This window comes from Ammonifex thiophilus, assembly GCF_003368535.1.
GTDB lineage: Bacteria > Bacillota > Desulfotomaculia > Desulfotomaculales > Ammonificaceae > Ammonifex > Ammonifex thiophilus.
The window spans coordinates 55,555-111,125 of record NZ_QSLN01000001.1 but is presented as its reverse complement, the minus strand read 5'-3'; the positions used below and the strand labels follow the sequence as shown (position 1 = coordinate 111,125).

64 protein-coding genes and 2 tRNA genes (2 of these 66 only partly in view) are annotated in these 55,571 nt (G+C 60.8%); 40 read left to right on the top strand and 26 right to left on the bottom strand.

Features of this window, described 5'->3' with window-relative positions; translation table 11 throughout:
- The 8 genes from DXX99_RS00635 to DXX99_RS00600 all read right to left on the bottom strand — a co-directional run.
- On the bottom strand, nucleotides 1-727 hold the 5' portion of the coding sequence (locus DXX99_RS00635; RefSeq protein WP_115791588.1) for an NAD(P)/FAD-dependent oxidoreductase. It extends 668 nt beyond the left edge of the window; only the first 727 of its 1,395 coding nucleotides appear in the window; its start codon is at nucleotides 725-727; the stop codon falls past the left edge of the window.
- A 28-nt stretch (nucleotides 728-755) separates the two neighbouring features.
- A complete protein-coding gene (gene dnaB, locus DXX99_RS00630) occupies nucleotides 756-2,081 on the bottom strand; it encodes a replicative DNA helicase (protein ID WP_115791587.1) in 1,326 nt (441 codons plus the stop codon).
- 14 nt (nucleotides 2,082-2,095) lie between these two features.
- Nucleotides 2,096-2,542 (bottom strand): 50S ribosomal protein L9, encoded by a 447-nt coding sequence (rplI, locus tag DXX99_RS00625; protein WP_115791586.1) that lies wholly within the window; start codon nucleotides 2,540-2,542, stop codon nucleotides 2,096-2,098.
- A gap of 98 nt (nucleotides 2,543-2,640) precedes the next feature.
- On the bottom strand, nucleotides 2,641-2,871 hold the full coding sequence (rpsR, locus tag DXX99_RS00620; RefSeq protein ID WP_015740089.1) for a 30S ribosomal protein S18: 231 nt from the start codon (nucleotides 2,869-2,871) through the stop codon (nucleotides 2,641-2,643).
- An 18-nt stretch (nucleotides 2,872-2,889) separates the two neighbouring features.
- Nucleotides 2,890-3,306: a single-stranded DNA-binding protein gene (locus DXX99_RS00615; protein WP_115791585.1), complete on the bottom strand. Its 417-nt coding sequence runs from the start codon at nucleotides 3,304-3,306 to the stop codon at nucleotides 2,890-2,892.
- Nucleotides 3,307-3,318: 12 nt separating this feature from the next.
- On the bottom strand, nucleotides 3,319-3,606 hold the full coding sequence (rpsF, locus tag DXX99_RS00610; RefSeq protein WP_115791584.1) for a 30S ribosomal protein S6: 288 nt from the start codon (nucleotides 3,604-3,606) through the stop codon (nucleotides 3,319-3,321).
- A gap of 101 nt (nucleotides 3,607-3,707) precedes the next feature.
- Nucleotides 3,708-3,902, bottom strand: coding sequence for a DUF951 domain-containing protein (locus DXX99_RS00605; protein ID WP_115791583.1), 195 nt, complete (start codon nucleotides 3,900-3,902; stop codon nucleotides 3,708-3,710).
- Entirely contained in the window at nucleotides 3,896-4,501 is a 606-nt protein-coding gene (locus DXX99_RS00600) for a CvpA family protein (protein ID WP_115791582.1), read from the bottom strand. The genes DXX99_RS00605 and DXX99_RS00600 overlap by 7 nt, the downstream gene beginning before the upstream one ends.
- Nucleotides 4,502-4,629: 128 nt before the next feature.
- On the opposite strand from DXX99_RS00600, the gene yyaC reads away from it, so the two are divergent.
- Nucleotides 4,630-5,241 (top strand): spore protease YyaC, encoded by a 612-nt coding sequence (yyaC, locus tag DXX99_RS00595; RefSeq protein WP_115791581.1) that lies wholly within the window; start codon nucleotides 4,630-4,632, stop codon nucleotides 5,239-5,241.
- A 115-nt stretch (nucleotides 5,242-5,356) separates the two neighbouring features.
- On the opposite strand, the gene DXX99_RS00590 is transcribed toward yyaC, so the two are convergent.
- Nucleotides 5,357-7,000 (bottom strand): RNA-guided endonuclease TnpB family protein, encoded by a 1,644-nt coding sequence (locus tag DXX99_RS00590; protein WP_134642919.1) that lies wholly within the window; start codon nucleotides 6,998-7,000, stop codon nucleotides 5,357-5,359.
- A 74-nt stretch (nucleotides 7,001-7,074) separates the two neighbouring features.
- Here DXX99_RS00590 and DXX99_RS00585 point away from each other — a divergent pair, with 74 nt between their 5' ends.
- The gene (locus DXX99_RS00585; RefSeq protein ID WP_115791579.1) at nucleotides 7,075-8,370 is read left to right on the top strand and encodes an RNA-guided endonuclease InsQ/TnpB family protein; all 1,296 of its coding nucleotides are present in this window, start codon (nucleotides 7,075-7,077) and stop codon (nucleotides 8,368-8,370) included.
- Here the strand turns inward: DXX99_RS00585 and tnpA are convergent.
- The 13 genes from tnpA to rpmH form a co-directional block, all read right to left on the bottom strand.
- On the bottom strand, nucleotides 8,367-8,771 hold the full coding sequence (gene tnpA, locus DXX99_RS00580) for an IS200/IS605 family transposase (protein ID WP_115791578.1): 405 nt from the start codon (nucleotides 8,769-8,771) through the stop codon (nucleotides 8,367-8,369). The genes DXX99_RS00585 and tnpA overlap by 4 nt on opposite strands.
- A gap of 136 nt (nucleotides 8,772-8,907) precedes the next feature.
- Nucleotides 8,908-9,189 (bottom strand): hypothetical protein, encoded by a 282-nt coding sequence (locus DXX99_RS00575; protein ID WP_115791577.1) that lies wholly within the window; start codon nucleotides 9,187-9,189, stop codon nucleotides 8,908-8,910.
- 48 nt (nucleotides 9,190-9,237) lie between these two features.
- Nucleotides 9,238-9,882, bottom strand: a complete 645-nt coding sequence (locus DXX99_RS00570) for a phosphoribosyltransferase (protein WP_115791576.1) — start codon at nucleotides 9,880-9,882, stop codon at nucleotides 9,238-9,240.
- Nucleotides 9,883-9,887: 5 nt separating this feature from the next.
- Entirely contained in the window at nucleotides 9,888-10,376 is a 489-nt protein-coding gene (locus DXX99_RS00565; RefSeq protein WP_134642918.1) for a DUF4446 family protein, read from the bottom strand.
- Between the two features lie 33 nt (nucleotides 10,377-10,409).
- The gene (locus DXX99_RS00560) at nucleotides 10,410-10,745 is read right to left on the bottom strand and encodes a hypothetical protein (protein WP_240610777.1); all 336 of its coding nucleotides are present in this window, start codon (nucleotides 10,743-10,745) and stop codon (nucleotides 10,410-10,412) included.
- A gap of 2 nt (nucleotides 10,746-10,747) precedes the next feature.
- Nucleotides 10,748-11,599 (bottom strand): ParB/RepB/Spo0J family partition protein, encoded by an 852-nt coding sequence (locus tag DXX99_RS00555; protein WP_115791573.1) that lies wholly within the window; start codon nucleotides 11,597-11,599, stop codon nucleotides 10,748-10,750.
- Nucleotides 11,592-12,356, bottom strand: coding sequence for a ParA family protein (locus DXX99_RS00550; RefSeq protein WP_115791572.1), 765 nt, complete (start codon nucleotides 12,354-12,356; stop codon nucleotides 11,592-11,594). Before DXX99_RS00550 ends, DXX99_RS00555 begins: the two co-directional genes overlap by 8 nt.
- 60 nt (nucleotides 12,357-12,416) lie before the next feature.
- Nucleotides 12,417-13,139 carry a 16S rRNA (guanine(527)-N(7))-methyltransferase RsmG gene (gene rsmG, locus DXX99_RS00545; protein WP_115791571.1) on the bottom strand — a complete coding sequence of 241 codons (723 nt, stop codon included), beginning with the start codon at nucleotides 13,137-13,139 and terminating at the stop codon, nucleotides 12,417-12,419.
- 78 nt (nucleotides 13,140-13,217) lie between these two features.
- The gene (jag, locus tag DXX99_RS00540) at nucleotides 13,218-13,844 is read right to left on the bottom strand and encodes an RNA-binding cell elongation regulator Jag/EloR (RefSeq protein ID WP_240610759.1); all 627 of its coding nucleotides are present in this window, start codon (nucleotides 13,842-13,844) and stop codon (nucleotides 13,218-13,220) included.
- Complete coding sequence (locus DXX99_RS00535; protein ID WP_205664591.1) at nucleotides 13,813-14,508, bottom strand: YidC/Oxa1 family membrane protein insertase; 696 nt, start codon at nucleotides 14,506-14,508, stop codon at nucleotides 13,813-13,815. Before DXX99_RS00535 ends, jag begins: the two co-directional genes overlap by 32 nt.
- A 21-nt stretch (nucleotides 14,509-14,529) precedes the next feature.
- Nucleotides 14,530-14,739 carry a membrane protein insertion efficiency factor YidD gene (yidD, locus tag DXX99_RS00530; protein ID WP_115791569.1) on the bottom strand — a complete coding sequence of 70 codons (210 nt, stop codon included), beginning with the start codon at nucleotides 14,737-14,739 and terminating at the stop codon, nucleotides 14,530-14,532.
- Entirely contained in the window at nucleotides 14,736-15,068 is a 333-nt protein-coding gene (rnpA, locus tag DXX99_RS00525; protein ID WP_115791568.1) for a ribonuclease P protein component, read from the bottom strand. The genes yidD and rnpA overlap by 4 nt, the downstream gene beginning before the upstream one ends.
- A gap of 5 nt (nucleotides 15,069-15,073) precedes the next feature.
- Nucleotides 15,074-15,208: a 50S ribosomal protein L34 gene (gene rpmH / locus DXX99_RS00520; RefSeq protein WP_015740105.1), complete on the bottom strand. Its 135-nt coding sequence runs from the start codon at nucleotides 15,206-15,208 to the stop codon at nucleotides 15,074-15,076.
- Nucleotides 15,209-15,435: 227 nt separating this feature from the next.
- Between rpmH and dnaA the strand changes: the two genes are divergently transcribed.
- The 26 genes from dnaA to nfi all read left to right on the top strand — a co-directional run bounded on the left by dnaA (nucleotide 15,436) and on the right by nfi (nucleotide 40,073).
- Entirely contained in the window at nucleotides 15,436-16,770 is a 1,335-nt protein-coding gene (dnaA, locus tag DXX99_RS00515) for a chromosomal replication initiator protein DnaA (RefSeq protein ID WP_115791896.1), read from the top strand.
- Nucleotides 16,771-16,915: 145 nt separating this feature from the next.
- Nucleotides 16,916-18,034 (top strand): DNA polymerase III subunit beta, encoded by a 1,119-nt coding sequence (gene dnaN, locus DXX99_RS00510; RefSeq protein WP_115791567.1) that lies wholly within the window; start codon nucleotides 16,916-16,918, stop codon nucleotides 18,032-18,034.
- 18 nt (nucleotides 18,035-18,052) lie between these two features.
- A complete protein-coding gene (recF, locus tag DXX99_RS00505) occupies nucleotides 18,053-19,129 on the top strand; it encodes a DNA replication/repair protein RecF (RefSeq protein ID WP_115791566.1) in 1,077 nt (358 codons plus the stop codon).
- 21 nt (nucleotides 19,130-19,150) lie between these two features.
- Nucleotides 19,151-19,402 (top strand): extracellular matrix regulator RemB, encoded by a 252-nt coding sequence (remB, locus tag DXX99_RS00500; protein WP_115791565.1) that lies wholly within the window; start codon nucleotides 19,151-19,153, stop codon nucleotides 19,400-19,402.
- An 18-nt stretch (nucleotides 19,403-19,420) separates the two neighbouring features.
- Nucleotides 19,421-21,331, top strand: coding sequence for a DNA topoisomerase (ATP-hydrolyzing) subunit B (gene gyrB, locus DXX99_RS00495; RefSeq protein ID WP_115791564.1), 1,911 nt, complete (start codon nucleotides 19,421-19,423; stop codon nucleotides 21,329-21,331).
- 21 nt (nucleotides 21,332-21,352) lie between these two features.
- The gene (gyrA, locus tag DXX99_RS00490) at nucleotides 21,353-23,761 is read left to right on the top strand and encodes a DNA gyrase subunit A (RefSeq protein ID WP_115791563.1); all 2,409 of its coding nucleotides are present in this window, start codon (nucleotides 21,353-21,355) and stop codon (nucleotides 23,759-23,761) included.
- A 78-nt stretch (nucleotides 23,762-23,839) separates the two neighbouring features.
- Nucleotides 23,840-24,721, top strand: a complete 882-nt coding sequence (gene pdxS / locus DXX99_RS00485) for a pyridoxal 5'-phosphate synthase lyase subunit PdxS (RefSeq protein ID WP_115791562.1) — start codon at nucleotides 23,840-23,842, stop codon at nucleotides 24,719-24,721.
- Between the two features lie 5 nt (nucleotides 24,722-24,726).
- Complete coding sequence (pdxT, locus tag DXX99_RS00480; protein ID WP_115791895.1) at nucleotides 24,727-25,299, top strand: pyridoxal 5'-phosphate synthase glutaminase subunit PdxT; 573 nt, start codon at nucleotides 24,727-24,729, stop codon at nucleotides 25,297-25,299.
- 84 nt (nucleotides 25,300-25,383) lie between these two features.
- Entirely contained in the window at nucleotides 25,384-26,535 is a 1,152-nt protein-coding gene (locus DXX99_RS00475; protein WP_115791561.1) for a pyridoxal-phosphate-dependent aminotransferase family protein, read from the top strand.
- Complete coding sequence (gene serA / locus DXX99_RS00470; protein ID WP_115791560.1) at nucleotides 26,536-28,119, top strand: phosphoglycerate dehydrogenase; 1,584 nt, start codon at nucleotides 26,536-26,538, stop codon at nucleotides 28,117-28,119. It abuts the gene before it with no gap.
- A gap of 41 nt (nucleotides 28,120-28,160) precedes the next feature.
- On the top strand, nucleotides 28,161-29,447 hold the full coding sequence (gene serS, locus DXX99_RS00465) for a serine--tRNA ligase (protein WP_115791559.1): 1,287 nt from the start codon (nucleotides 28,161-28,163) through the stop codon (nucleotides 29,445-29,447).
- 10 nt (nucleotides 29,448-29,457) lie between these two features.
- Entirely contained in the window at nucleotides 29,458-29,685 is a 228-nt protein-coding gene (locus DXX99_RS11295) for a hypothetical protein (protein WP_165847634.1), read from the top strand.
- A 117-nt stretch (nucleotides 29,686-29,802) separates the two neighbouring features.
- A tRNA-Glu gene (locus DXX99_RS00460) sits at nucleotides 29,803-29,878 on the top strand.
- Nucleotides 29,879-29,885: 7 nt separating this feature from the next.
- Nucleotides 29,886-29,960, top strand: a tRNA-Gly gene (locus tag DXX99_RS00455).
- 311 nt (nucleotides 29,961-30,271) lie between these two features.
- A complete protein-coding gene (locus tag DXX99_RS00450) occupies nucleotides 30,272-30,904 on the top strand; it encodes a CBS domain-containing protein (protein WP_115791558.1) in 633 nt (210 codons plus the stop codon).
- Nucleotides 30,905-30,920: 16 nt separating this feature from the next.
- Nucleotides 30,921-31,058 (top strand): six-cysteine ranthipeptide SCIFF, encoded by a 138-nt coding sequence (gene scfA, locus DXX99_RS00445; protein WP_115791557.1) that lies wholly within the window; start codon nucleotides 30,921-30,923, stop codon nucleotides 31,056-31,058.
- A 76-nt stretch (nucleotides 31,059-31,134) separates the two neighbouring features.
- Nucleotides 31,135-32,493: a thioether cross-link-forming SCIFF peptide maturase gene (gene scfB, locus DXX99_RS00440; protein ID WP_115791556.1), complete on the top strand. Its 1,359-nt coding sequence runs from the start codon at nucleotides 31,135-31,137 to the stop codon at nucleotides 32,491-32,493.
- 113 nt (nucleotides 32,494-32,606) lie between these two features.
- Nucleotides 32,607-33,944: a peptidoglycan DD-metalloendopeptidase family protein gene (locus tag DXX99_RS11980; RefSeq protein WP_134642916.1), complete on the top strand. Its 1,338-nt coding sequence runs from the start codon at nucleotides 32,607-32,609 to the stop codon at nucleotides 33,942-33,944.
- 73 nt (nucleotides 33,945-34,017) lie between these two features.
- Complete coding sequence (locus tag DXX99_RS00430; protein ID WP_115791554.1) at nucleotides 34,018-34,590, top strand: tetratricopeptide repeat protein; 573 nt, start codon at nucleotides 34,018-34,020, stop codon at nucleotides 34,588-34,590.
- A gap of 204 nt (nucleotides 34,591-34,794) precedes the next feature.
- Nucleotides 34,795-34,980 (top strand): 4Fe-4S binding protein, encoded by a 186-nt coding sequence (locus DXX99_RS00425; protein ID WP_115791553.1) that lies wholly within the window; start codon nucleotides 34,795-34,797, stop codon nucleotides 34,978-34,980.
- A gap of 65 nt (nucleotides 34,981-35,045) precedes the next feature.
- Complete coding sequence (locus DXX99_RS00420; RefSeq protein ID WP_115791552.1) at nucleotides 35,046-35,810, top strand: respiratory nitrate reductase subunit gamma; 765 nt, start codon at nucleotides 35,046-35,048, stop codon at nucleotides 35,808-35,810.
- A gap of 18 nt (nucleotides 35,811-35,828) precedes the next feature.
- Nucleotides 35,829-37,229 (top strand): (Fe-S)-binding protein, encoded by a 1,401-nt coding sequence (locus tag DXX99_RS00415; protein ID WP_115791551.1) that lies wholly within the window; start codon nucleotides 35,829-35,831, stop codon nucleotides 37,227-37,229.
- Between the two features lie 49 nt (nucleotides 37,230-37,278).
- On the top strand, nucleotides 37,279-37,596 hold the full coding sequence (locus tag DXX99_RS00410) for a TusE/DsrC/DsvC family sulfur relay protein (RefSeq protein ID WP_012818192.1): 318 nt from the start codon (nucleotides 37,279-37,281) through the stop codon (nucleotides 37,594-37,596).
- A 93-nt stretch (nucleotides 37,597-37,689) separates the two neighbouring features.
- Nucleotides 37,690-39,075: a cobyrinic acid a,c-diamide synthase CobB gene (locus DXX99_RS00405; protein WP_115791550.1), complete on the top strand. Its 1,386-nt coding sequence runs from the start codon at nucleotides 37,690-37,692 to the stop codon at nucleotides 39,073-39,075.
- A 1-nt stretch (nucleotide 39,076) separates the two neighbouring features.
- A complete protein-coding gene (gene cutA / locus DXX99_RS00400) occupies nucleotides 39,077-39,403 on the top strand; it encodes a divalent-cation tolerance protein CutA (protein ID WP_115791549.1) in 327 nt (108 codons plus the stop codon).
- Entirely contained in the window at nucleotides 39,393-40,073 is a 681-nt protein-coding gene (nfi, locus tag DXX99_RS00395) for a deoxyribonuclease V (RefSeq protein ID WP_115791548.1), read from the top strand. The genes cutA and nfi overlap by 11 nt, the downstream gene beginning before the upstream one ends.
- Here the strand turns inward: nfi and DXX99_RS00390 are convergent.
- From DXX99_RS00390 to DXX99_RS00380, 3 genes are read right to left on the bottom strand one after another with little or no spacing between them, the layout of a single operon-like run.
- Nucleotides 40,057-40,860: a DUF169 domain-containing protein gene (locus tag DXX99_RS00390; RefSeq protein WP_115791547.1), complete on the bottom strand. Its 804-nt coding sequence runs from the start codon at nucleotides 40,858-40,860 to the stop codon at nucleotides 40,057-40,059. The genes nfi and DXX99_RS00390 overlap by 17 nt on opposite strands.
- Before the next feature lie 23 nt (nucleotides 40,861-40,883).
- A complete protein-coding gene (locus DXX99_RS00385; RefSeq protein ID WP_115791546.1) occupies nucleotides 40,884-41,294 on the bottom strand; it encodes a HEPN domain-containing protein in 411 nt (136 codons plus the stop codon).
- On the bottom strand, nucleotides 41,275-41,628 hold the full coding sequence (locus DXX99_RS00380) for a nucleotidyltransferase domain-containing protein (RefSeq protein ID WP_115791894.1): 354 nt from the start codon (nucleotides 41,626-41,628) through the stop codon (nucleotides 41,275-41,277). Before DXX99_RS00380 ends, DXX99_RS00385 begins: the two co-directional genes overlap by 20 nt.
- 139 nt (nucleotides 41,629-41,767) lie before the next feature.
- On the opposite strand from DXX99_RS00380, the gene sleB reads away from it, so the two are divergent.
- A complete protein-coding gene (gene sleB / locus DXX99_RS00375; RefSeq protein WP_115791545.1) occupies nucleotides 41,768-42,454 on the top strand; it encodes a spore cortex-lytic enzyme in 687 nt (228 codons plus the stop codon).
- Between the two features lie 13 nt (nucleotides 42,455-42,467).
- Nucleotides 42,468-43,805, top strand: coding sequence for a germination protein YpeB (ypeB, locus tag DXX99_RS00370; protein WP_115791544.1), 1,338 nt, complete (start codon nucleotides 42,468-42,470; stop codon nucleotides 43,803-43,805).
- A 135-nt stretch (nucleotides 43,806-43,940) separates the two neighbouring features.
- On the opposite strand, the gene DXX99_RS00365 is transcribed toward ypeB, so the two are convergent.
- Nucleotides 43,941-44,234 carry a nucleotidyltransferase family protein gene (locus tag DXX99_RS00365; protein ID WP_165847633.1) on the bottom strand — a complete coding sequence of 98 codons (294 nt, stop codon included), beginning with the start codon at nucleotides 44,232-44,234 and terminating at the stop codon, nucleotides 43,941-43,943.
- 217 nt (nucleotides 44,235-44,451) lie between these two features.
- Here DXX99_RS00365 and DXX99_RS00360 point away from each other — a divergent pair, with 217 nt between their 5' ends.
- From DXX99_RS00360 to DXX99_RS00310, 10 genes are all read left to right on the top strand, one after another.
- Nucleotides 44,452-44,673 carry a ribbon-helix-helix domain-containing protein gene (locus DXX99_RS00360; protein ID WP_165847632.1) on the top strand — a complete coding sequence of 74 codons (222 nt, stop codon included), beginning with the start codon at nucleotides 44,452-44,454 and terminating at the stop codon, nucleotides 44,671-44,673.
- Between the two features lie 323 nt (nucleotides 44,674-44,996).
- Nucleotides 44,997-47,369 (top strand): stalk domain-containing protein, encoded by a 2,373-nt coding sequence (locus tag DXX99_RS11790; RefSeq protein WP_115791540.1) that lies wholly within the window; start codon nucleotides 44,997-44,999, stop codon nucleotides 47,367-47,369.
- A gap of 143 nt (nucleotides 47,370-47,512) precedes the next feature.
- Entirely contained in the window at nucleotides 47,513-48,631 is a 1,119-nt protein-coding gene (locus tag DXX99_RS00345) for a TolC family protein (protein ID WP_115791539.1), read from the top strand.
- Nucleotides 48,632-48,965: 334 nt separating this feature from the next.
- Nucleotides 48,966-49,454, top strand: coding sequence for an Lrp/AsnC family transcriptional regulator (locus tag DXX99_RS00340; protein WP_115791538.1), 489 nt, complete (start codon nucleotides 48,966-48,968; stop codon nucleotides 49,452-49,454).
- The gene (locus tag DXX99_RS00335; protein WP_115791537.1) at nucleotides 49,451-50,656 is read left to right on the top strand and encodes an aminotransferase class I/II-fold pyridoxal phosphate-dependent enzyme; all 1,206 of its coding nucleotides are present in this window, start codon (nucleotides 49,451-49,453) and stop codon (nucleotides 50,654-50,656) included. The genes DXX99_RS00340 and DXX99_RS00335 overlap by 4 nt, the downstream gene beginning before the upstream one ends.
- Nucleotides 50,653-51,081, top strand: a complete 429-nt coding sequence (locus DXX99_RS00330; RefSeq protein ID WP_115791536.1) for a YwiB family protein — start codon at nucleotides 50,653-50,655, stop codon at nucleotides 51,079-51,081. The genes DXX99_RS00335 and DXX99_RS00330 overlap by 4 nt, the downstream gene beginning before the upstream one ends.
- A gap of 1 nt (nucleotide 51,082) precedes the next feature.
- On the top strand, nucleotides 51,083-52,777 hold the full coding sequence (gene argS / locus DXX99_RS00325) for an arginine--tRNA ligase (protein WP_115791535.1): 1,695 nt from the start codon (nucleotides 51,083-51,085) through the stop codon (nucleotides 52,775-52,777).
- A gap of 2 nt (nucleotides 52,778-52,779) precedes the next feature.
- Nucleotides 52,780-54,423 (top strand): CTP synthase, encoded by a 1,644-nt coding sequence (locus DXX99_RS00320; protein ID WP_115791534.1) that lies wholly within the window; start codon nucleotides 52,780-52,782, stop codon nucleotides 54,421-54,423.
- Nucleotides 54,405-55,295, top strand: a complete 891-nt coding sequence (gene sppA / locus DXX99_RS00315) for a signal peptide peptidase SppA (protein ID WP_115791533.1) — start codon at nucleotides 54,405-54,407, stop codon at nucleotides 55,293-55,295. Before DXX99_RS00320 ends, sppA begins: the two co-directional genes overlap by 19 nt.
- On the top strand, nucleotides 55,292-55,571 hold the beginning of the coding sequence (locus DXX99_RS00310) for a YIP1 family protein (RefSeq protein WP_115791532.1). The gene runs 338 nt beyond the window's last position; 280 of the gene's 618 nt are visible here — the first part of the coding sequence; its start codon is at nucleotides 55,292-55,294; its stop codon lies off the right edge, out of view. The genes sppA and DXX99_RS00310 overlap by 4 nt, the downstream gene beginning before the upstream one ends.

The following is a 55,571-nucleotide window of genomic DNA, read 5'->3' as shown; positions in this document are numbered from 1 at the left end:
CCACCGCTGGTACCTCCACACGCACCCCTATATCCACGGGGTTGACCGCCATTTCCAGGCGCAGGCGCTTAGCCTCATGCCGCAACCAGTTGGCGCCTTCCCGTCCCGGCGCTACCACCACCCAACGGGCGGTCAGCACCTGGCCGTCGGCCAGCTTAACCCCGCGGATCTGCCGCCGGGAAGTTAGCAGAGCCTTAACCTCGCACCCCATTTTGATATCCACTTTTGCTTGAAGATAGTCGCGCATGCGGGCCAGAATCTCCGAGCACCTGCCGGTCCCAAGGTGCCGGATGGGCACCTGAATCACCCGCAGGCCAGCGAAAACCGCCCGGCGCATAACCTCTTCGTACTCCGCTTCCCGCCCTACGCCGTAAATTTCATCGGGAGCTCCGAACTCCCGGTAGATACTGTCCACGTAGGAGATGAGCTCTTCCAGCTTTTCCCTCCCCAGATATTCGTCCAGGACTCCACCCACCTCGGGGGAGAGGGTGAGTTTGCCATCGCTGAAAGCTCCCGCCCCGCCCCAACCGCACATGATGGAGCAAGTGGGGCAGTGACGGCAGAAGTCCCCCCTAGCGTGGGCGGGGCAGAAGCGCCGGTTAAGGTCGGGCCCCTTGTCCAGAAGAGCTACCTTGAGCCGAGCCTCTTGCCGCACCAATTCCAGAGCGGTGAAAATACCCGCCGGCCCCGCTCCCACTATCAGAACGTCGTAATCCCGGTAAGCCAAGTCTTTCCCCCTCGAGTCCTAAGAATAGTTAGAAATCAAAGTCCTTGGCCAGCGTCACGAAACAGGTGTACTCCCTTAAGAAGGCCAGTTCCGCCGTGCCCGTAGGGCCGTTGCGCTGTTTGGCCACGATAATCTCCGCCACCCCCGGCTTATCCGTGTCGGGCCGGTAGTAGTCCTCCCGGTAGATGAACATGACCACGTCCGCGTCCTGTTCCAGGCTCCCGCTCTCCCGCAGGTCGGATAGCTGCGGGCGCTTGTCCTGCCGGGTTTCCGGAGCGCGGCTGAGCTGGCTCAAGGCCAAAACCGGGCAGTTGAGCTCTTTGGCCAGGTGCTTCAAGCTGCGGGAGACAAAAGCTATCTCCTGCTGGCGGTTCTCCATCCGCCGGGGGGGTTGAACGAGCTGCAGGTAATCCACCACCACTAGCCCCAAGCCCCCCGCCTGAGCTTTGAGTCGCCGCGCCCGCGCCCGCAAATCCCGTACCGAGAGGCCGGGCGTGTCGTCGATGTAAAGCGGCAAGGGGGCTAGGCGCGCTGCCGCCTGAGAGAGCCTCACCCAGTCTTCGTCGGTAAACTCCGCCGTTCGCACCCGCCGGTGATCCACCCGCGCCTCCGCCGCCAAGAGCCGCTGGATGAGTTGCTCCCGCGACATCTCCAAGCTAAAAAAGCCTACCGGCAAAGCCACCTCCCGCGCCACATTAAGACTTATGGAAAGAGCCAAGCTGGTCTTGCCCATGCCGGGACGAGAAGCCAGAATGATCAGGTCTTGCGGCCAGAGTCCTGAGAGCAGACCGTCCAACTCTTCAAAGCCCGTGGGGAGACCCAGCTTCTTTCCCCGGTAGCGGTAGGACTCTTCCAGGTGCTGCAGTACCGCTTCCAGCACCTCGCTCAAAGCCACGAAGGAAGACTCGACTTCAGCCGCCGAAAGCTCGGCAAGCCAGCGCTCCGCCTCCGAAAGGAGCTGCCGGGCATCGCCCGCCTCCTCCAGCCCTAGATCCCGGATGCGGGTAGCCACCTCTACCAGGCTGCGCAGGAGCGCCTTATCTCTTACAAGCTTGGCGTAGTGCTCCGCGTGCGCCGCCGTGGGCACCACGTCCACGAGGCTAGCTACGTACGCCGCCCCGCCCGCTTTCTCCAGCTTCCCTTCCCGCCGCAAGTGCTCGGTGACCGTGATGAGGTCGATGGGCAGCGACTTTTCCTCGAGCTCGAGCATGGCCTCGTATATGGCCCGGTGCGCTTCTTCGTAAAAGTCTTCCGGTCGCACAAGCTCCTCCACCCGCGACAGCGTCTCCGGGTCGAGGAAGATGGAACCCAGAAGCGCCTGCTCTGCCGAGACGTTCTGGGGAAGCTGAGCCAAAAGACCTCACCACCTTACGCAGGTACCACCTCTACCTTGACCCTTCCCACTACGCCGGCGGCCAGCCGGACTTCCACTATGTAAGTTCCTATCTCCTTGATGGGGCTTTCCAGCATCACCAGCTTCTTGTCGATTTCCACTCCCAACTCCCGGGCTATGGCGGCCGCTATTTCTTTGGCGGTCACCGCGCCGAAGAGTTTCCCCCCCTCGCCAGCCCGGACCTTGAGGGTGAGGGTGGTGGCGGAAAGCCGGTCGGCCAGCTTCTTCGCCGCCTCCAGCTTGGCTGCTTCCGCCTTCGCTTTCTGCTCCATCCGGCGCCGGAGCTCCGCCATCTTCTTCTCGTCGGCCGGCTCCGCTAGGCGCCGAGGAATGAGGTAGTTACGGGCGTAGCCCTCGGCCACGTTCACCACCTCGCCGGCCTTGCCCAGAGAAGGAACATCTTTAAGGAGGATTACCCGCATCGGAGCAAACTTCCCTCCCCTCCAGAAAAAAAGCGGGGTGCTTCCTCACCCCGTCAGAGCTTCCCGGAGACCAGCACCTTTCTTTGAGGGCCAACACTTTATTCGCTCACGAAGGGCAAGAGGGCCATGATCCGAGCCCGCTTTATGGCCACCGTGAGCATGCGCTGGTGGCGCGCACAGTTACCCGTTATCCGCCGGGGGAGGATCTTGCCCCGGTCGGAGATGAACTTCTTCAAACGGTTGACATCCTTATAGTCCACCTTATCTATCTTTTCCACGCAGAAGCTGCAAATGCGCTTCTTGCGCCGCGAGCGCCTGTCCTTCTTCACCTTTGAACCTCCTTTGGTTTAAAACGGTATGTCGTCGTCGGAGAAGTCTATAACTTCTGCCATATCCAAGTCTTCCTTAGAAGTGTCGGGCGAGCCCGACTCTTTCCCGGCATCTTTAGGCCGATCCAGGAAGCGCACGTTCTCCGCCACCACTTCGGCCGCGCGGCGCCTTATCCCCTGGCTGTCGTCGTAAGAGCGGATCTGCAACCGTCCCTCCACCGCCACCAGCCTTCCTCGCGTCAGGTTGCGATGGCAGACCTCCGCCAGCCCTGACCACACCACCACATCGATGAAGTCCGCCCGCCGCTCCCCCTGCCGGTTGCTTCCCGGCCGATCAACGGCAACCGTGAAGCTCCCCACGGGCGTTCCTGTGGGAGTGTAGCGCAGCTCGGGATCGCGCACCAGCCGGCCTATCAAGATAACCCGGTTAAGCACGGCAAAAACCTCCTACTCATCCTCCCGGACAATGATGTGGCGGAGGACGTCCCCGGTGATCTTAAATACCCGGTCGAGCTCCTGCACTACGGGCGGCTCGGCCTGAAAGCGCATGACTACGTACTGGCCTTCCCGCTCCTTCTCGATCGGGTACGCCAACCGCCGCTTCCCCCAGCGGTCTATGCTCACCACTGTGCCGCCCCCGTCTTCTACTATCTTCTTAAACTTTTCTATCACTGCCTCTAGGGCTTCTCCTTCCACCTGGGGGCGCACAATGTACATAGTCTCGTAAGCCCGCATCTTTTCACCTCCCCTCGGTCTCAAGCGGCCCCGGTTCCCAGCACCGGAGCAGGGAAGCCGTTGTTATCTTACCACACGGTAGGGGCGGGAGCAAGAGAGGGTCAAGAGGTATAACTAGGACCCTCCGCCGACCGCAGAAGGCGCAGAACCTTCTCCCGGGGGAGGAGGACTGTTCGCCCGCAGCCGCAACACCTGAGGCGCACGTCCACCCCGGTTTTTAAGACCTCCCACACCTCGCTCCCGCAAGGATGGGGCTTCTTCAAGCGCAGCCGCATCCCCACCTCCAGCTTCACCACACAAGCATGCCCCCCTGGCGCAACACCGGCGAGAAGGCCTTGACCGCCTGCCAGAACCCTTGGTAGTAAGGGGCCAACTGGCTGGCAGCCAGCACCTCGGCCAAGGGATTAACAGCGTGAGGAGGCAAAGAAACCTCCGCCACTTTCTGTACTAGGAAGAAAACTATGGCGCTGAAAAGAAATCCCCATAAGGCCCCTAAGAATAACCCTGCGGCTCGATCTATCAAAGGGAAACCCAAGGGCTTCACCAGGCTGGTAAGTGCGGTGGCGGAAAAGAAGAAGATCCTCTCGGCCAGTAAGAAAAGGAATAAGAAGCAAACCCCCCCGACCACCGTCGCCGCCAGCCGGTAAGCCATCTCTTCGGCGGGAAAAGCTCCCGCCCTGCCGCCGAGGTATTGCAGGATGGCGTGCGCCAACTGGGCGGTCAGGTGCCAGTTGCGGTCGAGGATATCGGCTAACCGAGAAGCGTAGCGGCTGGCGACCACGAAGCCCACCAAAACCGCCGCCATGTGCAGAAGGCTCAGGATCAAGCCCTGGCGCCATCCCTTCCAGGCTCCCGCTCCTATGAAAAGTAAGAGGACGAGATCAAGCCAGTTCATCTTAACCTCACCGCGCTTACCTTAACAAAGGGTCTTTTTCGTCGCCTCGCACCTTCCCTCCTCCCACCGAAGGAAAGATGAATGAAGAAAAAAAAGCTGGTCATAATGGAAGGGGGAGGTGACAAGCGGTGGAAGGAGTTCTCGACTTTACCCGCAACCGCGTGCTCAAAGCGCAGCCGCGCTTTCGCATACACTACGGCGCCCCCGACGCGTCCTCTCGGCTAGCGGGGGAGCTGGGCAGGTACTTGAAGCCCCTCCTTCGGCACAGCAGCATTCCCTTGGTCCTCCTTTGCATAGGAACCGATCGTTCTACGGGGGACGCCCTCGGGCCCCTGGTGGGAAGCCAAGTGGCGGCGGCCTCCTGCCCCCACTATCATGTCTACGGAACGCTGGCCGAACCGGTGCACGCCGCTAACCTGCAAAGCAAACTCGAGGAGATCTACGCCCGCCACCAGCGCCCCTTTATACTGGCAGTGGACGCCTCGCTGGGAAAGCCGGAGAGCGTGGGCTACATAAACGTGGGGGAAGGGCCTATTTTCCCCGGAGCGGGGGTGCACAAGAACCTTCCTCCGGTGGGGGACCTCCATATAACGGCAGTGGTTAACGTGGGGGGATTTCTGGAGTACCTGGTCTTGCAAAATACCCGCCTCAACCTGGTAATGCAGCAGGCGAAGGTGATAGCCGAAGCCCTCCTGCAGGCAGTATCTGCACCTTGTTTAAACCAGGCTGCCTTAGGGTGAAGCCTCCCCGTCCTGAAGGACGGGGCTTCCCGTTCCCTCAGGGCGAGGCGCCTCCGCTACGGTCCGTTCCCTTCATCCCGGCTGGAGGCGACCTTACGGCTTCATGGGAAGATACCTACGCTGTATTTGCGGCGCGTACAAGGAGGAGTTCCTTTATCTTTTTGCGGCGCAAGTTTTTACTATACCAGTACTTTCCCGCTAACGCTGAGAGCTCCGCATCGGAGAAACGTTCCCCGATATTTATTGCTCCCACCACGTCAGCGTCTGCTGCAAAACCGCAGCGCTGACAGCGGAATTCGCGCCCCTGCCGGTTTTCCTTGTCCACCCAACCGCATATGGGACAGGTCTGGCTCGTGTATTCCGGAGGTACGAAGGCCACGCGACCACCCAGCCACTCCAAATCCCGCTTCAGGTGGTCTTGAAGCTCGCCCCGGGCCCAAACCCTGAGGTCGAACCTCGCCCGTGAACTCCGCCTGACCCCTTCGGCAGTCATCTCAGACAGGTCTTCCATAACCACAAGCACACGTTCGGGATTGGGGCCCAGCAGGGTCAGAAACTGGTTGACCACCCGGCCTATCTCAGTGGACACAGCGGCTTTTATACGTCTCCGCAGTTCCACCCAACGGTGGTCCGAAAGGTGTCTGTCGTACTCGGCAATTTTCCGCTCCAGCCTGCGGCGCGTTTCCGGGTTTTTGGTGATCGACAGCCGCTTTTCGGCCCTTTGCCTGAGGTTCCGGATTTTGTTGCGCGTCTCCTGGAGTCGCAGGTATTCGTCGTACAGCTTTCCGGCAATTTCTTTGAAGCTCTTTCCGAGCTTCAAACCGTTGCTCAAGTTGAGAAGTGTGTTCATCCCGATGTCGCATCCTAGCACGGCTTCAGGTTCGCCTTTGGGCTCCACCCTCGGCTTGGCCACCGGCACGGAAAGACGTATGTGGCGGCCCCGAATTACCAACTGCGCCTTGCGGGCCGTGCTCTTCAACCAACCCGGAAAAAGGGAGTCCAGGAGCCTCCTCTTGTCGGCTGTTAGACAGAGTGGTACGGCAATACGCCGGTGGGGCACCGCAGTGGTCACCCAGGCCCACAGGTTGAACTCTTTCGTCCCGCGGGCTTCTTCGAGTGTGAAGACCCGGCAGTCGAGCTGTATCACGCCGCCCTTGAAGACCGGCATGCGCCAGTTCTCCCTTATTTCCCGGAACTTAGAGGCGATGAACTCCGCTATTCCTGCTCTAGCTTGCGGCGAAAGTGAATCATAAGCTTCCGCCACCTTCCGGAGTTGCTCGCTTTTCGAAGCCCGCCACTTCGCAACCACGTCCTCTGCTTCGGCCAGCCCGTTCACAAACCGGTGGAATAAGGTGGCATTCCGGACAAACACGGCACAGACCAACCGGTATTCTAGGGACAGGTTTCCGTCCTTCCACACATCGGAGGCGATCTTGTCCTGCACGGCCAGATAGTGTTCCCGCAGGATGTCCAGCATACGGTTTCCCGCTATCTGGATGTAGGCCGACGGCAGAGGCGTTTCCAGCGGCCTCGCCAAAGCCTCCTTTTGCATGAGGGTGGTGGCCGTACCCCTCAGAATCCTTTCAATCAGCTCTGTCCGGTTGTACCAGCGCCCGATCCACTCGTTGACCGCCCGGGTGTGGAGTTGGTCAAGTTCGTACAGAGCGTCCAGCTTGGCTTTGTTGACCAGCTTCTTCGGCACGGTGATGTGTACTGACCGGAAAAGCTCATTCCCGGTCAACTTCGTCTTTTTTACCAAAAAGTCCGCCGCTGAAGGCCCCGGCTTTTAAGCCTGGGGATGAAAGCGGCCTCAGATTGTGCTACAATGGGAGCATGAAACGCACCAACGTCGTCCGGGTTCTTCCGGATAAACAGCAAAAGCGAGTCCTGGAGACCATCGGGGATCGCTGCGCCGCCCTCTACAACGCCGTGACGTACAGGTGCAGGCAGGCGTTCTTCAAAGGAGAACCCGTGCCCTCCTACGAGGCCCTGTGCTCCGAGTTCAAGGAGCACCCGGCGTACAAAGCCCTGCCCGCCCACATAGGGCAGGAGGTCATCAAGAAAGCAAGGAAGGCGTGGTACTCCTACTTCGCCTGCCTGAGACTGTACCGTAAGGGCGATATGTCAAGGCCGCCGCGCATACCCCGCTACTGGAAGGACCGCCGCACGGGGAAGCGCATATTCCGCGTCATCCCCGTCAAGGCGCCCACCTCCTACTCCCTGGACTCCCGCACCCTTTCCCTCACACTGCCGCGGGACCTCCGGAAGAGGCAGGGAGACCGCTTGGTCCTGCGCACGAAAGGGCTCTTGCGCTTCCACGGCCAACCTAAGACCCTGGAACTCAAGTACGACCCCGTAAAGAAGCGCTGGTACGCCCACCAGGTGGTGGAGGTGCCAGAACCGAGAAGGCCAGCCTGGCCTGAAAAGTACGCCGCCTGCGATTTGGGTGCGAGGGTCCTGGTCGCCCTGGCCGTCGAAGGGCTCGACCGCCAGATCCTCTTCTCCGCCCGGGAGGTCATCAAGGACTTCCTCTACTGGACCAGGCAAATTGCAAGGGAGCAGTCGAGGCTCAACCGGGCGGGAAGGAAAACCTCCAGGAAGTTAAGGAGGCTTTATCAGCTCCGCGCCCGCAGGCTGAGACACGCCTTTGTAGCCCTGGCCGCAGAGATTGCCCGTGTCTTGAAGCGGCACCGGGTGACCACGCTGTTCCTTGAGGACCTGACGGGCATCCGGGAGGACATGGACTTCGGGCCGAAGAACTGGCCGGTGCACAACTTCTGGGCCTTCCGCATGTTAAGGAACCTCATCGAGGCCGCCTGCATCCGGGTCGGGATAAGAGTCGAGCCTGTCGAGCCGGAAGGGACTTCCTCCAGGTGCGCCGTCTGCGGGCATCCTGTCAGGCGGCCCGTCCGGCATAAAGCTGTGTGCGAGGAGTGCGGCCGCGTGTGGCACGCAGACGCCAACGCGGCGTTAAACATACTCCTTCAGGGCTCCTCGAAGGAGCACGGGGCGGAGGCCACGCCCCAGAAGCCGCTTGCCCTCCGGTGGAACCGCCACCGGTGGGTAGGCCGCTTCGAACCTGCCGCCGGTACGCTTAAAGCGGCGAGCGGTAGCCGGATGGCGGCTTAAAGCCGCCTGAAGGAATCCCTGGGCTTTAGCCCTGGGGAGGGAGTCAACTGACCGGTTGAGGCGATAAAGTAACTCGGGCTCCAGAAGTGTTTGGCCCAAAGGCACTCCCTGAGCTCCGGGAATTCTTTTCGCAGGAGCCGGGAGGATACTCCCTCAAGGCTGTTCACAAACTTCGACACCTGGAGTTGCGGCTTTCCCGCAAAAAGAATGTGAATATGGTCCAGAGCGGTTTCCTGTTCGATTATTTCTACGCCAAAACGTTCTGCAATGTGGTACACGATTTCTTTGAGCCTCTCCGCTACCGGACCTTTCAACACCTTGCGGCGGTACTTCACGCAGAAAACCAGGTGGAACTGAATTGAGTAGACGGCATGAGCACCCTTGTCGTAACGGTACTTCATGTCTCCATGGTACTACAGAACCAACAAAAAAAATCAAGGCCGCCTTTCATCTCCTCCCTGAAGGGAGGAGACTTCCCGGCGGTTTTAGTTAAAAATTTAAAGGCCCGAAGTCCGGGGCCTTTGAAATTTCTTTACGCTATCCACGCCTCTTATTTTGGCTTTCACCATCCTCAAGCTCAGCTTGCAGCCCCCACCTTAAGGTGCGGGGAGGAAAGCGCCGCAACCTTAAACTTTTCGTACCGCCAGCCGTCAAAACGCTGGATGAGCTTAAAACAGCGAAGCCGAAGTAGAGCTTCTTTCCCGAACGCTGCTCCCTGGGAAAGCCGTGCCGGTCGAGGTTCGCCATCTGCCTCGTCCCGCGCCCCGCAGCCAAGGCGACCTGCACGTATTCCACGGCGACTTCCAGCCCGTCGGGCACTTCCCCCACACAGCAGGCGTCGAAGGAGTGAGTCTTGAGGAGGAAGGCTTATGCTTCCTGTTTAGGGCCGAGCTCTTCCAGGAGGGCGATTACCTCCTCGTCGGTGGTCTGCTCGAAATTCTGGTAAAACTGCCCGACCGCCATAAAAAACTCGGGAGCGTAAAGACAGACCAACTCGTCTACCTCCGGGCGCAGGAAGGACAGGGTGTCGGGAGGAGCCACCGGGACGGCTAGGATGATCTCCCGGGGAGAAGCTCTTTTGAGCGAGCGCAGCGCTGCCAGGATGGTAAACCCGGTGGCTATGCCGTCGTCGGTGAGGATGATAGTCCGGTCACGCCAGGAAACGGGGGGAAGGGAGGCGCGGTAGCGCCTGAGCCGCCTTTCTACCTCTTCCAGCGCCTCCCGCACCAGCACCTCCTTTTCTTCCGGCGTCACCCTCAGTCGCCGCACCAGATCTTCGTTGAAGAGGGGGACGCCGTCCTGGGTCACCGCCCCTATGGCCAGCTCCGGGTTGCCGGGAGCTCCGATCTTGCGCGGGATGATCACATCCAGAGGAAGCTTTAGCTCCCGCGCTATCTCCGCCCCCACCACCACCCCGCCCCGGGGAATGGCCAGCACCAAACCCCTGGGGTAATCCCTTCCTTTAAGACGCGCCGCCAACTGCCTTCCCGCGTCTACCCGATCTACAAACAAGGATCTCAGCCCCCTTGCTTGGCTGCTGCCAGCACCTCTTCCTCTTCCTTCGCTAGTCTGACCTGAGGCGCACCTCCCTTTACCTCTTTGGCGTACATGCGCGCTTCGCGACGGCCGTAAAGCCCGGTGAGTATGAAGCCGTCCCCCTTACCATCTAGAAGAGCGGCGCTGAAACTTAACTCACCGCCCACATCGGCAAAGGCGTTGTAGCGCTTCAACACCGGCGTCCGCACGCATTTGCGCAGCTCCTCCGCCAACTCCTCTTGCCGCTTTTGCAGTTCCAGCAAAAGCTTTTTAGTCTCCTGGTAATCCTCGTTGAGCGCAGCCAGGCGGGAGACGAAATCGGGGTCGTCCAGTTGCTGCGCCAGTTGCCGCTGCAGGTTCAAGAGCCTTTGCAGGCGTCGGGTGCAAAGGAAGGAGACCAAGAGGGCGAGCAGGGCCAGGAATCCCAAGACGCCGCAAAGATAGGGTCCATAAGTCAGCCAGAACTCCATCACTTGCCCTTCACCTTCTGCCACCGAAGATTTTTAAAGCCCGTACCTTCTGCGCATGTCGCACAGCCGCTGGTAGGTAGGGGGATCCACGGCGGCCAGGAAATCTAGGTTAAGCCTCTCCAGGAACTCCTTTAGGGCCTTCCCGCGCACCATCCACTGGTAGTAGAAGCGCCCGCCGTGAAAGTAGGGGCCGTAAAGGCGCGAGCCAGGAACAACTGCCACCAGCCAGCGAAAGAGCGCCTCGTGCTTTCCGTGCATGCGCAGGGTTACTTGGGCTTGTCGGCCGTCGCCCCCGAAGTGACCCTCACCGATGAGCAGGCCGGTTATTACCCCCATGGCGAAGTCGTTCAAGCGATCCATCTGTTTCACCGTCAAGTTCCACGTGAAACTCCATTCGTCGTTTCCGTCAAGAAGCTAATGACCGCTTCCCGGCTGGGAAAAACGAGTTCCAACCGCCAAGAACGCCTGCCCGGCCGCAAGGAAACTTTAGCCCCCCAGGCTTGCGACCACACCGCCAGCCTTTCCTTCACCTCCGGATCCTCCGGTAAGGCGGGGGCGGGCGAGGAGCGGCGATGGCGCTTTATAGCTTCCTCTAGAGCTCGAACCGACATCCCCAGCTTAACCGCCTTGAGAGCAAAAAGCTCCTGCTCTTCCGCACCCGGGAGGGCCAGAAGAACTCGAGCATGACCCGCCGTCAACTGCCCCTCACGCAGGAGTTGCAGAACCAGGGGGGGAAGGTTGAGCAACCTTAGGGTGTTGGCCACTGCCGCCCGGCTCTTTCCCACCCGCCGTGCCACTTCTTCCTGAGTGAGGCCGAACTCCTCGATCAAGCGCCGATAAGCGGTGGCTTCTTCCAAGGGGTTCAACTCTCGGCGGTGCAGGTTTTCCACCAGGAGGGCACAGGCCGTGGCGAGATCGTCGTAGGAGCGCACCAGGGCAGGGATGGTCTCCCAGCCCAGCCTCTGGCAAGCCCGCCAGCGCCTCTCTCCCGCCACCAACTCGTAGCCCCCCTCCACCAGCCGCACTACTACCGGATGGAGCAGGCCGTACTCGGCAATAGAAGCGGCTAAGGCGTCCAACTCTTCTTCGTCCCATTCGGTGCGAGCCTGGCGCGGGTTGGGCCTAATTTCCACCATTCTGATCTGCCGGATTTCCTCCCCTGCCACCGTCACCGGGGGAATAAGGGCGTCCAGACCTCGGCCCAGGCCCCGCGGCTTAGGCACTTCCCATCACCTCCCGTGCCAACTCGAAATACGCTTCCGCACCTCGGCTGCGCGGGTCGTAAACGGCCACCGGCTTGCCGTGGCTGGGAGACTCACTTAAGCGCACATTTCGGGGGATGATCGTCCGGTAAACCTTGCCGCGGAAGTGCTTCTTAACTTCCTCCGCCACTTGAATGGAGAGGTTGGTGCGCCCGTCAAACATGGTGAGCAGGACCCCCTCGATCTCCAGGCGGGGGTTAAGACGCCGCTTAACCAACTGAATGGTATTCAGTAAGTGACCCAGTCCCTCCAAGGCATAATACTCGCACTGGATGGGGATGAGCACCCCGTCAGCCGCCACCAAGGCGTTCAGGGTGAGGATCCCCAGCGAGGGAGGGCAATCGATAAAAAGATAATCGTACCTGGAGCGGAGAGGCTCAAGCGCCCGGCGCAGCAACGACTCCCGCTCCGCCACGCCCACCAACTCCACTTCGGCTCCGGCCAGCTCAATACTTGCCGGTATGACCTCCAATCCTGACACCGATGGGCAAGGAAGCTTGGCTTCCTCTGCCGAGACCTCTCCCAGCAATACCTGGTAAAGGGTGCGAGAGAGCCTGGCCGGATTCAAGCCCAGTCCGCTGGTGGCGTTAGCCTGAGGATCGGCATCGACCACCAGTACCCGCCTTCCCAGCAGGGCTAGGCAAGTACCCAGGTTGACCACCGTGGTGGTCTTAGCCACCCCGCCTTTCTGGTTGGCCACGGCAATAACTTTACCCATGTTCTTCCGCCTCGAAATTTGTATTCCACGCTCGCGCCATCATTTCCTTCCAGGAGCACACTAAAGGGGCCGCTTCCGGGCCAGGCCGGGACGCCTGGGGTAAGGAGCAGGAGTAGGGGAGACCTTAAGCACCACCAGCAACTGCCGCTTCTCCCCGCCGGGCAAGGAGTAGTGCCAAACCTCGGATACCTCGCCCCCTAGCACAGACAAGGCACGGGCGGCTTCGGCCAGCTCCGCCTCCCCCCGTGGCCCTTTATAGGCCAGAAAAAGCCCTCCCAGGCGCGCGAAAGGGAGGGTATATTCGGCCAACTCTCGTAGGGGGGCCACGGCGCGGGCTACCACCCAAGCGAAGCTTTCGCGGTAGCCGGTCACCCTGCCGTACTCCTCCGCCCGGCCCCACACGGCTTGACAATTGGGCAGGGGGATATCCTCTATAGCCCGGCGCAAGAACTCCACCTTTTTGCGCGTGGCCTCCAGGAGGACGAACTTCACTTCTGGCAGGGCTAGAGCCAGCGGAATGCCCGGGAAGCCGGCGCCGCTTCCCACATCGATGCAGGGGCCTTCGGGAGGAGGGAGGTGGGCGAGGGGGGCCAAGGAATCGAGATAGTGGAGGATCGCCACTTCTTCCGCCCCACTTATCGCCGTCAAGCTGAAGCGCCTTCCCCAGAGGGAAAGGAGGGCAAAATGGCGCCCCATTTTCTCCCGCGCTCCAGGAGGAAGGGAAAGGCCAAAGGCAGCCAGCCCCGCCTCTAAAGCCGATAAAAACTTTTCTGATGCTCGCAAAACCTTTCTCCCCTCAAGTAAAAGGCCCCCCGCTTGGCGAGGGGCTGAGGATAAAGTGTCTTAAATCTTGAGAGAGCTTCATTTGCGCGGAGCGATGACAATCTTTCGGAAAGGCTCTTCGCCTTCGCTGAAGGTGTAGATGTCGTCACGTCCCTTGAGAGCCATGTGGATCACCCGCCGCTCCTGCGGGCTCATGGGCTCGAGCACGATATTCCGACCCCGTTTCTTGGCCTTTTCGGCCAAGCGCAGAGCTAAAGCTCGCAGAGTCTCTTCCCGCTTCTTCCGGTAACCGCCCACATCAAGCAAAATCCGCTTCTTTACCGAAGAATTGCGGCAGGCCGCCAGCCCCAGCAGGTACTGCAGCGCGTTGAGGGTCTCCCCTCGACGCCCGATGAGCACACCCAGGTTTTCCCCCTCGACCTCCAGACTGACGCTCTCCCCATCCTCCTTTAGGTGGACTTTACCCTCCAGGGACATGACCCGCAAGATCTCTTCCAGCAAAGCCTTGGCCTTCTCACCGGGGGTGGGCTTCTTCACCACCCTCACCTTAGCCGGCCGGGAACCAAAAAGCCCCAGAATACCCCGGCTCGGCTCCTCCAGAACCTCTACCTCTACTTCTTCCTCACCAACACCCAACTCTGCCAACGCCGCCTTTACCGCTTCCTCCACCGTCTTACCGCTCTTTATCACTTCCTGCAAACTCACTCGCCCCCTTCCCGCCCGCGAGCAAGTGCCTGTTAAAAAAGTACTGCTGAACCACGCTTATGAGGTTGTAGACCACCCAGTAAAGGGCCAAACCGGCAGGCAAAGTGGCGCTTATCCAGAGGATCATGCCCGACATCAAGATCCCCATCATCCGCTGCTGTTGCTCCTGCCCCGCCGTCTGAGGAGTGATCTTCATCTGCCAGTAAGTGGTAATACCGGCTAACACAGGGAGAATGAAGTAAGGATCAGTGTGGCTGAGGCTTGGCACCCAGAGAAAGCGAGCGTGCTCCGCCACCGTGTAAGGGAAGCTCAAAAGGGCACGGTAAAGGGCAATGAGAATGGGAAGCTGGATAAGTAGAGGAAGACAACCCGCCATGGGGTTGACGTTGTGCTCACGGTAAAGCTCCATAAGCTTCTGCTGCAGCTTCTGTGGGTCCTGCTTGTACTTCTCCTGCAACTCCTTTATCTTAGGATGGAGCTGCTGCAGCGCCACCACCGAGCGCATCTGCCGGTAGTTAAGCGGGAGGAGAACCAAACGCACCAGGATGGTTAGCATAATAATGGCCAGGCCGTAGTTAGGTACTCCTATTGCCACTGTGACCTTGTAAAGCCACTCGAGCAGAGTGGCCATACCCGTTACCAGTTTGCTGAACAACTCGCCCAACGCTTTATATCCTCCTCTTCATCAAGGCACAGGATCGTATCCTCCAGGATTAAAAGGGTGACAGCGCAGCAACCGCCGCAAAGCTAGGACTGTACCCCGCCAGGCCCCGTAGCGGGCTATCGCCTCGTAAGCATAAGCTGAGCAGGTAGGGTAAAACCGACACCGCGGCGGCAGCCAAGGGGAAATGGCAACCTGATAAAATTTTATAACCGCGAGCAAAAGACCTTTCACTGGGGGCCACCCCTCCGCAAAGCCTCGCGCACATCTGCTTCTATTTCCCAGTAGGAAGCTTCTTCCGCCCCCTCCCGGCCCAGCAAGACGTAGTCGAACCCCGGCCGAAAGAGCTCCGGGTTAAGGCGGCACACCTCTCTCAAAAGCCGGCGCACTCGGTTCTTCTTTACCGCCGTCCTAACCTTTTTGCTCACGGCAAAGCCCAGACGGTAAAAGTCAAGCTCATTAGGGCGGAAGTAAACGACCACTCGCCGGCCGACCGCCCGGCGACCTTCACTGAAAACGGCGCTGAAATCGCTTCGGCTTAAAACTTTGCGCTTGTGCCGCACCTAGGTTAAACCGTCAGCCGCTTCCTTCCCTTAAGGCGACGCCGCTTCAGCACCCGGCGTCCACCCGGCGTGCGCATGCGCCTAAGGAAACCGTGTACCCGCTTGCGATGCTTCCTTTTAGGCTGATAGGTCCTCTTCAACCTTCCCACCCCCGCCACTCTGCAGAGATACAGGAAAATTATATCCCACCGTTTTTGAAAGGGTCAAGTTTATTACATTTTTTGGAAAAAGAATGGGCTGTTGATAACCTCCTGCCCCTCTGGTACGATAACAAAAAGACCGGCTTGCGCTTTTCCACAGGTTGTGGATAAAGTTGTGAACAAATTGCTGTGGAAATCCCGCAAAGGCCTTGGGGGGAAGAGGGTTGGTGGCTACCGAGCTCCAGCGGTGCTGGAAAGAGATACTGGCCAACTTGGAAAAGGTCGTGGCCAGACACTCCTTTGAGCATTGGCTCAAACCCCTCCGCCCGGTAGCCTGCGCGAACCAGACGGTGTACATAGCTGTCCCCAACCACTTCTCTAAAGACTGGCTTACGCAGCGCTACGCGCCGATCCTCAAGCAGGCCTTTAGCGAGGCTTTAGGAATGGATTTGGCCGTGAAGTTCATCCTGGCCGAGGAGGAACCACTTTATATCAACCTGGAGGCCAAAAACAACAGCAGCGCCGTTGTCACCCCGCCGCAACTCAATCCTAAATACACCTTCGAGAACTTCGTGGTAGGCAACTCCAACCGCTTTGCCCATGCGGCAGCACTGGCCGTGGCCGAGGCACCGGCGCGGGCCTACAACCCCCTCTTCATCTACGGCGGAGTTGGGCTGGGTAAGACCCACCTAATGCACGCTATAGGCCACCGTATCCTGAGCCGCCGACCGGACCTGAAGGTGGCCTACGTGACCACCGAGAAGTTCACCAACGAGATGATAGACGCCCTGCAGATGAACCGAACCCAACAGTTTCGCGAAAAGTATCGCAATGTGGATGTCCTGTTGATAGACGATATTCAGTTCTTAGCCGGCAAGGAAAGAACCCAAGAAGAATTTTTCCACACTTTCAACACCTTATACGAGGCGGCGCGCCAAATCGTCATATCCAGCGACCGTCCGCCTAAAGAGATACCCACCTTAGAGGAAAGGCTGCGCTCCCGCTTCGAGTGGGGACTTATCACCGATATCCAGCCCCCGGACTTTGAGACCCGGGTGGCCATCTTGCGTAAAAAAGCACAATTGGAGAACGTAGCCGTACCCGACGAAACCCTGCTCTTCATCGCCGACCGGATACAGTCCAACATTCGAGAATTGGAAGGAGCCTTCATTCGGGTGGTAGCTTTCGCCGCCCTCACCAACAGCCCCATAACCCCGGAAACGGCCGCCACTGTGCTAAAAGACGTCCTGCGCGCACCGCAAAAGAGAGAGATTACAGTAGAAACCATTCAAGAAGCGGTAGCCAAGTACTATAACCTTAAGCCGGAGGACTTGAGGGGGAAGAAACGCCACCGGGCGGTGGCCCTCCCCCGGCAAATAGCCATGTACCTCGCCCGCGAGCTTACCGATCTTTCCCTGCCAAAGATAGGAGAGTTCTTCGGTGGCCGCGACCACACTACTGTGCTACACGCCTACGAGAAGATCAGCGCCGCGTTGAAGGAGGATCTGAAGCTCCAAGGAGCTGTGAGCGAGTTGATTAACCGGATAAAAAACTCCGACTAAAATCAACAGGGCCAAAACCTTCAAACAAGCGGGGGCCACACGCTTTTCCACAAATCAACAGCTTCTACGAGGATTATTATGAAAGAACCGAAGCATCTAATAACACTCATGCTGATAGGAACAGCCGTGAAGGGGGAAGCAAGCCTTGCAGTTCACCATAAGCCAGGAGGATCTGGAAAGAGTCCTCAGCGTCTGTCTGCGCTGCATCCCCTCCAAGCCCTCTATGGCGCAGCTTGCCGGGATACTCTTTCGGAAAGAGGAGGGGGGGAGACTCACAGCCACCGCCACCGACCTCGACGTTCAGGTGAAGGTAGAGCTCCCCGCACTCCGCCCGGAGGGGGAAGGAGAGCTCTGGTTGCCGGCTAAAGAGGCCTTCGACCTGGTGCGCCGCCTACCGGAAGACTCCGTGATAGAGCTCAGACGGGCCGGTTCGAATCAGGTTCTACTGAGCTTCCCCGGCGGAGAGGCCCGCCTGGCTGGCATGGACCCCGCGGGGTTCCCTCTGATGGAGCAGAGCGTAGAAGAGGTCTCGGAGTTTCCGGGAGAGGGGGTGCTAGATGCCCTGCGTTACGTCCTTTACGCCGCAGCTCCGGACGACCTGCGCCCCATCTTTACCGGCGTGGAAATAAGTTATTCCCCCTCGGGAGAGCTGGCCTTCGCAGCCACCGACGGGCACCGGCTGGCGGTTTTTCGCCGGGGGGAGGAGCCAAAGCCAGAGGCACGGGTGATACCCGCCCAGTACCTGAGAGAGGTCCTGGTTCTGGGCAGGCTTTTGGGGGAGGAGCCTAAAAAGATACGGCTGGGCAAGACCACGGCCTCCTTCCACTGGGAGGAGGTGGAGCTCCAGTCGCGGCTGATCGAGGGCAAATTTCCCGACTGGCAGCAAGCCTTGCCCAAAGACCCTCCCGCGACTTTCCTTACTTCAACCGTCGGCGCCCTGCTTTCTTGCCTTGAGCGGGCGCGGGTCATAGCCCGGGCCAGTGCTTCCGGCGTTCCGGCGGTCTTCTTGGTCAAAGAAGGGGAGGGAGTGAGGCTTGAGGCCCGCAGTGAGGCGGGGGAGTTTAGAGAGAGCGTGAGGGGCCGGGCGGAAGGGGAAGACCTCACCATGGCCTTCAACGTCGACTACCTCATGGATGCCCTGCGGGTGCTAGATCGGGAGGCGGAGGTGCTGATCTCCCTTTATGGTCCCATGGCCCCGATAATCATAACCTCGGGCAGCTATAGAGAGTACCTGGCCTTGGTACTCCCGCTACGCTTGGTGTGAAATTCCAGGTGAAGGAGCTTGTGGATAAAGTCGCTTTCCCTACGTAACTTCCGCAACTACCGCGAGCTTGAGTGGGAGCCCTCTAGTGGGATAAACTTACTAAAGGGGCCCAACGCTGCGGGAAAAACCAACCTGCTGGAGGCTCTTTATTTTGTTTTGTGCGGTCGTTCCTTCCGCACCTCGCGAGAGGAAGAGGTCGTTCGGACGGGGGAAGCCACGGCGCTGGTCAAAGGAAAAGTGGCAACTGCCTGGGGAGAGATAGAAACCGAAGTACGGTTCAGGAATAAGACCAAGCTTCTCCTCTACCAGGGAAAGCCTGCTTCCCGCCGCGACTTTCCCGGAGAAAAGGTGGTATTGCTCTTCCGTCCCGAAGATCTCCTGGTGGTTACGGGAACGCCGGCGGAGAGGAGGGCTCTTTTCGACCGGATTCTGGCCAAGCTCGTGCCGGGCTACGAGGAGGTGCTCACCCGCTACCGGCGGGCACTGGAGCAGCGCAACGCCCTCTTGCGCCTGCCGGGGGAGAGGGAGGAAGAGTTGGAGATATGGACCGAAGCTTTGGTTTCCTCAGGCGCTCTGCTTTACCGGTTGCGGGTCGAGGGCTTGGGGTTGATAGGGCCACTTACTTCCTCCTTTTATCGGGAACTAGTAGGGAAGAGGCTAGTGCTCCGCTACGCTACCAGCGCCGTTTCTCCTACTAGGGATAAACCCTTTACGGAGCAGTTCGCAAAGGCGCTTTCCGCTTCGGCCGAGAAGGAGAGGGTTTTGGGACAGACCTTAGTGGGCCCGCACCGTGACGATTTCCTTTTTGTGGTGGAGGGAGAAGACCTTCGCTACAAAGGCTCGCGCGGGGAGGTAAGGGCGGCGGTGCTGGCCTTGAGGCTGGCGGAAGCCGAGCTTTTAGAGAAGATAACCAAGGAGAGGACGATTTTTTTCCTAGACGACGTATTCTCCGAGTTCGACCCCCAGCGCCGTCGAGCTCTGATCTCTTACCTTGAAGGACGTCAGTCGTTCGTCACTTCGGCCGAGCCGGAGCTCAAGCTGCCCGGTCGGACCTTCTTTATAGAGCAAGGAAGACTCCGAGCCGACGATTACTAGGCTTTAGGGGTGAGAAGGGATATGCTGGTTCACCTAGGCGGAGACGTCACCGTGCACAGGAAAGAGATCGTGGCCATACTGAGCAGCGAAGTAGGAGAGGCTCCTTCCACCAAGGAGTTTTTGCGGGTTATGCGCGATGAAGGGCGCCTAATTAACCTGGCAGGCGAGAGCAAGCGCCGGTCGATAGTCATAACTCCCGATAAAGTGTACATCACCTATCTTTCCTGCAGCGCCCTTAAACGGCGGGTGGAAAATTTCCTTTCGGAGGAGTAGGGAGCGGAGGGGAAAGAGTTGCCACAGGAGGAAAAAGAAAGGGAAGAATACCGGGCTTCGTCCATCCAGATATTGGAGGGTTTAGAGGCGGTAAGGCGCCGACCCGGCATGTACATAGGCTCCACCGGTCCTCGGGGGCTTCACCACCTGGTGTACGAGGTGGTGGACAACAGCATAGACGAGGCCCTGGCTGGGTTTTGCACCGAAATCGAGGTGGTCATCAAGCAGGATAACAGTGTGCTGGTGAAGGATAACGGACGGGGCATCCCGGTGGACATCCACCCCCAGGTAGGAAGGCCGGCGGTGGAGGTGGTTCTCACCACCCTGCACGCCGGGGGAAAGTTCGGCGGCGGGGGGTACAAGGTCTCCGGCGGGCTTCACGGGGTGGGCGTTTCGGTGGTCAACGCCCTCTCGGAGTGGCTGGAGGTGGAGGTGCACCGGGAAGGCAGGATCTGGCGGCAGCGCTTCGAGCGCGGCAGGCCGGTAACTGATCTGGAGGCGGTAGGGGAGACCGACCGGACGGGTACCACGGTGCACTTCAAACCTGATCCCCAGATCTTCGAGGAGGTAGTCTTTAGCCAAGATCACCTCATCCAGCGCCTGCGGGAGCTCTCCTTCCTGGTTCCAGAGGTGAGGATCGTCCTAAAGGACGAGCGCACGGGAGAAGAGTTCCTCTTCCACCATGAGGGAGGGCTCAGAGACTTCGTGCGCCATCTTAACCGGGCGCGGGAGGTTCTCCACCCGGACCCCATATACCTGGCCGGCGAGCGCGAAGGAATAGTGGTGGAGGCCGCCTTGCAGTACCATGACGGCTACGCAGAAAGTATTTTCTCCTATGCCAATACCATACGCACGGTGGACGGCGGCACGCATGAGGCGGGCTTCAAAGCTGCCTTGACCAGAGTGGTCAACGACTACGGCCGCCGACACGGAATTATCCCGGAGAATTTTCAACTCGCCGGGGAGGATGTGCGCGAGGGGCTCACCGCCGTAGTGGCAGTTAAAGTGCCCGATCCCCAGTTCGAGGGGCAGACCAAAACTAAGCTAGGGAATACCCAGGTGCGCAGGGTAGTGGAGTCGATAGTGGGGGAAGGGCTGGCGAGCTTTTTTGAGGAGAACCCCGGTATTGCCCGGCTCATTGTGGAGAAAGCTTTGGCGGCGGCCAGGGCACGTGAAGCGGCCCGCCGGGCGCGGGAATTAGCCCGGCGCAAAGGGTTGCTAGAAAGCGCCTCTCTGCCGGGAAAGCTGGCCGACTGCAGTGAGCGGGATCCGGCTAAGACCGAACTTTACATCGTGGAGGGTGACTCGGCGGGGGGTTCGGCTAAACAGGGGCGCGACCGGCGCTTTCAGGCCATTTTGCCCTTGCGGGGCAAGATCCTCAACGTGGAGAAGGCCCGACTTGACAAAATCCTGGCCAATGAGGAAATAAAGGCCCTTATCACGGCCATTGGAGCAGGGATCGGGGAAGATCTGGACCTCAGGAAGGTGCGCTACCACAAGCTCATCATTATGACCGACGCGGACGTAGACGGGGCGCACATCCGCACCCTTCTTCTCACCTTTTTCTTCCGCTACATGCGCCCACTTATAGAGGCCGGCTATGTTTACATAGCTCAGCCTCCCCTCTACCGGGTGCGCAAAGGAAAGGAAAGCTTTTACGCTTACAACGATGCCGAACTGGAAAAGCTTCTAAGTACCCTGGGGCGCAACGGTGTGACCATCCAACGCTACAAGGGCTTGGGCGAGATGAACGCGGAGCAGTTGTGGGAGACTACCATGAACCCGGAGAAGCGGGTCATTCTCCAGGTCACTCTGGAGGACGCGGTGGCGGCTGATGAGCTTTTCAGCACCCTGATGGGGGATAAGGTGGAGCCGCGGCGCGAGTTCATAAGCCGCTATGCCCGCTATGTGCGCAACCTCGACATCTAACCTTTGAGGTGAAGGTCTGGCATGGGTAAGGTAATTCCTATAGAAATAACGGAAGAGATGCGGCAGTCCTACCTCGATTATGCCATGAGTGTGATCGTGGGTAGGGCTCTGCCCGACGTGCGCGACGGGCTTAAGCCCGTGCACCGGCGCATTCTTTATGCCATGTATACCCTGGGCATGACCCCGGATAGGCCGCACCGCAAGTCGGCCTACATAGTCGGAGAGGTCCTGGCCCGCTACCACCCTCACGGCGATGCCCCGGTGTACGATGCCCTGGTGCGGCTGGCCCAGGACTTCGCCTGCCGCTACCCCCTAGTAGACGGGCACGGCAACTTCGGCTCGATAGACGGGGACGCTCCGGCGGCCATGCGCTACACCGAGGCGCGGCTCTCCCGGTACGCCCTGGAGATGTTACGCGACATTAATAAAGATACGGTGGACTTCGTCCCCAACTACGACGGTACCACTCAGGAGCCCGCCGTCCTTCCCTCCCGCCTACCTAACCTTCTGGTTAACGGCTCGGCGGGAATAGCCGTGGGCATGGCCACCAACATCCCCCCGCACAATCTGGGGGAGGTCATCGACGGCCTGCTGGCGCTTATTGACAACCCCGACCTCTCTTTAGAAGAGCTGATGCGCTACGTTCCCGGGCCGGACTTCCCTACCGGCGGGATAATTCTGGGGAGAGAAGGGATCCGGGCAGCCTACGCCACCGGGCGCGGCGGGATTGTGGTGCGGGGCAAGGCTACCATCGAGCGCAAGGGGAACCGCAATCTTATCGTGATCACCGAGATCCCCTACCAGGTCAATAAGGCCCGGCTCCTAGAAAGGATAGCGGAGCTCGTCAAAGAGAAGCGGCTGGAAGGGATAGCCGACCTGCGGGACGAGTCGGATCGGAGCGGCATACGGGTGGTAGTGGAGCTCAAGCGGGATGCCGATCCCCAGGTGATCCTCAACCGCCTCTACAAGCACACCCAATTGGAGGAGACCTTCGGGGTGATCATGCTGGCCCTGGTGGATGGTCAGCCGGAAGTTTTGAGCCTGAAGGAGGCGATGCGGCATTATCTTGACCACCAAAAGGAGGTGGTCGTCCGCCGCTGCCGGTACGAGCTCCGGGAAGCCCAACTGAGGCTAGAGGTGGTGGAGGGTCTGGTGGTGGCGGTGGACAATATAGATGCCGTGGTTCAGCTCATCAAAGCGGCTCCCGATGTACCCACGGCCAAGGAAAGGCTCATGAGTACCTTTGGGCTTACGGAAAGGCAGGCTCAGGCTATCTTGGACATGCGCTTGCAGAGGCTTACCGCCCTCGAGCGCGAGAAGCTGGTGGCGGAGTTAAGGGAGCTTAAGGAAAAGATAGCCTACCTGGAGGGAGTGCTGGCGGACGAGGCTAAGGTCTGGGGAATAGTGAAAGAGGAGCTTAAGGCTCTGAAGGAAAAGTTTGCCGATCCCCGGCGCACCCTCATAGTGGACGAGGAGGTCACCTACCGGCCCGAGGACCTTATACCGGCGGAGCAGGTGGTGGTACTTCTCTCGCATCAGGGATATATCAAGCGCCAGGACAAGGGCCTTTACCGCAGCCAGCACCGGGGAGGCCGGGGGGTGACGGGGCTCAAGCTTAAGGACGGCGATTTCGTGCGCCACCTCTACTTGGCCAATACCCACGATTACCTGCTCTTCTTTACCAGTGCCGGTCGCGTCCACCGCCTGAAGGTTTACGAGATCCCGGAGGCGGAGCGCGCCGGTAGGGGGACGGCCCTTCCTAACCTCCTTCAGCTTTCTCCCGAGGAGCAGGTGACGACCATCATCCCGGTGGCCGACTTCTCCGAGGATAAATACGTCTTGCTGGTGACGCGGCAGGGGGTGGTGAAGAAACTCTCCTTGGGGGAGTTGGCCAATATCCGCCGGGTGGGGCTCATCGCCATCTCTTTGGATCCCGGTGACGAGCTGGTGGCGGCCGCCCTTCCCGGCCCGGAAGAGGAAGTTCTCCTGGTGACCGAAGGGGGGAAGGCCATCCGCTTCCGGGCAACGGAGGTGCGCCCCATGGGGCGGACAGCGCGGGGGGTGCGAGGGATGAGGTTGCGCCCCGGCGATCGGGTGACGGGACTGGCGGTTCTGGACGGTGCTGGCGAGGTTTTGCTGGTCACCGCCGGGGGATACGGAAAGCGGGTGAAGATAGCCGACTTTCCCCTTCAAGGCAGAGGCGGGATGGGGGTCAACGCCCTAGCCGTCTCCAAGACGAGCGGCCCTGTGGTGGGAGTGGAAGTAGTGCAAGGCGAAGAAGAGATACTTCTGGCTAGCGCCGCCGGTTGGCTTACGCGCCTCAAAGTCAAGGAAATTCCCGTCATGGGGCGGCAAGCGCGAGGGGTGGTCCTCATGCGCCTGCAGCCGGAGGATCGGGTGGTGGCCTTGGCCAAGATCGGCGAGGATTGACGTTGCTTTTGGGCGGCAAGAGGCGCTAAAATTACCCTATGACCTGAGAGACTTGGTTTAAAGGCGGGGTAATGAACCATGGTTAAGGGAACATGGACAGTCAAAAAGGGACTGGCGGAGATGTTGAAGGGCGGCGTGATCATGGACGTGACCACGCCGGAGCAGGCCAAGATAGCAGAGGAGGCGGGCGCCTGCGCCGTCATGGCGCTGGAGCGGGTGCCAGCCGACATCCGGGCGGCGGGCGGAGTGGCTCGCATGGCCGATCCGGAAATCATCCTGCGCATTATGGACGCGGTAACCATCCCGGTGATGGCCAAGTGCCGGATCGGTCACTTCGTGGAGGCGCAGATTCTCGAGGCGCTGGGAGTCGACTTTATCGACGAGAGCGAGGTTTTGACTCCCGCCGACGAGGAGCATCACATCGACAAGCACGCCTTTAAAGTTCCCTTCGTCTGTGGTGCGCGGGATCTGGGAGAGGCTCTGCGGCGCATTGCTGAGGGCGCGGCTATGATCCGCACCAAAGGGGAGGCGGGCACCGGCAATGTGGTGGAGGCGGTGCGCCACATGCGCCGCATAAACGCCGAGATAAGGCGCCTACAGGGGATGCGGCGGGAGGAACTCATGAAGGCGGCCAAGGAGATGGGCGCCCCCTACGAGCTGGTGCTGGAGGTGGCGGAGCTTGGTCGGCTGCCGGTAGTTAACTTTGCGGCAGGTGGCATCGCCACCCCGGCGGATGCGGCGCTCATGATGCAGCTCGGGGCGGACGGTGTCTTTGTCGGCTCGGGTATCTTCAAGTCGAAGGATCCCATGAAGCGGGCTCGGGCCATAGTGGCCGCCACCACTTACTACGACGATCCCCAAGTGCTGGCCGAGATCTCGCGCGACCTGGGGGAGCCCATGCCTGGTATTGATACCTCCTCCCTGCTTCCTCACCAGCGCCTGCAGGAGCGGGGATGGTAGAACCCATGCGGGTAGGGATACTGGCCCTGCAGGGAGCGTTTCGCGAGCACGCTCAGGTCTTGGGGCGCCTGGGAGTAGAGACCCGGCTGGTGCGGCGTCCGGCAGAACTAGAAGAAATAGAGGCGCTGGTAATACCTGGGGGAGAAAGTACCGCGATCGGGAGGCTGCTTTTCGAATACGGCCTGGCGGAAAAGCTTCTGGCCAGGGCAAGGGAGGGCCTGCCGGTCTTCGGAACCTGTGCCGGTATGGTCCTCATGGCTCGGGAAATTGAGGGGATCGAGCAGAGGACCCTGGGCTTGATGGACATAACGGTGCGGCGCAACGCCTTTGGGCGCCAGATAGAAAGCTTTGAAGCCGAGCTTCAGATAACGGTTCTGGGGGATAAGCCCTTCCGCGGCGTCTTCATCCGGGCACCCCTTGTCACCCGGGTGGGCGCGGGAGTGGAGGTACTGGCCGAGTTCGAAGGCAAGCCGGTGTTGGTGAGACAGGGGAGGCTCCTGGCCTGCGCCTTCCACCCGGAGCTCACGGATGACCCGCGCCTGCACCGCTACTTCCTGGGGGAGGTAGCGAAGGCCTGATCTTCCCTCTTTTTCACTCTCGTCCCTATTAAGGGGCGGGTTTTATTTTTTATCAACTTTGATGATCTGGGGGTCTTGAGCGGCATGAGAAAAGAGACGCGCCTTTTTATTCCCGGCCCTACACCGGTGCCGCCGGCGGTGGCTGAGGCCATGGCTCGGCCCCTCATCGGGCACCGCACGGAGGATTTCGCCCAGCTCTACGCTCGTCTGGAGGAAAGATTGAGGGTAGTTTTGGGAACCAAAAGCGATATCGTCATCCTCACCTCTTCGGGCACCGGGGGGATGGAGGCGGCGGTGGCCAATCTCGTCTCTCCCGGCGACCCTGTTCTGGCCCTGGTCACCGGCAAATTCGGCGAGCGCTTCGCCGAGTTGGCTAAAGTCTACGGTGGAGACGTGGAAGTGATGGAGTTTGGCTGGGGCAATACCATAGACTTGGAAGCGGTGGAGGGGAAGCTCAAGGCGCGGCGCTTCAAAGTCGTCCTGGCCACCCACAACGAAACCTCCACCACCGTGGTCAACGACATCCGGGGCCTAGGAGAGCTCACCCGGCGCTACGGCGCTTTACTGGTGGTTGACGCCGTGTCGAGCGCCGGCGGCATGGAGATACGCATGGACGAGTGGGGGGTGGACGTGCTGGTCACCGCCTCCCAGAAGGCCTTGATGGTGCCCCCAGGCCTGGCTATCGTGGCGGCAAGTGAAACGGCCTGGAAGGCGATGGAGGAAAGCAAGAGCCCTCGCTATTACCTAGACCTTCTGGCGGCCCGCAAGTCCAAGCAGAAGTACAACACTCCTTACACCCCTGCCGTTTCCCTCTTTGTGGGGCTAGACCGGGCGCTCGAGCTCATTTTGGCCGAGGGCCTGGAAAAGGTTTACCGGAAGCACCGGCTCCTGGCGCGGGCGGTGAGGGCGGCCGTAAGAGCTTTGGGGCTTGAGCTCATGGTGCCTGACGAGTACGCCTCCCCGGTGGTTACCGGCGTGTGGGCGCCGGAGAGCATAGAGGCGGACCGGTTGCGTAAGGAGATAGCCTCCCGCTACGGGGTACTGCTGGCAGGGGGACAGGGCCCGCTTAAGGGCAGGATCTTCCGCATAGCCCACATGGGCTACGTGGACGCGGTGGACATATTGGGGGCTCTGGGTGCGCTGGAGCTGGGGCTTTACCGCTTCGGGTTTAAGTTTAAGCTGGGAGAAGGACTAGCTCAGGCCCAGGCCGTTTTGGCGAAGGAGGGAGAGGAGTAAATGTACCGGGTGCTGGTAACCGACGGCGTATCCCCTGAGGGGCTAAAAGCTCTAACGGAAGCGCCGGATGTGGAAGTAGATTTTCGCCCCACCCTCAGCGAAGAAGAACTTAAGGAGATCATTGGAGAATACGATGCCCTGATCGTGCGCAGCGCCACCAAGGTGACGGCGGCGGTGCTGGAGAAGGCCAAGCGGCTCAAAGTCATAGGCCGGGCTGGCGTAGGAGTGGATAATATCGACGTCAAGGCCGCCACGGCTAAGGGAATTATTGTGGCCAACGCCCCCGGGGCTAACACCGTGGCGGCAGCCGAGCACACCATCGGGCTTATGCTGAGCCTGGCCCGCAACATACCCGAGGCTTGCGCCCGCACCAAGTCGGGAGTTTGGGATCGCAAGTCCTTTATCGGCGTGGAATTGCGGGGCAAGGTTCTGGGAATAATTGGTCTAGGCCGCATAGGCTCGGAGGTGGCCAAGCGGGCGCAGGCCATGGAGATGAAGGTCATCGCCTACGACCCCTACATCCCTGAGGAGCGGGCACGGGATCTACGGGTGAAGCTCGTTCCCTTGGACACTTTACTGCGGGAGGCGGACTTCATCACCATCCACATCCCCCTCAGCAAAGAGACCTACCATTTGATCGATCGCGAGGCCTTTGCCAAGATGAAGCCCGGCGTGCGCCTCATCAACTGCGCCCGGGGCGGGATAGTGGACGAGGAGGCCCTTTACGAGGCTCTGAAGGAGGGCAAAGTGGCCGGCGCGGCGCTCGACGTTTTCGAAAAGGAGCCCGTCACCTCGCACCCCCTCTTTTCCCTGCCCAACGTGGTGGTGACTCCTCACCTGGGTGCTTCCACGGTGGAGGCCCAGCTGGCGGTGGCCGAAGTCATCGCCCAAGAGGTGCTCACCGCCCTGCGCGGTGGCTTTGTGCGCCACGCCGTCAACCTTCCCTACCTACGGCCGGAGGTTCTTCCTGTCGTCGGTCCCTTCCTCCCGCTGGCGGAGAAACTGGGGCTTTTTGCTGCCCAGCTGGTAAGCGGCCGGGTAAACCAGGTGGAGATAAACTACTCGGGAGAGATCGCCCGCTACGACGTGAGCCTGCTCACCACTGCGGTGCTCAAAGGGGTCCTGAGCGTGGCCTTGCGGGACACCATAAATTACGTCAACGCCCCGGAGGTGGCCAAGCAGCGGGGCATCAAAGTGAAAGAGAGCAAACAGGAGCAGGAAGAGGAGTACGTTAACCTCATAAGCGTCAAAGTGAAAGCTCCGGAGGGGGAGCACACTGTGGCCGGCACCCTGGTGCGGGGTAGGGAGCCGCGGGTGGTGGAGATAGACGGGTACCGCGTGGACGCCGTACCCGAGGGGTACATCCTTTTCATCCCGCACCTCGACCGGCCCCGTATCATAGGGCGCATAGGAACCCTCATCGGGGCCCACGACATCAACATCGCCGCCATGCAGGTGGGGCGTAAGGAGATAGGGGGCAGGGCTATTATGCTCCTCTCGGTGGACAGCCCGGTGCCTGAGGAGACCTTGCGGGAGATCGCCAAGGTGGAGAACGTGCTGGACGTGAAGATGCTCTACCTCTAGACAAAAGTTTCGGTGAGCTTCGGGGAGGGAAGCGAGGGGAAGTGCTGGACCTCAAATTCATTCGTCGGCAGCCGGAAGAGGTGAAGGAGGCCTTGCGCCGCCGGGGCTACCCGGAAAACCTGGTGGACGAGCTCCTGGCAGTGGACGCTCGCTGGCGGGAAAAGCTCACTTACTTGCAGGAGCTCCGCAGCGAGCACAACCGGGTGTCGGAGGAGATAGCGCGGCGCAAGCAGGCCGGGGACGAGGCCGCGGAACTCATAGCCGCCATGCGGGACCTAAGTAGCCGCATCGAGGAACTAGCGAAGGAAGTGGGGGCGCTGGAGCGAGAACTCCAGGAGCGCTTACTGGAGATCCCTAACATTCCTCACCCTTCCGTTCCCTACGGCGAGGACGCCGAGGACAATGTCGAGATCAGGCGCTGGGGGGAGCCGCGCCGTTTCTCCTTCCCTCCTCGTCCCCACTGGGAGATAGGCGAGATCACTGGGGTACTCGACTTCGCCCGGGGAGTGAAAGTAGCTGGGACGCGCTTCGTCTTTTACCGCGGGCTGGGCGCGGCTTTAGAGCGGGCGCTCATCAACTTCATGCTTGACCTGCACACGCGCGAACACGGCTACGAGGAGGTCTTCCCTCCCTTCCTGGTCAACCGGGAGAGCATGGTGGGAACGGGGCAGCTACCCAAGTTTGCCGAGGACATGTTCAAGGTGGAGGGGGAGGATTACTACCTCATACCCACTGCCGAGGTGCCGGTGACCAACCTGCACCGGGAAGAAATCTTGGACGGGGATCGGTTGCCCCTCAAGTACGTGGCCTACAGCGCTTGCTTCCGGGCCGAGGCGGGAGCGGCGGGACGGGAAACCCGGGGGCTCATCCGCCAGCACCAGTTCAACAAAGTGGAGTTGGTAAAGTTCTGTCGCCCAGAGCAGTCGGAAGAAGAGTTAGAGAAATTGGTGGCGGATGCCGAGGAAGTACTGCAGCGCCTAGGGCTTCCCTACCGGGTGGTAGTGCTCTGCACCGGTGACCTGGGTTTTGCAGCGGCCAAGACCTACGATATTGAGGTGTGGCTGCCCAGCTACGGCGCTTACAAAGAGATCTCCTCCTGTTCTAACTTCGGCGACTTCCAGGCGCGACGGGCCAATATCCGCTACCGCCCCCATCCCAAGGCCAAAGCCGCTTTCGTCCACACTTTAAACGGTTCCGGCCTGGCGGTGGGGCGCACGGTGGCCGCCATCCTAGAAAACTATCAGGAGGAGGATGGCTCGGTCGTTATTCCTCCCGCGTTGCGCCCCTATATGGGCGGGGTGGAGCGTATCCCGGCTCAGGCAAGGTAAAGGGGCAGTGGTGGCTGGTGAACTGGGTGGCGCGGCTGCTGGAGTAGGCAAAGTTGGCTGGTGTCGGGGCGGCCGACGTTACAAAGTGGTCTTGGGGCGTTTTGACTGCCTGCTAGAGGCTATGGAAGTACGGGCTAGCGTAGCGGCCCGGTACGGCATCGAAGTAGCAGTGGTGGCGGACGGGGGCCACGACCTGCCGGCGGCGGCCAAGGAAAGGGCTTACAGCCGAGTACGCTAATTTTGTAGCTCCCGGTTCTGGACAATGGGGCCCCTGGGTGTGCCGGACCCGGGAAGCGAAAGTTTTCGGGTCGTTGACATGGCTCGGCTTTTCGGCTAAAATAAGTATTGACCTGGTGGCCCCATCGTCCAGAGGCCTAGGACACCGGTCTTTCAAGCCGGAAACCCGGGTTCGAATCCCGGTGGGGTCACCAAATAAAAGCGGGCGTAGCTCAAAGGTAGAGCACCAGCTTCCCAAGCTGGGGGTTGCGGGTTCGAGCCCCGTCGCCCGCTCCATTTTTAGACCAGTAAAAGGCCTCCCGCGCGGGAGGCCTTTTCGTTAGGCACTTTTTTTGGTTCCGGCGGCGATAACGCTTGCTATGATGATTACAGGTAAAATACCCCAGAGCAGAAGCCTCAAGGCCCAAGCGGTCAGCTCCTGGTCCATCAAGCCTCACCCCCTTGCCAAAAGTATAAGCCAAGTCGGCTTCGGGTGGAAGTAGAAATCCGTTGCTTTCCATTATTTACCGTTGCCTTCACCGCGGAAGAAAAGTATAATGAGGAAAGAAATTGGCTTCGGCCGCCGGGGAAAGGAGTTGGGTGGCTGAATGTTTGTGCGTGACTGCATGACGGCCAACCCCATAACCATCACCAAGGACACCCCCATCTTTCAAGCCTTGGAGATCATCAACAAGCACAAAATCCGCCACCTTCCCGTGGTGCAGGACGGTAAGCTCATCGGCATAGTCACCGAGCGCGGGCTCCTGCGCATCTCCCCCTCGCCCGCTTCCACCTTAAGCGTATACGAGCTCAATTACATCCTGGCCAAACTCACTGTGGCTGAAGCCATGGTGAAAAATCCTATAACCACCACACCGGACACTCCCATCGAAGAGGCCGCTTTGATCATGCGGGAGCACAAGATAGGCTGCCTGCCGGTTCTGGAGAGGGGGCAGCTGGTGGGCATCATCACCCAGACGGACATGGTAGAAGCCTTGGTGCGCCTCTTTAACCTGCGCAAAGCGGGCTCGCGCCTAGTAATTGAGGCCACCGACCGCATAGGGGTGCTGGCGGAAATAACCTCCTTCTTCCGCGAGAAGGGGGTCAACATCCGCAGCCTGGCCACTCTAGAGCGGGAGCCGGGAATTTACCACCTGACCTTGAGGCTTAACATTCCCGATGCGCGGGACCTGGCGCGGGAACTGGAAAGCATGGGCTATAAGATAATCTCCGTGAGCTAAAGGGGGTTGAGAGGGAATGAAGCGGCACATTAAGACCTTGGTTGCGGGAAGCAAGCCTCGCTTGGGCGGTTGCGGCGAGTGCCAGGCCTCCTGCCAGTCGGCCTGCAAGACCTCCTGCACGGTAGGCAACCAGAGCTGCAAGCAGGTTAAGTAAGCCTTTTCCGGGATAATTAAAAACGGAGAAAGGGCGGTTTATTCCGCCCTTTTTGTGTGGAAGGGGTGGAAAAAGAGTGGTTCACCTTTTCTGCCTGCGCGGGGAAAAGCTGGCCTTCGATCCGGTGAGCGGGTCGCTACACCAGCTAGATGAAGCCGCCTGGCGGGTGCTCTCTTTGCTGCTGGAGGGGAAGGACCCTCGGGCTGAGGGTAAGGAACTGGAAGAAGCCTGCCGGGAGGTAGAGGAGCTACGCTCGGAGGGGCTTCTCTTCACCCCTGACCACTTCTCCTCCCTCTACGAACCGCCCCCCTTTGCCCCTAAGTCCTTGTGCCTGATGGTAGCCCAGGCCTGCAATCTGCGCTGCAGCTACTGCTTCGCCGGTGAAGGGGACTACGGTGCGGCGGGAATCATGCCGGAAGAGGTGGCCAGGGCGGCGGTGGACTTCCTGTTGGAGTCCGCCGGACCCCGACGTGCAGTAGAGATAGACTTCTTCGGCGGCGAACCCCTTTTAAACTTTCCTGTAGTGGTGGCCACTGTGCGCTACGGCAAGCAAAGGGCGCGGGAGCTGGGTAAGGAGATCAGCTTCACCTTGACTACCAATGCCGTGCTGCTCGACGAGGAGAAGGAGCGCTTTCTTCTGGAGGAAGAGGTGAACCTGGTTTTAAGCCTCGACGGAAGGCCCGAGGTGCACGATCGCTTCCGCCGCTTCCCCGACGGTACGGGCTCTTACCAACGGGTCTTGCCCAATATCCGCCGCTGCTATCAAAACTGGGCTTCCCGCCCCCGCTCCTCCTACTGCTACCTGCGCGGGACCTTCACCCGCATGAATCTGGACTTCTCCCGCGACTTTAAGCATCTGGTGGAGCAGGGCTTCCGCCACATTTCCCTGGAACCGGTGGTGGCCCCTCCTTCGGCCCCTCACGCCTTGAGAGAAGAGGACCTGCCGCGGCTGCTGGCCGAGTACGAGGAGCTGCTGAGCGAGTATCTCGAGCGGTGGCGGAGGGGAGAAGAAGTTTACTTCTTTCACTTCGAGCTCGACCCGGCCGGAGGCCCTTGCCTCAACAAGCGGCTTACCGGTTGCGGAGCGGGCTTCTCTTACGTGGCAGTGGACGTTAAGGGCGACCTTTACCCCTGCCACCAGTTCGTGGGGAAGGAAGAGTTCCGCCTGGGCAGCCTGAAGGAGGGACTTACCCGACCTGATCTGGTGGATGAGTTTCGCCACGCTCACATTTACCGCAAGACCCCTTGCTCTTCCTGCTGGGCGCGCTTCCTCTGCGGCGGGGGTTGCCACGCCGCTGCCTACTTCACTAATGACAGCTTGCTCAAGCCCTATTCTTTAGGGTGTGCGCTCATGCGGCGTCGCTTGGAGTGCGCTCTTTACGCGCTGGCGCACAAAAAAGCTTGGGTCTTGTCAAATTCGCCGAAAGCCATATAATAAACTAAGTAAGGCTTGAACAAGCGCTGTTTAGCTGCTTCTGACATCATGTGACAAAAAGCGAAAGAGAGAGGCAGACCTTTACCGCTCAATTCAGGGGATGGGGTGGGAGTTTGCGGTCAGCGTGCTTAAAGTCGTTTCTGGGGAAGCGGGGGTTAGCGGTAGCGATTCTGTCGGGCGTGGCCGGCGCTTTACTCCTTTGGTGGTGGGCAGGAAGAGGCTGGCTTCTTGAAGTCAACGGTTATCCGGTAGGAGTGGTGGCCTCACCCGCCGTGGTGCAGGCGGCGGTGGCCGAGCTCGCCAAGACCACGCGGCTACCGGGAAAAGTGAAGCTGAAGGACCAAATTACTTACCGGCGCCTGTGGTGGCCGTGCCGCCAGGTTCTTTCCTTGGCGGAGCTAAAAGAGAGGCTGCGCGGGCGCCTTTCTTTTTGTGCCGAGGCGGTGGCAGTAGAGGTAAACGGCAGACCCTGCTTCTTTTTCTCTGACGAGGCGACGGCCAGGGCCTTTTTAGAAGAGGTGCGCAGGCTTTACACGGTAAAACCCGGAGTACCCGCCTCTTTTGCCGAAAAGATAAGTCTCGTCAAAAAGGAGGTGCCGCTGGGGAAGCTCATGACCCTGGCGGAGGCCTTGAAGTTGGTAAAGGAAGGAGAGCGGGTGGAGGAAAAGTACACGATCAAGGAAGGAGATACCTTCTGGGATCTGGCCGTTTCGCTGGGACTGAGTGTGGAGGACATCATCGCCTGCAACCCCAACCTCGATCCTTGGCACCTGCAACCGGGGCAGGAGATAAAGCTCGTGCGGGAGCGCCCCTACCTCACGGTGGTACAGAGCTACACCGAGCGCCGTGAAGAGGAAGTGCCTTTCCCGGTGCAAAAGGAGTACACCGACCAACTGCCACCAGGCAAAGTAGAAGTGGTTCAGCCTGGGGTTCCGGGTAAGTGCGAGAAAGTTTACGAGGTGGTGGCCCAGAACGGTCGGGAGATCAGTCGGCGTCTGGTGGAAACCAGGGAGATTACCCCTCCCCAGGCCCAGGTGGAAAGGCTGGGGCGGCGCATTCTCTTGGCCTCGCGTGGTGGCGGGCACTCCGGCTTAATTTGGCCGGCCAGCGGCCCCATTACCTCTCCTTTCGGCCCACGTTGGGGAGGTTTTCACACCGGCATCGACATCGGTGCCCCCTACGGAGCTCCGGTGATAGCGGCGGCAAGCGGCAGGGTGATCAGGGCGGGGTGGTACGCTGGCTACGGAGAGACGGTGGACATCGATCACGGCGGTGGGGTGGTAACCCGCTACGCTCACCTCAGCGCCATCTACGTGGGCGTGGGGGAATGGGTGGTACAGGGGCAGCGGATAGGCTCCATCGGCATGACGGGACGGGCCACGGGACCCCACTTACACTTCGAGGTGATCGTTAACGGGGTGCCTCGCGACCCGCAGCGTTACTTGCCGTAAATGTTTCCCGCCTTCCCCGTCCCCTGACGGGGTACTATACTGTTATGTAGGGAACTTGCCTTGGGGTGGGAAAATGTTCTGGCTTAAGCTTCGCGGGCGGGGAAGTAAGCTGATCTTGGGCTTTCTTGCCCTGGTTCTATCGGTCGGGCTTATAGTTTCCACTTTCACATGGTTTTCTCTCCCTCCGAAGCTGCCGGAGGCTCCTCCTTCCCCCGAAAGGGCCGCGCAGGCCTCGCAAGCTTCTTCTTGGCAGGAGGAGTTTAGCCGGGCGGTGGCTCAAAAGGACTTGGCCAAGCTCCTGGAGCTAGGGGCGAAGGCGCGGGAGGAAGGGAAGCTGGCGGAAGCCACCCGCGTCTACGAGGAAGTGCTGAAGCTTTTCCCGGATAGCACCAACGCCAGGCTTAGCTTGGCGGAGATCTACTTAGCGGAGGAGAAGTACGATGCCGCCTACCAGCAGGTGGAGGCGGTTCTGCAGGAGAACCCCAATCACCAGCTAGCTCTGTTCTACCGGGGGCTGATTCTGGGGTACGGGAAAAAGGACTACTCGGCTGCCGTGAGGGATCTGGAGAAGTTCCTTAAGCTAGCGCCCGACGCCCCCGAGGCTTGGCAGGCCCGGATCCTCATCGAAGAGTGGTCCAAACACTGAAGCGAGCTTTGTTTTGTCGGGAAAAAGTCCGGTTTCTCGAGCAGGAATATCAGCGAATTAGCCGAATAAGAGGTATAGAATTAGCCTTGTTTATCTGCCAGAGAAAGCAGGAGGTGAAAGGGAAGGGAGAGCGGTCAAGCTATAAAGCGGTGAAGTTTTTTCTAGCTAAAAGTCCAAATATCTAACGAGGAGGTTGGCTTCGAGATGTTCATGGTAACCATCGACGAGGAAAAGTGCGAAGGCTGCGGCGAGTGCACGGAAGCTTGCCCGGCAGGGATCCTGGTGCTGGAGGGAGGCAAGGCGCGGGTTACCGACCCCACGGCCTGTATGGGGTGCGAGACCTGCGTGACGGTTTGCCCCACGGGTGCTCCTTCGGTTCGGGAGGTATAGGCTTTTAGGAGAGAGAGCTGCCACTGAGCTTTTATGGGGGCAGCGGGCCCAAAGGGGGTGCAAAAATGAAGTATTTCCTGGTGCAGATCCTTCCCTATTTCACGGTGGCCCTTTTCTTGGGTGGCATCGTCTGGCGCATCTGGCGCTGGATGATCGCCCGTATAGTGCACAATATTACCCTTTCGCCCTTTCCTTCTAACTGGGTGGCGGCCATCCTTTGGATTTTGTGGCAGATGGTGTTCTTCTGGAACGTTTTGAAGTTTGATCCCTGGCTCTGGGTGGGGGCGTGGCCCATGCACGTGGCGCTCTTCTCCATCCTGGGCGGGCACGTCCTGGGCATTTACACCCTGGGAACGCAGTTCCACCTGCTTTTCCCCTGGCTGATCACGGAAGCGCAGAGCGAGCACGCCTCGGAGTTCCTGGGAACCTTCTTCGGTATCATCTTCTTTGTGGCGCTTGTCTACCTGCTCGTAAGGCGCCTGACCCTTACCCGGATGAAGGTTCTTTCTTCTACCAGCGACTACCTGCACCTCTTGTTGTTGCTGGCCATTTCCGGAGTCGGTAACTACATGCGCCTGGTGGAAGGGGCGGGAGTAACCTACGCTGAAGCTAGAACTTTCTTGGCGGGGCTTTTCACCTTTAATCCCCAGCCCTTCCCGGACAACTGGTTCTTCTTCACTCACTTCCTGCTAGTGCAGCTGCTCATGATCGTTTTCCCCTTCTCCAAGCTAATGCACTCTTTCGGCATCATGTGGGAGCGCTGGATTGTGAACCGTCCCTACAAGGAGGCCCCCCTCGGGCTTCCTGGTGTCAAGCTGCGCCTCGACTAAAGGAGGTGAAATGGCGGTATGCCGTTAGTGGACGGATTGAATCAGCCAGTGAAGGCGGGGCCCAAAGAGTTCGAAGGGCTTCACTTGGTGCCCGTGCCTGACGAGGAAAAGCCCGCCGAAGCTTTAAAGTGGCTCGATTACTACCGCAAGGAGCGGCGCTCGCTGGTCATGGCCATGGAGTCCTGTGTCAAGTGCGGGCTCTGTGCCGAGCACTGCCACACCTACCTGGGTACCAAAGACCCCAACAACATCCCAGCGGGACGCGCCGACCTCATGCGCAAGGTTTACAAGCGCTACTTCACCGTGCAGGGGAAGCTCTTCGGCAAGCTGGTGGGCGCCGAGGAGATCTCCATGCGCACTCTGGAGGAGTGGTTCAGCTACTACTACCAATGCACGGAGTGCCGCCGCTGTGGCCACGTCTGCCCCTTCGGCATCGACACCTGTGAGGTCACCATGATCGGGCGCCAGATCCTTTACAACATCGGCATGATTCCTAAGCTCCACGCCGCCACCGACGTGGCCATCCTCAGAACCGGCAACCACATGGCCCTGACTCCTTCGGGAATCGTCGACACCCTGGACTTCCTCTCGGACGAGATCGAGGAGGAAAGGGGCTTTCGCATCGAGTTCCCGGTGGATAAGCCCAACTCCGACATCCTCTATGTCCCCTCCTCAGCCGACTTCTTCCTCAACCCGGACACTCTGAAGGGAGCGGCCGAGTTCTTCGAGTACATCGGGGCCAACTGGACCATCTCCACCCGCATAACCGAGGCGGGCAACTTCGGCTATCTCTCCGACCAGACCCGCGTTCAGAGGGAGCTGGTCAACCGGGTGTGGGAAGAGGTGGCGCGCCTGGGAGTAAAGAAGGTGGTTTGGGGCGAGTGTGGACATGGCTGGCGGGCGGCCAAGATGTACATCCCCACCATGTCCGACTACCCGACCAGGATGCGGGTGCCCATCACCCACATCCTTGACGAGGTGGCGGCTTACATCAAGGCGGGCAAGCTCAAGCTCAATCCAAAGAACAACTTCCGGGCCCAAGGGTTGCCGGTGACGCTGCACGATCCCTGCAACTACGCCCGAGCCTGCGGGTTGGTGGAAAACCTGCGGGTCGACCTCTACGCTTCCGTCACCGAGGTGCGGGAGATGAACCCCAACCGCGAAAAGACCTTCTGCTGCGGCGGCGGTTCTGGCGTGCTCTTCGACGACCCGGAGATGTACCAGCTGCGCATCAAGTTCTCGCAGAAGAAGGCGGACATGATCCGGGCCACGGGGGCCAAGGTGCTCTGCGCTCCTTGCTCCATCTGCAAGGCGCAGTTCCACGCCATGATCCCCGAACACAAGCTCGACGTGAAACTTTACGGGCTCATCGATCTGGTAGGCGCAGCGCTGGACTTCAAGGGTCATCGCCAGGTATAATTGCGGTTAGGAAGCAAAACCCCAAAAATCTTATTGGAGGTGGAAAGGTATGCCGTACATCGAGGTGCTGGGCCAGAAGATCGAGGTGGACGAGGACGGGTTCATCCAGGATCCCTCCATCTGGACTCCCGAGCTGGCCAAGGAGCTGGCCAAGATGGAGGAAGTGCCGGAAATGACCGAGGATCACTGGAAGGTGGTCAACTACATCCGCGACTACTACCTCAAGCACGGCATCGCCCCCATGATCCGCAAGCTTTGTAAGGACACGGGCTTCAGCCTCAAACAGATCTACGAACTCTTCCCCACCGGTCCGGCTAAGGGGGCCTGCAAGATCGCGGGACTGCCCAAGCCTACCGGTTGCGTGTAAGGCGAGGTTTAAAACCGAAAAGTGGAGCTCAACCTTACCCGGGTGCAGAGCTTGTGCCCGGGTAAGGTTTTAAAGTGAGGAAGGTTTTAGCTCATGCCGGAAGTCTGTACGATACCGCGTCTGGTGGTGGCGGCCCCTCAGGGGCGCTCGGGCAAGACCACCATCACTTTGGGTCTGGTGGCCGCCCTGCGGGCGCGAGGGTTGACGGTACAGCCCTTCAAAAAGGGCCCGGATTTCATCGATCCCGGCTGGCTGGGCCGGGCGGCGGGGCGCCCCTGCCGCAACTTGGACGCTTTCTTCTTTTCCCGGGAAACCCTGGCCCAGGTCTTTGCCCGCGGCGCGCAGGGGGCGGATGTGGCGGTGGTGGAAGGGGCCATGGGGCTCTTCGACGGGGTGGACCTGGAGGGGAGCGGCAGCACGGCGGAAATAGCCAAGATCATCCGCTCTCCCGTAGTGCTGGTGGTCAACGCCACACGCATGACCCGCAGCGCTGCGGCCATGGTTTTGGGCTTCAAGGCTTTCGACCCGGAACTGGAGCTCGGCGGGGTTATACTCAACCACGTGGCCCGGCCCCGGCACGAGCGCATGCTGCGCGAGGCCATAAAGCGCTTCTGCCACCTGCCGGTGCTGGGGGTTTTCCCTAAGTGCGCCCTGGCCGCCATTCCCGACCGGCACCTGGGGCTGGTGCCGGTGGGGGAGGAGGAGCGGGAGGCGGAGATCTTAGAGGTTTTGCGGGAGCTGGCCGAGAAGTACCTGGACATCGAGGGAATCTTGGCCCTGGCGCGCCGGGCTGCGCCTCTGGCCGTTTCCTTGCCGGCCGGGTCCCCTGCGGGCAGAAAAGAGGTGCGCCTGGGGGTTTTTCGCGATCGGGCCTTCAGCTTCTACTATCCGGAGAACCTGGAAGCCCTGGAGGCGGCGGGGGCGGAGCTCTGCTTCGTCAACGCCCTGGAAGACGACCTTCCACCGGTAGACGGGCTTTACATCGGCGGGGGCTTCCCGGAGATTTTCGCCGCCTGCCTGGAGGCGAACGAAGGCTTGCGCCGGAGGGTGCGGGAGGCGGCGGAGGCGGGTATGCCCATTTACGCCGAGTGCGGAGGGCTTATGTACTTGAGCCGCTCGCTAATTTTCCGGGGGCACCGCTACGCCATGGCAGGGGTCTTCCCTTTCGACATCACCTTCAGTGACCGGCCGAGCGGGCACGGCTACATGCGCCTCCGGGCGCTGGGGGGCAACCCCTTCTTTCCGGCCGGGGAGCGGCTTCTGGGGCACGAGTTTCACCACTCCCGGCCGCTCGATCTCTCCCCCAGCACGCTTTTCGGCTTCGCGGTGGAGCGGGGCTACGGCATAAACGGCGCCTTCGACGGGGCGATCTACCGTTCGACTTTGGCCGCTTACTGCCACCTGCACGCCCTGGCGGCGCCGGGCTGGGCCCCTGCCCTGGTGGCCAAGGCGCGGGAATTTCGTAAAGGGGGTCTGTGAGTTGCCGGAGCTCGTCTGGGTTTACGTTACCTGCGGCGACGAGGATGAGGCCAGGAAGCTGGCGCGGGAGCTGGTGGAGGAGCGCCTGGCGGCCTGCGCCAACGTCATCCCCCAGCTTTTCTCCACCTACTGGTGGGAGGGGAAGCGGGAAGAAGCGCGGGAGGCGGCGCTTATCCTCAAGAGCACCGCGGCGCGGGTGGACAAACTGGTGGCGGCGATAAAGGCGCGGCACAGCTACTCCACCCCGGCCATCCTGGTGCTGCCGGTCCTGGCCGCCGACCCCGACTTCGCCCGCTGGGTCGAGGAGACGGTAGGGGATGAAGCCTAAGAGAGAGTGCCCCTGGAGTCTCACGCCTCAGGAAGCGGTGAAGCTTCAGGAGGAGTGGCGGTGGGAAGTTAAAGTGGAAGACGGTCCCCGCCCGGAGGATCTGCGGCTGGTGGCGGGGTGCGACGTGTCCTTCTCCCAGGCCCGGGGGATGCTTTACGCCGCGGTAGTGGTGCTGAAGGTGCCCGGTTTTGAGGTGGCGGAGGAAAGCACCGCCTGCCTTCCCGCCACCTTCCCTTACATTCCCGGCCTTTTGGCTTTCCGCGAGATACCGGCCCTTCTCTCGGCCCTGGAGAAAATAAAGAGCACTCCCGACCTCATCCTGTGCGACGGGCAGGGGATCGCCCATCCCCGGGGAATGGGAATCGCCAGCCACCTGGGAGTGCTTTTCGACCTGCCGACCATAGGCGTGGCCAAAACCTGCCTGGTGGGGAAGTGGGAAGCGCCAGGTCCCGAGCGGGGAAGTTTTTCCTACCTCCGCTACCGGGGCCGGGTGGTAGGGACGGTCCTGCGTACCCGCGCGGGCGTGAAGCCCGTCTTCGTCTCTCCCGGGCACCGGGTGAGCGTGGATCTAGCTCGCGAGCTCACCCTCTACCTCACCCCCCGCTACCGCCTCCCCGAACCCTTGCGCCTGGCCCACCTCCTGAGCTACCGCTTCAACCGTCAGGGCTAGATTGGAAATATTCCTGCCATTCTTCCTTGGCCAGGAAGCTTTCTTCCACCCACTCTTCCATCACGCGAAACAGCTTAAAGGGGACGGCGAAGGTGAAGACCTCGCGCCCCAGCAGCTTGGCCACGTTGCGGCGGGCAGAAAGGTCGACGAGCCCTACTACCGCCCGCGGCTGCTCGGCCTGCGCCTCCCGGTAGGGAAGGATACCTATGGCTTGACAGCCGGCGGCGAAAGGGATGAGCACGTTGTCTCCGGCAGCTCGCCCGAAATTGGCCAGCACGGTGAGGGCGGCCAGCTGGTCGGGGTTGGCGGTGAAGATTACCACCACCGGCCTTTCTCTTTCCTCCACCATCCCCAGCGGCTTGAAAACCACGTAGCGTGCCGGTATGTCGGTCATAGGGAGCTGCTGCACGAAGTGCCGCGCCACCTCCGGGGAACGCAGATAACGCTCCTCCTCCAGCATCTGCCTCGCCGCCTCCCGGCGCAGCTCCCCTTTGGAAGCGTCCCGGTTCGGCCTGCCGGTGGAGAGGAAGCAGTAAAAGTTTTCTATCCCGCCGGGCCAGTTGAGGTACTGGTTGCCGAAGCCCAGCCCCGTCCCTCCTCCCAGGCAGCCAAAAGTTTCCCGGTCACAGGCGGCCACTTCCCCGCGGGCGGCGGCAGCGAAGAGCCACATGACACAGCCCCACTTGCCGGGCGAGAACTGCCTAGCCCCCGAAGGCTTTTCGTCAGACCACAAGAGCGCCACTGGCTGAAAACGCATCCCCAGTGCTCGGGCGATCTTACTCTCCACGATAGCACCACCTTCGCGGAAATTTATCTTTCCGCCAGCCTATCCCGGACGAAAGCTACCACTTCCTCCGCCAGGCGTACGGCCTCCTGAGCGGCCTCTTCCGTGTACACTCTGGCTGGGATACTGTCAGGCAGACCGTTGGGGTAACGGGTGGGGACGTAGTAGCCGTCGAGGATAGCCCAGCGCTTCACTTTCTCGGCGAAAAGAGGCTCCCACCGGGCTGCTTGGTGGCAGAGACGCTCGATGGAGTGTCCCAGCACGATCTCTTCTCCCTGCGCGTAAAGGAAACCTTTAATGGCCTTTTCGCCAATTTGCTGGGATAAGAAGCAAGCCAGGTAGTAACCACCTTGCTGGGCCAGGTGCTTCGCCCAACGCAAGTCTTCTTCCGCCTGCTCCAGCCAGCGCCGGCCTTCCTCAAGAGGGCTTCTTCTCATAGAGCACCACTTCCTCTTTCAGGGCGTGCCGGAGGAAGCCCCGCTCCTTGAGGGAGGCGAATTCCTCCGGCGTATAGCAGAGAAGGTCCAGATCTACCGGCAGGGAGAGGAGAGGATAAAGAAAACGCAGCCTTTCGAGAAAGCCGAGTTCGGTGCGCATTACCACCACCAGATCCAGATCGGTGCCGAGATCGGAGCGGCCTCGGGCATAAGAGCCCACCAAACTCACCCGCTCCACTTCCGGCAAGGAGGAGAGAACGGCAACGGCCTTATTCAGCGCTTCGCGCAGAAGCCGCCGGTACTCTTCCCTCCGGGCGGTCAGCTTATCCTCCACCGAGCTCCACCGCCTCTCGAGCGCCTGCTCCTTTAAGGATAACATAGCTTCGCCCGGGGCGCACCACGGGCGGTAATAGAGAAGGGGCGGCGGCGGGAAACTAGGGGAGAGGAGCTTTGGGCGGGAGGGACGTTTTGCTGTGCGGCGGAGTGTGAAGGTCGCCTTTATGGTTCTCCTCTTGCTCCTGCCCCTGGCCTTCTGGGGGGCGGAGCGGGCGCGGGCGCAGAACCCCACCCTTTACTGGGGGAGCACCGGGTGGCACGTGATGCGGGTGCAGCAGCGCCTGGCCCAGTGGGGTTATTACGACGGCCCCATCGACGGCGTCTTCGGCTACCAGACCTGGAAGGCGGTGCGCTACTTCCAGTGGAAAAACGGGCTGGCGGTGGACGGGGTGGTGGGCCCGGCTACCTGGGCGGCCCTGGGCTTCCCCAGCTACACCCCTACCCCGGCTGTCTCCCGCGGCTACGCCACCGACCGCGACGCGGTGCTGCTTTTAGCCCGGCTCATCATGGGGGAGGCGGCGGACGAGCCTTTCGAGGGAAAAGTGGCGGTAGGGGCGGTGGTCCTCAACCGCATGCGCCATCCCGGTTTCCCTAAGACCATCCCCGGGGTGATCTTCCAGCCGGGAGCTTTCGAGTCGGTCTCCAACGGGCAGATCTGGCGCCCCCTCTCCCCCGAAGCGGTGCGGGCGGCGGAACTGGCCCTGGCGGGCTGGGATCCCACCGGCGGCGCCCTTTACTTTTGGAACCCGGCCAAGGCCGTGTCTCCCTGGGTGTGGACGCGCACCATCATCACCCGCATAGGCAACCACGTCTTTGCCCGCTGAAGGAGGGTTTGCTTTGCGCGGCTATCGCCTGGCTCTATTGCTGTTGGGCCTGGTCATGGTGGCGGTGGCGGCCTGGGGCACAAAGGAACACCAGGGGCGCCGCTACCTGGAGCTCGAACTCAACAACCGCTACCAGCAGACCTTCTACGACCTCTTAACCCACGTGCAGAACGTCGAAGTCTTGCTGGGCAAGTGCCTGGTGGCGGGCGGCCGGCAGCAGGCCGTGGGTCTGCTTTCCTCCGTCTGGCAGCAGGCCATGATGGCCCAGGCCGATCTCTCTTCCTTACCCGTTTCCCCGCAGTACACCGAGCGCACGGCCAAGTTTTTGTCCCAGGTGGCCGACTACGCCAACACGCTGTGCCGGCAGGCGGGGACTGGCTCCCCTCTGACCGAGGAGAACTGGGAGACCCTAAGGCGTCTTTACCAGCAGGCCTCTTCCCTCAACCGGGAGCTGCACCGGGTCGAGGCGGAGATCCTGGCCCGCGGCCCCAACTTCTGGGAGCTGGGGCGGAGGCTTAAAGCCCGGCAGGCCAGGACCGCCGAGGCTCCGGCTTCCCCCTTCCGGGCGCTCAACCGGGAGACCCAGAACTACCCCACCCTGGTCTACGACGGCCCTTTCTCCGACCACCTGGAAAAGCAGAAGCCCGAAGGCTTGACCGGGCCGCCGGTGGATCGGGGCCGGGCGGAGGCCAGGGCGCGGGAGCTGGTGGAGCCGAAACCCACCAGGGTGCGGGTGACAGGGGAAGTGAAAGGGCGCATTCCGGCCTACCGGGTGGAGGCCGACACCGCGGCGGGAAAAGTGGTGGCTCTGCTCACCCGCCAGGGAGGGCACCTGCTCCTGCTGCTGGCAGAAAGACACCCCGGCAAGCCCCGGCTCAAAGTGGAGGAGGCGCGGGGGCGGGCGGAGGGCTACCTGCGGGACAAGCTGGGGCTTAAAAACATGCGCCTGAGCTACAGCGTGCAGAAGGGCGCTCTGGCCATCTTCAACTTCATCCCGGAGGAGGGCGGGGTGGCTCTTTATCCTGACATGGTCAAGGTCACCGTGGCGCTGGACGACGGGCGCGTGGTGGGGGTGGACAGCTACTCCTACCTGATGTTTCACCGTCCCCGCTCCCTGCCCCAGCCGCGGCTGACGGCGGCAGAGGCGCGCGGGCTCTTGAACCCCCGGCTCAAAGTGGAAAACCAGCGCCTGGCCCTCATCCCCACCGACGGGGGAAAGGAAAAGCTTTGCTACGAGTTCAAAGCCCGCCTGGGTGAAGACATCTATCTTATTTACCTTGACGCCGAGCGCGGCGAGGAAGAAAAGATCTTAAAACTTGTTCCCACCACCGGCGGGGAGCTGGCCCTCTAAAGCTCCCCGCCGCTTTAAAGTCTACTTGAGAACTACCGACCCTCTTCTAATTCCTGGAGTACCCGCTCTATTGCCGGTCGTAATCCGGTACGTGCTTGGCCGCTTCATTCCAAATGTAGAGAAGGACATCGCGCTTCACAGGGCCACCAACTCGCTCATGACGGCTTCTTTCAGTTCTTCACGGAGGGAGCGTCGGGGCACGAGGTCCACTTTCATGCCCAGGAGTTCGCCCAGGTAGAGCTCCGCTCCCACTAATTCTAGCAAGCTTATGGGCCGCAGGATTTCCACCAGTACATCGAGGTCACTTTCTGCCTGCTGTTCCCCCCGGACATAAGAGCCGAAGAGACCAATTATCCGGATGCCGTATTTCTCGGCCAGGGTAACCTGTTGCTCTTGAAGGATGGTGCGGATCTCCTCCAACGTTCTCATATGTCTCGCCACCTCCTGGTAGGTTGCGGGGAGTCTCACTTTCATTCTAAACCATTTGCTCCTGGACCTAAGCGGACACTTCCACACGCAATCTGGCCCGGCTCCTCTAAGGAGCTAAGGTTGGTCGCCGGGCGTCGGGCGGCTGGCGGTACGGATGTTTGCTCCGCCGCTCTTCTGTAGCTACACTTATAAAGACGGCGGGGGAGGTGTATACCCGGTGCAGTTCAATATCTACGTCCCCGAGGCCAAGAAGAGCCTGCTGGAGCTGCTGGATAAGGTCTCCGCCCTGACGGGGAGGAGCAAATCCGAGCTCGTCATCGAGGCCCTTGAGAAATACCTCGCAGACGCCGCGCTGCCACCGCTCGGGCGGTTTGCCATCGGAATTTCCCGGGAGATCAAGCGCGCCGATCTTTACGCGAAAAGGCTGGAAAGGGCATGATCCTGATCGAAACCAACGCACTGGTCTACACCATAGATGCGCTGGCGCCTCGGCACGAGCCTAGCCGCAGATTCGTGGAGGCGGCCCGAGGAGCTCCTGGGATTTTTTCCGGAGGCCGCGAAAAATTTTTCCCTCCCCGCTGGGAACCTTTTCGCCCCCTTCGGTGTCTAACTAGAGTGGATGAAGGGGGAGCCGGAGGCGCCCGGCTCGCCCGGAAAGTTTTGGGCCGAGGGGGTGAGGAAAGGCTTTAATCATTTGATTAACTGGCGGATTGACTGGCGTCCAAAAGCCAAACTCCAAAATTTTAAGGGGAGGGAAAGAGTTTGATAAAGGCGCGCAAGAAGTGGCTCAGCATACTGCTGACCGTAGCCATGCTGGCGGCGCTGCTGGTACCGCTGGCCACGCCGGCCCAGGCGGCATCGAGCTACAGCGTCAGCACAGTGATGTCGGTTTCTGCAGGCCAAACTAACACACTACCGTCGACCTACCTGCAGATTTCGATGGATACGACTACTGCCCTCGCTTCTAAGGGAAGTAAGGTTGTTTTCTCGCTTCCGTCCAGCCCGTCAGGTTTTGCTCTAGAGCTGGATCCAACCGGAATAAAGGTTACTGGAGCGTTTGCTACTGGGGACGTAGCCATCCAGAAATTAGATGGTTCTTCCTACAAATCGGGAGCGGTTCGAGACTTTGTGGTAGTTCTCAACGGTCCTACGAATACAGATACAACAGCTACGACCAGCACCATCAGCATTCCCGTTACGAAGCTGACTGTTCCCGGTGGAGTTAGCGGAGAAATCAAGCTCACCGCTTCTGCGCCGCCCGGGTCGGTCTTTTCCAGCGGTGAGGTTGTGATTGCGACTGCTGGCTCCGGGCAGGTAACGCTTGCGGCGGAGAGCGTCGAATCGATTGGCTCCGCTGGTGGGGCAATCGGAGTGATTGACATTAAGGAGAATATGGGCAGGGCTCTTAAGGATTCCGGCAGCGACGCTGCCGTAAAGCTGACTCTCCCGCCTGGCTTTAAGTGGGCTACAGTCGCAAGGGATGCTTCCGGAAAGATTATTGGTGTTAGCGAACTGACAGGCACTAAAGCCTTGAACACCCTCGATAGCCGTGACTATCAGGTAGTGTGGGGTGACCTCAATCCTGCTAATGTCACGCTTGAGGTCACTAACAACGGTCGCGAGCTAGATATCCATGTACCTTCAAACTTGGCTTCGACTCAGGCCACATTCCTCAAGTTGCAGCTTGGTGTAGTTGTTGATGAGAGCGTGGCTAAGACCGGCGACATTAAGGTAACCGTCTCTGGCGCTGCAACAGTCAGCCCTTCCGAGTTGGTGGTCGCTAAGTATGGTGAGTACGGTTTGACCGTGAAGGCGCTCACGAGCCCTGACCTGGTAGCGGGCAAAGCCGCCCAGAAGATCGGGAAGTTCGAGATCGCCGAAAACCTGAAGGGCAGCTTGATCGCCGGCCGGACCATCACCCTGACGTTGCCGGACGGCGTGAAGTGGGCAGCGACGCCGAAGATCGACATCGAGGCTTCTAACCTGGCGGGCGTTGATCAGGGTTCGGTTGAAGGCTGGCAGGCCGTGGGTTCCGATGGGCGCATGATCAAGTGTACTGTCCAATTTACTGAAGGTGCCACCTCTACGACCGATGCGGCTAAGCTAGTGTTCAAGGACGCTAAGGTTACCATCTCGCCTGAGTTCAGCGGCAATCTCGACGTCACCATCGGCGGGAGCCAGGGTCTAACCGGTACCATCACTCTTGGCAAAGTTGCTGCCGGGGTGAAGGTCAGCGTTTCCTCCACACCGGAAGTCAAGATCGGCCTCAGCGACCAAGTGGCAGGCGATGTCACCATCGCCGAGACGGCAGCCGGTATCATCAACAGCACGGTGACTTACACTAAAGATAATGCTCTTGGAGGCGGAACGGTCGACAAAGAAGATACCAGCAGCCAGGCGCAGATAGTGCTTGAGCTGCCCTCGGGTGTAAAGTTCAGCAGCACGCCCACGGTCAGCGTGGACGGTGACCTGCAGATCGACACGCCCAAGACACAGAACGATAACAAGGAGTTAGTGATTCCGGTTAAGAGCACGAGCACCAAGCCGTCCACCATCAAGATCAGCAATATCAAGCTGACGATCGACCGTACGGTGCCAGAGGGGCCTGTGGTCCTGAAGGTTAAGGGTACAGCTGTAAACGAGACTCTGGATAAGGACGGGAAGGATACTTACTTCCCTGGTGCCACTGCGGTAGCTAAGGTTGCTATCGCCAAGTGCGTGACGCCCGCGCCCACCCAGACCGTGGGTAAGGCCGTGTTCAAGATCAACGAGGCCAAGTACACCATCGACGGCAAGGAGTACACCATGGACGCCGCTCCCTACATCGATCCCGCCACCAACCGGGCCATGGCGCCCATGCGCTACATCGCCTACGCCGCGGGCGTGACGCCGGAGAACATCCTGTGGAACCCTGAGACCCGGACCGCCACCTTCATGAAGGGCGACCGGGTGGTCCAGGTGACCGCCGACTCCAACATCCTGGTGGTCAACGGCACCCAGATCGCCATGGACGCCAAGGCGGTGATCAAGGACGGGCGCTTCTTCCTGCCGGTCCGGTGGCTGAGTGTGGCGCTTGGCTGCCAGGTCGAGTGGGACGCCCAGAACCAGCAGGTGATCGTGCTCCGCACGCAGTAAGGGTCTAAGCCAGCAAGGCCCCGGGAGCCTTCCCGGGGCCTTGTTTTATTAGTTGGCGACGATTTTCCTTGCCATTGATCCTGGACCGTGTTATGATCCTTAAAAAGGTTAACTAACTAACCGGAGGAGGTAGAGGCTTCCCTATGCGGCGCTGGCGATTAACCGCCCTGGGAACCCTGCTCCTGCTCGTCAGTTCTCTTCTCGCGCCCTTTCTGGCCTGGGGTGCCGAAAGCTCCCAGATGAGCTTGAGCCTAGCCGAGGCGGTGCAGCTTGCCTGGCAGAACTCTCCCGATATCCGCGCCGCCCAGGCCGAAGTGGACAAGTGGTGGGAGCAGCGCAAGGACGCGGCCGACGTGGTGGAGAAAATGAGCTACATTCCCGCCGCTGGCCCTAACGTGGTGCCGTACGCCGACATGGCGTGGGTGGCCCTGCTCTCGACCGATGCCGCCTGGCAGATGGCCAAGAAAAACCTGGAAGATAAAAAGCAGTACTTGGCTGTGCAGGTGGCGCAGGCTTACTACGATGTGCTGGCGGCTCAGACCGCTTACGAGCAGGCTAAGAGGCAGCTGGAGCTGGCTGAGAGGGCGCTTTCGGTGGCGCGGGCCGCTTACTGGGCCGGCACGGCCACCAACTTCGATCTGGCCAAGCCCGAGGCCGATGCCCAGGCGGCGTCCAAGGGGCTGGCGGCGGCCAAAGAGGCTCTGGGCAAGGCTTACGTGGTTTTGAACCGCTTGATAGGGCTTCCCTCCGACAGCCGTCCGGTGCTAACCACCCGCCCACCCACGGAGAACTTGAAGGTGGAGAGCCTGGACGCCGAAGTATCGCGGGCGCTGGAGAGTTCGGCCAGCATTTTTGCCCTGCGTAAGAATGTGGACATCGCCCGCTGGAACGTCGATTATCCCTACGCCACTGGCAAATACCTCAAGTACAATATCGCCACCGCCGACCTGGCCGCGAGCGAGCAGCAGCTTTATGCCGCCCAGGACGTCCTAAAGGAAAAGGTGCACACCACCTACCGGCAGATCCGGAGTTTAGAGGAGCAGATTCAGGCTCAGGAGGCCCAGGTGAAGGCGGCGGAGGAGGCGGCGAGGCTGGCCAAGATCCGCTACGAGGCGGGCGTGGCCATAAAGCTGGAGGTGGACAAGGCCGAGACTGCCCTGGCCGAGGCGCGCGCCAAGCTGGAGAACCTCTACTGCCAGCACGCCGCGGCCCTGGCCGGGTGGAACTACCTCACCGGCCGCCCGGTGGTGAACGGTACTTGACCGGAGGCTGCCGGGTGTGCTACTAATTAGGCTAAGCCTGCATATAGTGCTACAAAGGCGAGGAAGGGGAAGAGGAGCGGGAAGGCAGCCCCAGCGAGCTGGGGGAAGGTGGAAGCCCGGCGGCCAAGCGCCCGTTCCGGCCACCCTGGAGCTGGAGGTCGAAAGGGGAAGGAGGCCCGAGTAGGCTTTCCCGGAAGCCCGCCGTTACCGGGCAAAGAGGGGGCGTCGGGGGACTCCTCTCGGCGTCAATTAAGGTGGTACCGCGGGACTTTCGCCCCGTCCTTAAGCTTTGGGACGGGGTTTTTGCCTTTAATTCAAGGGGGTGCTTGGGCAGGTGGAAAAGGAGAAGGAGCTTTTGCGGCTTTTGAGCCGGAACGCCCGCTACTCGGTGGAGGAGCTCGCCGCCATGCTGGACCTTTCTCCACAGGAGGTCTCTTCCCTTATAGAGGATCTGGAGCGGCGGCGGGTGATCCTGGGCTACCGGGCCCTCATCGATTGGCGGAAGGTGGGGGAAGAGAAGGTGACCGCTTTTATCGAGGTGAAGGTGACCCCGCAGCGGGAAGTGGGTTTTGACGCGGTGGCGAAGCGCATAGCGCGCTTCCCGGAGGTGAAGAACATACGTCTGGTCTCCGGCGCCTACGACTTGGCGGTAGAAGTGGAGGGGCGGCGGCTCGAGGAGGTAGCCTCCTTCGTGGCCACCCGGCTGGCTCCCATGGAGGGCGTGGTCAGCACCACCACCCACTTCATGCTGAAGCCCTACAAGATCGACGGGGAGCTGGTAGAGGACGTCGAGGAGGCGCAGAGGCTGGTGGTGTCGCCATGAAGAGCTGGGAAGAGTACTTGAATCCCCAGGTGGCTTCCCTTCCCCCTTCGGGCATCCGCCGCTTCTTCGACCTGGCGGCAGAGATGACGGGGGTTATCTCCTTGGGCGTGGGGGAGCCCGACTTTGTCACCCCCTGGCGCATAAGGGAAGCTTGCATCTACGCCCTGGAGCGGGGCTACACCATGTACACCTCCAACCGGGGGATGAAAGAGCTGCGGGTGGCCATCGCGCGCTACCTGGAGGACGCCTTCAAGCTCCGCTACGACCCGGAAAAAGAGATCCTGGTCACCGTGGGGGTGAGCGAGGCCCTGGACCTGGCCCTGCGGGCTTTGCTCAAGCCCGGGGACGAGGTGCTTATCCCCGACCCGGCCTACGTTTCCTACGTCCCCTGCACCGTGCTGGCCGGGGGGGTGCCGGTCCTGCTGCCCACCCGCATGGAGGAGGGGTTCAAGATCACCGCCGAGCAGGTGGAGAAGGCCGCGACTCCCCGTACCAAAGTGCTCCTGCTGGCCTACCCCAACAACCCCACCGGGGCGGTGCTGAACCGGCGGGAGCTGGGGGAGATAGCCGAGGTGGTCAAAGCACGCGACCTCCTGGTCATCTCGGACGAGATCTACGCCCAGCTCACTTACGAGGGGGAGCACGTCTCCATTGCTTCCCTCCCCGGCATGAGGGAGCGCACCGTGGTGCTCCAGGGGTTCTCCAAGGCCTTTGCCATGACCGGCTGGCGCCTGGGGTATGCTGCCGGAAACGAGACCTTTATCGGGGCCATGACCAAGATCCACCAGTACACCATGCTCTGCGCCCCCATAACTGCCCAGATGGCCGCCCTGGAGGCGCTCAAAAACGGCCTGGAGGACATGCGGCAGATGGTGGCCCAGTACGCCTACCGCCGTCGCCTGGTGGTGAACGCCTTCAAGGAGATGGGGCTCCCCTGCCCCGAGCCTAAAGGCGCCTTCTACGCCTTCCCCTACGTGGGGGGGACGGGGCTGAGCGAAGAGGAGTTTTGTGAAAAACTACTTCTGGAGGAAAAGGTGGCGGTGGTGCCGGGCACGGCCTTCGGCCCCTCCGGCCGGGGGCACATCCGCTGCTCCTTCGCCGCCTCGGTGAAGGATCTCACGGAGGCCTTCCGCCGCATGAAGGAGTTTCTCCGGCGGCACGGGGTAAAAGGGCGCCCCTCGGTGGTGGTTCTGGGCAAGTGAAGGGCGTGGAAGTGTGGATCAAGGTAGAGGGTACGCGCACGGACGATACCGGCGAGCGGGAAACTATTGTCTTTGAGACCCAGGGGAGGCTTTACCGGCGGGGAGAGGCGTACTATCTGGTATACCAGGAGTCGGAGTTGGCGGGGATGGAGGGGACCACCACCGCCTTGAAGCTCGAGCCCGGGCGGGTTACCCTCAACCGCATGGGCAGCGTGAGCCAGAAGCAGGTCTTCGAGGAGGGGAAGGTAGACCGGGGAGAGTACGCCACCCCCTTCGGCCGCATGCCCTGCGAGGTCCGGACCAGCCGGGTGGAAGTCAGCTTGACAGCCACCGGCGGGCACATTAACCTAGAATATGAATTGCTACTGGCCTACCAGTCCTTGGGTTTCCAGGTGCTGCGCATCACCGTAAGGGAGGCAGGATAGATTGGCTCAGGCTTCTCTCAGACAGGAGATAAGGGAGGCCCTCCGCCAGGGTTTGGAAAGGGCCTTGGCGGCAACCCAACCGGCCCTATCCCTTCCCGGAACTTCCCTTCCTCCTGTCGCTTTGGAGGTTCCCCGGGAGGAGGGATTCGGCGACTTCACCACCAACCTGGCCTTCAAGCTGGCCAGTCGGGCGGGCAAACCTCCGCGCGAGGTGGCGGCTTTGCTGGCCGAGCACTTCCCTTCCGACGCTTCCCCTTACCTGGATAGGATAGAGGTGGCCGGGGCGGGCTACCTCAACTTCTACCTCAAGCCCTGGTGGCTGGAGGAGGCCCTGCGAGAGGTTTTGCTCAAAGGGGAGGATTACGGGCGACAGGATCTGGGCAGGCGCCGGAAGGTGAACGTGGAGTTCGTGAGCGCCAATCCCACCGGCCTTTTACACATGGGCAACGCGCGGGGCGCGGCGCTAGGCGATAGCATCGCCGCGCTTCTCGCTTTTTGCGGCTTTGAGGTCACGCGCGAGTACTACATCAACGACGCCGGCTACCAGATCGAGCGCTTCGCCGCCTCTCTGGAGGCTCGCTACCGCCAGGCTTTCGGCGAGGACGTCCCCCTTCCCCCCGACGGCTATCACGGCCAGGACCTGGTGGAGACGGTGAAGCGCTTCATTAGCGAGCACGGCGACAGGTACTTACACACCTCCCCGGAGGAGCGGCGGGAGGCGCTGGTGAGCTTCGCTATAAAGGAGAAGCTGGCGGCCATAAAGGAGAGCCTGGAAAAGTTCGGTGTGCGTTTCGACGTGTGGTTTTCCGAGCAGGAGCTGCACGCGAGCGGCAAGGTGGCGGAAACCATAGAGGAACTTAAGCGGCGCGGAGCCACTTACGAGAAGGAGGGGGCCTTGTGGTTCAGGGCCAGCGCCTACGGTGCCCCCAAGGATGACGTGCTGGTGCGGGCCAACGGCCTGCCCACTTATTTTGCCGCCGACATAGCCTACCACCGCAACAAGCTGGAGCGCGGCTTCGAATGGATGATCGACCTGTGGGGGGCGGACCACCACGGCCACGTCCCCCGTCTCAAGGCGGCCCTGCAGGCCCTGGGCTACAATCCGGAATGCCTCACCGTCATCATCATGCAGTTGGTGCGCCTCACCCGTGGAGGGGAGGCGGTGCGCATGTCCAAGCGGGCCGGGGAGTACGTCACCTTAAACGACCTGCTGGCGGAGGTGGGGAAAGACGCGGCCCGCTACTTCTTCGTGTGGCGCAGCGCCGACGCCCACCTCGATTTTGACCTGGAGCTGGCCAAAGCCCAGAGCATGGAAAACCCCGTTTACTACATCCAGTACGCCCACGCCCGCATCGCCAGCCTCTTCCGGCAGCTGGCGGAGAGAGGGGGAAGCCCTCCTCCACCGGAGAAGGTGGACTTCTCCTTCCTGCGGGAGCCGGAGGAAAGGCGGCTCATGTACAAACTGGCCCTCTTCCCGGAGGAAGTGGAGGCGGCGGCTTTAAACCTGGCCCCTCACCGACTGGCCACCTACCTTTACGACCTGAGCTCCCTCTTCCACTCTTTCTACAACGAGCACCGGATAATCGGAGCTGGCTCCGGCTTGGAGGAGGCTCGGCTGGGGCTGGCGGCAGCCACCCAGTTGGTGTTGCGGCAGGGCCTCAAGCTTCTGGGAATTTCGGCACCGGAGCGGATGTAGCCATGAGCAAGTACATCTTCGTCACCGGAGGAGTGGTCTCTTCCCTGGGTAAGGGGGTGACGGCGGCTTCCCTGGGCTGCCTTCTGAAGAGCCGGGGCCTTAAGGTGATGATGCAGAAGCTTGACCCCTACATCAATGTGGACCCCGGCACCATGAGCCCCTTCCAGCACGGGGAGGTCTTCGTCACCGAAGACGGGGCGGAAACCGATTTAGACCTGGGGCACTACGAGCGCTTCATCGATACCGACCTCAACCGCTCCTGCAACGTTACAGCCGGCGGCATTTACTGGTCGGTCATCACCAAGGAGCGCCGGGGGGACTATCTGGGGAGCACGGTCCAGGTGATCCCCCATGTGACCAACGAGATAAAGGAGCGCATCTGCGCCGTGGGGCGCGAGTCGGGGGCCGACGTGGTGATCGTGGAGATAGGGGGGACGGTGGGCGACATCGAGTCCCTCCCCTTTTTGGAGGCCATCCGTCAGCTAAGAAGCGATCTGGGCAGGGAGAACACCCTCTACATCCACGTCACCCTGGTTCCTTACCTGCGAGGGGCGCGGGAGCTCAAGACCAAGCCCACCCAGCACAGCGTGAAGGAGCTCAGGAGTATAGGTATCCAGCCCGATGTCATTGTGTGCCGCTCGGAGATGCCTCTAGGGGAAGACCTGGTCCGCAAGATCGCCCTTTTCTGCGACGTGGAACCGCGGGCGGTGATCCAGGCGCTGGACGTTCCCTCCATCTACGAGATACCCCTGCGGCTGGAGGAGCAGGGGTTAGGGGAGTACGTGGTGGAAAGGCTGGGGCTGCCGGCTCGGCCCCCGGAGCTGGAGGCCTGGCGGGATATGGTGCACCGCCTCTACCACCCCCGCTTTGAGGTGCCCATAGCCTTGGTGGGGAAGTACGTGGACCTGCGGGACGCCTACTTCAGCGTGGTGCAGGCGCTGGTCCACGCTGGATGCGCGCATAACGCGCGGGTAAAGATCTGCTGGGTAAGCGCCGAAGATCTGGAAAAGCATCCTCCATCCCTCTATCTCGAAGGGGTGGGGGGAATCCTGGTTCCCGGCGGCTTCGGCGAGCGCGGGGTGGAGGGAAAGATAGCGGCCATCCGCTACGCGAGGGAGAATCGCATTCCCTTCCTGGGCATTTGTCTGGGTATGCAGCTGGCAGTGGTGGAGTTCGCCCGCTCGGTGGCGGGGCTGGTTTCGGCCCACAGCGCCGAGTTTGACCCCCACACCCCTCACCCGGTCATCGACCTTCTGCCGGAGCAGCGAGGGTTGACCGACAAGGGGGGAACCATGCGCCTGGGGGGCTATCCCTGCCGCATCGTGCCCGGCACCAAGGCTTATCAGGCCTACGGCGTTGGCGAGACGCGGGAGCGACACCGGCATCGCTACGAGTTTAACAACGACTACCGGCACATCCTGGCAGAAAAGGGTCTGGTCCTGAGCGGCCTTTCTCCCGACGGGCGTCTGGTGGAGATAGTGGAGCTCCCCAACCACCCCTGGTTCGTGGCCACCCAATTCCACCCCGAGTTTAAGTCCCGCCCTGCACGGCCTCATCCTCTCTTCCGCGACTTCGTGGGGGCGGCACTGGCCCTGGCCGGCCGGGAAGTCGAAGAGGAGGATAAGGTTTGTACAGGCGAGTTTTAGGCGGGGTCATTCTGGCGGCGATTTTTCTCTCCCTGGTCCTGGCGGCCGTCTGGGGGCGCGGCCGGGAAGGAGGAGTGGGTCTGGGAGGAGGAAAGGTAGGGCTTATCTACCTCACCGGCGTCATAGCTGGAGAGGGGGGCGCCTCTCCCCTCTTCGGCAGCACGGCCGACGTGCGGGGGGTGATCGAGGCCCTGAGCCGGGCCGAAGAGGATCCCTCCATCAAGGCGGTGGTGCTGCGCATCGACAGCCCGGGAGGGAGCGCGGCGGCCAGCCAGGAGATAAGTGACGCCGTGCGCCGGGTGCAGAAGGCGGGGAAGAAGGTGGTGGTTTCCATGGGGGACACCGCCGCCTCGGGGGCCTACTGGGTGGCGGCGGGCGCCGACCGGATCGTGGCCCTCCCCTCCACCATCACCGGCAGCATCGGGGTCATCTTCGAGACCGCCAACCTCTCCGGCCTCTACCACAAGCTGGGGATACAGAAGGAAATCATTAAGAGCGGGCCCTTTAAAGATATGGGTAGTGAGAGCCGGCCCTTGACGCCGGAGGAGCGGGCCATCCTGCAAGGCATGGTGGATGACATCTACCAGCAGTTCGTGGATCACGTGGCTCAGGGAAGGCACCTCCCACGGCAGAAGGTTCTGGAACTGGCCGACGGCCGGGTCTTCACCGGCAGGCAGGCCAAAGAACTGGGCCTGGTGGATGAACTGGGCGATCTCCACACGGCGGTGCGAGAGGCGGCTCATCTGGCGGGGATAAAGGGGAAGCCGGAGGTGGTGGAACTCAGCAAGGCGCCCTGGTTCCGGCGCTTCTTCGGCGGGCCCTTGAACGGCCTGCTGCTTCCCCGCTTTCAGGAAGGGGGTTTGAAATCTTGACCGAAAAACCGGTGGGCATCCTGGAGCTCCTCCCGGGCATGCTCTTCTCTCCCTTTCAGACGCTAAGACGTTGGGAGGTTCGGCGCAGCTTCAAGTCCGCCTTCTCGCTTTATCTTCTGGTCATCCTGGTGAACGGGCTTTCCGAGTTCTTCACCTTGCGCACCCCTCCTGCGGCCGAGCTCCCCGCCTCCACGGGTTTGGTCGTTTTCTTCCTGGTGGCCGTGCCCGTGGCCTTGGTCCTCTGGTTTCTGCAGGCCGCTTTCTTTTACCTGGCCG

Excerpts from the sequence above, each read along its gene's own strand:
- rplI (WP_115791586.1), bottom strand. The coding sequence starts at position 2,542 with ATGCGGGTAATCCTCCTTAAAGATGTTCCTTCTCTGGGCAAGGCCGGC.
- rpsF (WP_115791584.1), bottom strand. The coding sequence starts at position 3,606 with ATGCGGGCTTACGAGACTATGTACATTGTGCGCCCCCAGGTGGAAGGA.
- DXX99_RS00600 (WP_115791582.1), bottom strand. The coding sequence starts at position 4,501 with ATGAACTGGCTTGATCTCGTCCTCTTACTTTTCATAGGAGCGGGAGCC.
- DXX99_RS00585 (WP_115791579.1), top strand. The coding sequence starts at position 7,075 with ATGAAACGCACCAACGTCGTCCGGGTTCTTCCGGATAAACAGCAAAAG.
- tnpA (WP_115791578.1), bottom strand. The coding sequence starts at position 8,771 with ATGAAGTACCGTTACGACAAGGGTGCTCATGCCGTCTACTCAATTCAG.
- DXX99_RS00565 (WP_134642918.1), bottom strand. The coding sequence starts at position 10,376 with ATGGAGTTCTGGCTGACTTATGGACCCTATCTTTGCGGCGTCTTGGGA.
- DXX99_RS00550 (WP_115791572.1), bottom strand. The coding sequence starts at position 12,356 with ATGGGTAAAGTTATTGCCGTGGCCAACCAGAAAGGCGGGGTGGCTAAG.
- remB (WP_115791565.1), top strand. The coding sequence starts at position 19,151 with ATGCTGGTTCACCTAGGCGGAGACGTCACCGTGCACAGGAAAGAGATC.
- gyrA (WP_115791563.1), top strand. The coding sequence starts at position 21,353 with ATGGGTAAGGTAATTCCTATAGAAATAACGGAAGAGATGCGGCAGTCC.
- pdxS (WP_115791562.1), top strand. The coding sequence starts at position 23,840 with ATGGTTAAGGGAACATGGACAGTCAAAAAGGGACTGGCGGAGATGTTG.
- pdxT (WP_115791895.1), top strand. The coding sequence starts at position 24,727 with ATGCGGGTAGGGATACTGGCCCTGCAGGGAGCGTTTCGCGAGCACGCT.
- DXX99_RS00475 (WP_115791561.1), top strand. The coding sequence starts at position 25,384 with ATGAGAAAAGAGACGCGCCTTTTTATTCCCGGCCCTACACCGGTGCCG.
- serA (WP_115791560.1), top strand. The coding sequence starts at position 26,536 with ATGTACCGGGTGCTGGTAACCGACGGCGTATCCCCTGAGGGGCTAAAA.
- DXX99_RS00450 (WP_115791558.1), top strand. The coding sequence starts at position 30,272 with ATGTTTGTGCGTGACTGCATGACGGCCAACCCCATAACCATCACCAAG.
- scfA (WP_115791557.1), top strand. The coding sequence starts at position 30,921 with ATGAAGCGGCACATTAAGACCTTGGTTGCGGGAAGCAAGCCTCGCTTG.
- DXX99_RS00430 (WP_115791554.1), top strand. The coding sequence starts at position 34,018 with ATGTTCTGGCTTAAGCTTCGCGGGCGGGGAAGTAAGCTGATCTTGGGC.
- DXX99_RS00425 (WP_115791553.1), top strand. The coding sequence starts at position 34,795 with ATGTTCATGGTAACCATCGACGAGGAAAAGTGCGAAGGCTGCGGCGAG.
- DXX99_RS00420 (WP_115791552.1), top strand. The coding sequence starts at position 35,046 with ATGAAGTATTTCCTGGTGCAGATCCTTCCCTATTTCACGGTGGCCCTT.
- DXX99_RS00415 (WP_115791551.1), top strand. The coding sequence starts at position 35,829 with ATGCCGTTAGTGGACGGATTGAATCAGCCAGTGAAGGCGGGGCCCAAA.
- DXX99_RS00410 (WP_012818192.1), top strand. The coding sequence starts at position 37,279 with ATGCCGTACATCGAGGTGCTGGGCCAGAAGATCGAGGTGGACGAGGAC.
- DXX99_RS00405 (WP_115791550.1), top strand. The coding sequence starts at position 37,690 with ATGCCGGAAGTCTGTACGATACCGCGTCTGGTGGTGGCGGCCCCTCAG.
- nfi (WP_115791548.1), top strand. The coding sequence starts at position 39,393 with ATGAAGCCTAAGAGAGAGTGCCCCTGGAGTCTCACGCCTCAGGAAGCG.
- DXX99_RS00385 (WP_115791546.1), bottom strand. The coding sequence starts at position 41,294 with ATGAGAAGAAGCCCTCTTGAGGAAGGCCGGCGCTGGCTGGAGCAGGCG.
- DXX99_RS00365 (WP_165847633.1), bottom strand. The coding sequence starts at position 44,234 with ATGAGAACGTTGGAGGAGATCCGCACCATCCTTCAAGAGCAACAGGTT.
- DXX99_RS00345 (WP_115791539.1), top strand. The coding sequence starts at position 47,513 with ATGCGGCGCTGGCGATTAACCGCCCTGGGAACCCTGCTCCTGCTCGTC.
- DXX99_RS00335 (WP_115791537.1), top strand. The coding sequence starts at position 49,451 with ATGAAGAGCTGGGAAGAGTACTTGAATCCCCAGGTGGCTTCCCTTCCC.
- DXX99_RS00320 (WP_115791534.1), top strand. The coding sequence starts at position 52,780 with ATGAGCAAGTACATCTTCGTCACCGGAGGAGTGGTCTCTTCCCTGGGT.